At 36.2% G+C, this 44,112-nt stretch carries 41 protein-coding genes, 1 rRNA gene and 6 pseudogenes; 16 read left to right on the forward strand and 32 right to left on the reverse strand.

Translation table 11 applies throughout. The features are described from left to right. The 9 genes from ACQKNS_RS26605 to ACQKNS_RS26645 form a co-directional block, all read right to left on the reverse strand. A 16S ribosomal RNA gene (locus ACQKNS_RS26605) occupies window positions 1–67 on the reverse strand; the annotation flags it as partial. 1,154 nt (window positions 68–1,221) lie between these two features. Continuing rightward, window positions 1,222–1,293 carry a hypothetical protein gene (locus ACQKNS_RS26610; protein WP_427646239.1) on the reverse strand — a complete coding sequence of 24 codons (72 nt, stop codon included), beginning with the start codon at window positions 1,291–1,293 and terminating at the stop codon, window positions 1,222–1,224. Between the two features lie 213 nt (window positions 1,294–1,506). Next, on the reverse strand, window positions 1,507–1,968 hold the full coding sequence (locus ACQKNS_RS26615; RefSeq protein WP_427646172.1) for an SRPBCC family protein: 462 nt from the start codon (window positions 1,966–1,968) through the stop codon (window positions 1,507–1,509). Between the two features lie 7 nt (window positions 1,969–1,975). Beyond that, window positions 1,976–2,404, reverse strand: coding sequence for an SRPBCC family protein (locus tag ACQKNS_RS26620; protein WP_427646174.1), 429 nt, complete (start codon window positions 2,402–2,404; stop codon window positions 1,976–1,978). Between the two features lie 657 nt (window positions 2,405–3,061). After that, window positions 3,062–3,481, reverse strand: a complete 420-nt coding sequence (locus ACQKNS_RS26625) for a VOC family protein (RefSeq protein ID WP_427646176.1) — start codon at window positions 3,479–3,481, stop codon at window positions 3,062–3,064. 264 nt (window positions 3,482–3,745) lie between these two features. Further along, a complete protein-coding gene (locus ACQKNS_RS26630; protein ID WP_427646178.1) occupies window positions 3,746–3,985 on the reverse strand; it encodes a LysE family translocator in 240 nt (79 codons plus the stop codon). Between the two features lie 14 nt (window positions 3,986–3,999). Next, window positions 4,000–4,386, reverse strand: coding sequence for a LysE family translocator (locus ACQKNS_RS26635; RefSeq protein ID WP_427646180.1), 387 nt, complete (start codon window positions 4,384–4,386; stop codon window positions 4,000–4,002). Between the two features lie 22 nt (window positions 4,387–4,408). Further along, complete coding sequence (locus ACQKNS_RS26640) at window positions 4,409–5,680, reverse strand: MFS transporter (RefSeq protein ID WP_427646181.1); 1,272 nt, start codon at window positions 5,678–5,680, stop codon at window positions 4,409–4,411. Window positions 5,681–5,751: 71 nt separating this feature from the next. Beyond that, window positions 5,752–6,534 carry a PhzF family phenazine biosynthesis protein gene (locus ACQKNS_RS26645; RefSeq protein WP_427646182.1) on the reverse strand — a complete coding sequence of 261 codons (783 nt, stop codon included), beginning with the start codon at window positions 6,532–6,534 and terminating at the stop codon, window positions 5,752–5,754. Between the two features lie 106 nt (window positions 6,535–6,640). Here ACQKNS_RS26645 and ACQKNS_RS26650 point away from each other — a divergent pair, with 106 nt between their 5' ends. Then, window positions 6,641–8,119 carry a PLP-dependent aminotransferase family protein gene (locus ACQKNS_RS26650; RefSeq protein ID WP_427646184.1) on the forward strand — a complete coding sequence of 493 codons (1,479 nt, stop codon included), beginning with the start codon at window positions 6,641–6,643 and terminating at the stop codon, window positions 8,117–8,119. Window positions 8,120–8,594: 475 nt separating this feature from the next. Here the strand turns inward: ACQKNS_RS26650 and ACQKNS_RS26655 are convergent. Continuing rightward, window positions 8,595–9,008: pseudogene (locus ACQKNS_RS26655) on the reverse strand (transposase); the annotation flags it as partial. A gap of 84 nt (window positions 9,009–9,092) precedes the next feature. Continuing rightward, window positions 9,093–9,725, reverse strand: a complete 633-nt coding sequence (locus tag ACQKNS_RS26660) for a type 1 glutamine amidotransferase family protein (protein ID WP_427646185.1) — start codon at window positions 9,723–9,725, stop codon at window positions 9,093–9,095. A 340-nt stretch (window positions 9,726–10,065) separates the two neighbouring features. Between ACQKNS_RS26660 and ACQKNS_RS26665 the strand changes: the two genes are divergently transcribed. Next, window positions 10,066–10,305 carry a helix-turn-helix domain-containing protein gene (locus ACQKNS_RS26665; RefSeq protein ID WP_427646187.1) on the forward strand — a complete coding sequence of 80 codons (240 nt, stop codon included), beginning with the start codon at window positions 10,066–10,068 and terminating at the stop codon, window positions 10,303–10,305. A gap of 396 nt (window positions 10,306–10,701) precedes the next feature. On the opposite strand, the gene ACQKNS_RS26670 is transcribed toward ACQKNS_RS26665, so the two are convergent. From ACQKNS_RS26670 to ACQKNS_RS26680, 3 genes and pseudogenes are all read right to left on the reverse strand, one after another. Then, window positions 10,702–12,237: an APC family permease gene (locus ACQKNS_RS26670; RefSeq protein ID WP_427646189.1), complete on the reverse strand. Its 1,536-nt coding sequence runs from the start codon at window positions 12,235–12,237 to the stop codon at window positions 10,702–10,704. Window positions 12,238–12,793: 556 nt separating this feature from the next. After that, window positions 12,794–13,244 (reverse strand): annotated as a pseudogene (locus tag ACQKNS_RS26675) (IS110 family transposase); the annotation flags it as partial. A gap of 52 nt (window positions 13,245–13,296) precedes the next feature. Next, on the reverse strand, window positions 13,297–13,563 hold the full coding sequence (locus tag ACQKNS_RS26680; protein ID WP_427646191.1) for a hypothetical protein: 267 nt from the start codon (window positions 13,561–13,563) through the stop codon (window positions 13,297–13,299). A gap of 647 nt (window positions 13,564–14,210) precedes the next feature. Here ACQKNS_RS26680 and ACQKNS_RS26685 point away from each other — a divergent pair. The 5 genes and pseudogenes from ACQKNS_RS26685 to ACQKNS_RS26705 all read left to right on the forward strand — a co-directional run bounded on the left by ACQKNS_RS26685 (window position 14,211) and on the right by ACQKNS_RS26705 (window position 16,661). Beyond that, window positions 14,211–14,381, forward strand: a complete 171-nt coding sequence (locus ACQKNS_RS26685) for a hypothetical protein (RefSeq protein ID WP_427646193.1) — start codon at window positions 14,211–14,213, stop codon at window positions 14,379–14,381. A gap of 205 nt (window positions 14,382–14,586) precedes the next feature. Continuing rightward, a pseudogene (locus ACQKNS_RS26690) lies at window positions 14,587–14,824 on the forward strand (spore germination protein); the annotation flags it as partial. Next, entirely contained in the window at window positions 14,793–15,146 is a 354-nt protein-coding gene (locus ACQKNS_RS26695; RefSeq protein ID WP_427646240.1) for a spore germination protein, read from the forward strand. The pseudogene ACQKNS_RS26690 and the gene ACQKNS_RS26695, both read left to right, overlap by 32 nt. Before the next feature lie 27 nt (window positions 15,147–15,173). Then, window positions 15,174–16,277 carry a spore germination protein gene (locus ACQKNS_RS26700; RefSeq protein ID WP_427646195.1) on the forward strand — a complete coding sequence of 368 codons (1,104 nt, stop codon included), beginning with the start codon at window positions 15,174–15,176 and terminating at the stop codon, window positions 16,275–16,277. A 72-nt stretch (window positions 16,278–16,349) separates the two neighbouring features. After that, entirely contained in the window at window positions 16,350–16,661 is a 312-nt protein-coding gene (locus tag ACQKNS_RS26705; RefSeq protein ID WP_427646197.1) for a hypothetical protein, read from the forward strand. Between the two features lie 719 nt (window positions 16,662–17,380). Here ACQKNS_RS26705 and ACQKNS_RS26710 read toward each other — a convergent pair. From ACQKNS_RS26710 to ACQKNS_RS26740, 7 genes and pseudogenes are all read right to left on the reverse strand, one after another. Beyond that, window positions 17,381–18,343: pseudogene (locus ACQKNS_RS26710) on the reverse strand (asparaginase). Window positions 18,344–19,181: 838 nt separating this feature from the next. After that, the gene (locus ACQKNS_RS26715; RefSeq protein ID WP_427646198.1) at window positions 19,182–19,313 is read right to left on the reverse strand and encodes a hypothetical protein; all 132 of its coding nucleotides are present in this window, start codon (window positions 19,311–19,313) and stop codon (window positions 19,182–19,184) included. Window positions 19,314–19,534: 221 nt separating this feature from the next. Further along, window positions 19,535–20,407: a carbon-nitrogen hydrolase gene (locus ACQKNS_RS26720; protein ID WP_427646200.1), complete on the reverse strand. Its 873-nt coding sequence runs from the start codon at window positions 20,405–20,407 to the stop codon at window positions 19,535–19,537. A gap of 170 nt (window positions 20,408–20,577) precedes the next feature. Next, window positions 20,578–21,930 carry an APC family permease gene (locus tag ACQKNS_RS26725; RefSeq protein WP_427646202.1) on the reverse strand — a complete coding sequence of 451 codons (1,353 nt, stop codon included), beginning with the start codon at window positions 21,928–21,930 and terminating at the stop codon, window positions 20,578–20,580. Window positions 21,931–22,283: 353 nt separating this feature from the next. Beyond that, a complete protein-coding gene (locus ACQKNS_RS26730; RefSeq protein ID WP_427646204.1) occupies window positions 22,284–22,496 on the reverse strand; it encodes a hypothetical protein in 213 nt (70 codons plus the stop codon). Between the two features lie 364 nt (window positions 22,497–22,860). Continuing rightward, window positions 22,861–23,016, reverse strand: a complete 156-nt coding sequence (locus ACQKNS_RS26735; RefSeq protein WP_427646205.1) for a hypothetical protein — start codon at window positions 23,014–23,016, stop codon at window positions 22,861–22,863. Window positions 23,017–23,348: 332 nt separating this feature from the next. Further along, window positions 23,349–23,910, reverse strand: a pseudogene (locus ACQKNS_RS26740) (TetR/AcrR family transcriptional regulator). A 411-nt stretch (window positions 23,911–24,321) separates the two neighbouring features. On the opposite strand from ACQKNS_RS26740, the gene ACQKNS_RS26745 reads away from it, so the two are divergent. The 4 genes from ACQKNS_RS26745 to ACQKNS_RS26760 all read left to right on the forward strand — a co-directional run bounded on the left by ACQKNS_RS26745 (window position 24,322) and on the right by ACQKNS_RS26760 (window position 30,294). Continuing rightward, the gene (locus ACQKNS_RS26745; protein ID WP_427646207.1) at window positions 24,322–25,248 is read left to right on the forward strand and encodes a cation diffusion facilitator family transporter; all 927 of its coding nucleotides are present in this window, start codon (window positions 24,322–24,324) and stop codon (window positions 25,246–25,248) included. A 1,811-nt stretch (window positions 25,249–27,059) separates the two neighbouring features. Then, window positions 27,060–27,644: a TetR/AcrR family transcriptional regulator gene (locus ACQKNS_RS26750; protein WP_427646209.1), complete on the forward strand. Its 585-nt coding sequence runs from the start codon at window positions 27,060–27,062 to the stop codon at window positions 27,642–27,644. Window positions 27,645–27,850: 206 nt separating this feature from the next. Next, the gene (speB, locus tag ACQKNS_RS26755) at window positions 27,851–28,801 is read left to right on the forward strand and encodes an agmatinase (protein ID WP_427646211.1); all 951 of its coding nucleotides are present in this window, start codon (window positions 27,851–27,853) and stop codon (window positions 28,799–28,801) included. Window positions 28,802–28,941: 140 nt separating this feature from the next. Then, window positions 28,942–30,294, forward strand: coding sequence for an APC family permease (locus tag ACQKNS_RS26760; protein WP_427646213.1), 1,353 nt, complete (start codon window positions 28,942–28,944; stop codon window positions 30,292–30,294). Window positions 30,295–30,793: 499 nt separating this feature from the next. Here ACQKNS_RS26760 and ACQKNS_RS26765 read toward each other — a convergent pair whose 3' ends face one another. The 6 genes from ACQKNS_RS26765 to ACQKNS_RS26790 all read right to left on the reverse strand — a co-directional run bounded on the left by ACQKNS_RS26765 (window position 30,794) and on the right by ACQKNS_RS26790 (window position 34,579). After that, a complete protein-coding gene (locus ACQKNS_RS26765; protein WP_427646215.1) occupies window positions 30,794–31,069 on the reverse strand; it encodes a hypothetical protein in 276 nt (91 codons plus the stop codon). 88 nt (window positions 31,070–31,157) lie between these two features. Beyond that, window positions 31,158–31,610 carry an anthrone oxygenase family protein gene (locus ACQKNS_RS26770; RefSeq protein WP_427646217.1) on the reverse strand — a complete coding sequence of 151 codons (453 nt, stop codon included), beginning with the start codon at window positions 31,608–31,610 and terminating at the stop codon, window positions 31,158–31,160. A 581-nt stretch (window positions 31,611–32,191) separates the two neighbouring features. Continuing rightward, window positions 32,192–32,584 carry a hypothetical protein gene (locus ACQKNS_RS26775; protein ID WP_427646219.1) on the reverse strand — a complete coding sequence of 131 codons (393 nt, stop codon included), beginning with the start codon at window positions 32,582–32,584 and terminating at the stop codon, window positions 32,192–32,194. A 256-nt stretch (window positions 32,585–32,840) separates the two neighbouring features. Then, entirely contained in the window at window positions 32,841–33,113 is a 273-nt protein-coding gene (locus ACQKNS_RS26780; protein ID WP_427646221.1) for a hypothetical protein, read from the reverse strand. A gap of 206 nt (window positions 33,114–33,319) precedes the next feature. Next, window positions 33,320–33,604, reverse strand: a complete 285-nt coding sequence (locus ACQKNS_RS26785; RefSeq protein WP_427646222.1) for a DUF3784 domain-containing protein — start codon at window positions 33,602–33,604, stop codon at window positions 33,320–33,322. Window positions 33,605–33,940: 336 nt separating this feature from the next. Beyond that, entirely contained in the window at window positions 33,941–34,579 is a 639-nt protein-coding gene (locus ACQKNS_RS26790; RefSeq protein WP_063574983.1) for a Crp/Fnr family transcriptional regulator, read from the reverse strand. Between the two features lie 93 nt (window positions 34,580–34,672). On the opposite strand from ACQKNS_RS26790, the gene ACQKNS_RS26795 reads away from it, so the two are divergent. The 3 genes and pseudogenes from ACQKNS_RS26795 to ACQKNS_RS26805 form a co-directional block, all read left to right on the forward strand. Beyond that, entirely contained in the window at window positions 34,673–35,626 is a 954-nt protein-coding gene (locus ACQKNS_RS26795; RefSeq protein WP_427646224.1) for a nucleoside hydrolase, read from the forward strand. 17 nt (window positions 35,627–35,643) lie between these two features. Further along, window positions 35,644–36,519: a ribokinase gene (locus ACQKNS_RS26800; RefSeq protein ID WP_427646226.1), complete on the forward strand. Its 876-nt coding sequence runs from the start codon at window positions 35,644–35,646 to the stop codon at window positions 36,517–36,519. A gap of 118 nt (window positions 36,520–36,637) precedes the next feature. After that, a pseudogene (locus tag ACQKNS_RS26805) lies at window positions 36,638–36,751 on the forward strand (GNAT family N-acetyltransferase); the annotation flags it as partial. 589 nt (window positions 36,752–37,340) lie between these two features. Here ACQKNS_RS26805 and ACQKNS_RS26810 read toward each other — a convergent pair. From ACQKNS_RS26810 to ACQKNS_RS26820, 3 genes are all read right to left on the reverse strand, one after another. Then, window positions 37,341–37,520 (reverse strand): hypothetical protein, encoded by a 180-nt coding sequence (locus tag ACQKNS_RS26810; protein ID WP_427646228.1) that lies wholly within the window; start codon window positions 37,518–37,520, stop codon window positions 37,341–37,343. 95 nt (window positions 37,521–37,615) lie between these two features. Further along, a complete protein-coding gene (locus ACQKNS_RS26815; protein ID WP_427646230.1) occupies window positions 37,616–38,023 on the reverse strand; it encodes a GNAT family N-acetyltransferase in 408 nt (135 codons plus the stop codon). Between the two features lie 288 nt (window positions 38,024–38,311). Continuing rightward, window positions 38,312–38,719 (reverse strand): Lrp/AsnC family transcriptional regulator, encoded by a 408-nt coding sequence (locus tag ACQKNS_RS26820; protein ID WP_427646232.1) that lies wholly within the window; start codon window positions 38,717–38,719, stop codon window positions 38,312–38,314. A 134-nt stretch (window positions 38,720–38,853) separates the two neighbouring features. On the opposite strand from ACQKNS_RS26820, the gene ACQKNS_RS26825 reads away from it, so the two are divergent. Together ACQKNS_RS26825 and ACQKNS_RS26830 are read left to right on the forward strand one after the other, a co-directional pair. Beyond that, complete coding sequence (locus ACQKNS_RS26825; RefSeq protein ID WP_427646234.1) at window positions 38,854–39,630, forward strand: MBL fold metallo-hydrolase; 777 nt, start codon at window positions 38,854–38,856, stop codon at window positions 39,628–39,630. Window positions 39,631–39,783: 153 nt separating this feature from the next. After that, window positions 39,784–41,094: an MFS transporter gene (locus tag ACQKNS_RS26830; RefSeq protein ID WP_427646235.1), complete on the forward strand. Its 1,311-nt coding sequence runs from the start codon at window positions 39,784–39,786 to the stop codon at window positions 41,092–41,094. 618 nt (window positions 41,095–41,712) lie between these two features. Here the strand turns inward: ACQKNS_RS26830 and ACQKNS_RS26835 are convergent. Beyond that, window positions 41,713–41,895, reverse strand: a complete 183-nt coding sequence (locus ACQKNS_RS26835; protein ID WP_427646237.1) for a hypothetical protein — start codon at window positions 41,893–41,895, stop codon at window positions 41,713–41,715. A 539-nt stretch (window positions 41,896–42,434) separates the two neighbouring features. Beyond that, window positions 42,435–43,745, reverse strand: a complete 1,311-nt coding sequence (locus ACQKNS_RS26840; protein WP_412991977.1) for a short-chain fatty acid transporter — start codon at window positions 43,743–43,745, stop codon at window positions 42,435–42,437. Between the last annotated feature and the right edge of the window lie 367 nt (window positions 43,746–44,112).

Genomic DNA, 44,112 nt, shown 5'->3' on the forward strand with positions numbered 1-44,112 from the left:
GCTCGACTTGCATGTATTAGGCACGCCGCCAGCGTTCGTCCTGAGCCAGGATCAAACTCTCCGAAGAAATGTTTGACTTGCTCATTTGCTTTTTTTGATAGTGTGTGCTCACTTAAAATTAAACGTTGGCGCTTTGTTTTGTTCAGTTTTCAAAGAGCAATTGTTGATGTTTTTTTCAACTTAATCATCTTAACATAACGTTTGAACAGTTGTCAACTTCTACGAAGTATTTCTAATTGTTAAATCGCTCCTTAATTAGGCGACTTTATTATCATACTTCTATTTTTCTTTAGTGTCAACATATAATCCGTAAAATAAGAATCTCTAATAACACTTTATATTGATTGGTATTGTGAGCGATGTTTGCCTGCTGTTAAAAGTAACGTGGCCAAGCTTCCCTATAGCCGTCTATTCACCTGGGGAAAAGGCCAGGCCAAATGAAAAAAGCCCCCGATACCGAGAACTCTTTAGTACCATTGGGGGATTATAAAACAAACTAATAAAAGGACTACATTATATGTCCACAGTGAAGATTCTGTTACTCTCTATACAAAAAATATCCCCCATACAGTATTAACTGTAGAGGGGCTACGTTTTTCCATACAAAGGACTATATATATATTTCCGAATAAGGAATCTATGCCAATTAATATAAAAAGAAAAACCCCATACAGCTAGAAACCGTACAGGGGGACGGGTGGGCTATCTACTTGGGGGAGGTCCCCATGTATGTATATTCCCAGGAGGTAAATTCGGGACCTCACCTGTACGAAGACACAAAGATAAGTACATTAGGGGACATGAATTTGAGTACATAGAGTAATTGATCCACTCAAAACCGCACCAATTCAATCTCTAACTGTTTTGAGATACAAAATCGATTACATTATAAACAATACAATCATACAAATTTATCTGTCAACACAAAGGGGAAGGCAATATCTATACCCTCGCCTTTTTCGAACAACATATTTTTTTAATCTTCTTGATTATTTTATAAAAATGAACTAACCTGCCCCTATGTTTATTAATAACAAAATAAAAAGGACCTCTGGTCCTTTAAAAATACTTTCTATACAAATCTCTACGCATTGCAGTAAAATTAAAGGCATGAGCCCGGTAGATTACCAGGTTCATGCCTTCAAGGCTGCCCAAGTAAATAAAGTGTCTAACTTTTTGTTTTCACTACAGTCACAGCTCTTTAAAGAACTATTGCACCTGTTAGTTGAAAAAGAGTGATACAATAATAAAGCCAATTATGATTACAAGAATAAGAATTCTCGTCCTTTTCAAACCTAAGCTGCCAACTAAATCGAGATTTCCACTGTTCCGCTCTATTAAAAACTTCGTTCATATTCCCCGTCGGATTGCTTTTCAATTCTTCATGTGTCTTAATCTCTCTCTTTTTTTGTGTTTCCGTTACACATAACGTCCTTCTTGGCTAAGCTCACTGCGAATACACATTGAACACCGAACTCAGCATTAGATAAGATTCTCCTTTTATTATTAAGTTATACTCCTTTGGCTTTGTGATCGTTTTTCTAATATATCTTTTATTTTTTTCAGGTCTTTTTTGTTTGCTCTTTTCATCAATAAAGACATTAACGGAGTAAGTAACTTTGAAAATCCAATTGGAATACCTTTGTTTTGCAATGTCATTCTTGTTAAATTGTTGTCAATAGTTTCCCATGTGTAGGTTGTTTCCATTGGGAAAGGTCCATTAGCTGTTCTCATTACAAGTTTTTGTTCTGGAATAAATTCTACGATTTCGTAAATGTACGCAAGTTGTCGTCCTAAAAATTGTGCTTTGAATGCGATTCGAGAACCGATTGATAAAGGTTTTTGAGTTTGCCATTCTGCCGAATCGATATTTACATACCATTCTGGAGCATTATCAGGGTTTGCAGCATACTCTGCAACTCTGTTACGGGTACATTTTATTTTTATATCCGTTAAAACGTTAACCATATCATAATTATCCCTGATGCCATGCATCTGGGTTGTTGCCTTCCACATATTGCTTCAGAAAGTACATAAGTGTACCCCAAGTTGTATTAATCATCGCATATGGACCCTCCATAGACTCCCATCCTGAATGATTAAAGTTGACTATCGTTGCTCCGTTTTCATTAGAATTCAACTCGAAACGAATTTTGGTACCTTTCCATCCTGGCATATTATGCTGAGCCGTCCATTCTACCAGCCTACCTGGTACTAATTGATCAATATGCATTTGGAATACAGCTTGACGATTGTAAAAGCCAAATTCAGCAATGCTTCCTACTTGAGGATCAGCCCTAGCATCTGTTGTCCACCAACCCTTAAATCCTTCTGTTGTGGTAATAGCTTCGTATACTTTCTCAGGAGACGCGTTGATCATAATTTGATGTGGCATGATAATCATCATTCAGCCTCTTTTCTTCTTTTAGTTTTATAGTTACCTCTAAGATTGAGCTTTATTCCGATCTCTTTGGTGATTATTTACGTATCGATGTATTAAAAGATTCAGGACTGCTAGTTCCTTGCAATGTGGGAAGAAGCCCGTTAAATTATCTTAATGCTGATTAAAAGTTACTTTACAATTGCGCCCTATTGTTAAAGATTAATATTGTTATGGAATGCAACTCAATCCGACACGCTTATTGATCTATAGCACCCGTTAGCCATCCATGAAGCGAAAAAATCAGCGCTTCACCACAGAGCATGAAAATTGGTCCCTATGTCGATAATGTTTTAATGGCTGGCAAAGAAGGTCGTTGAACTATGGTGCCTTTGAGCCCATCCGTTAGTCTGACTCCGACGACCACGGTGTACCACCGACTGTCGCGCCCTTTATGGATAGCACTCACGGGAGATTAATCTTTTTTGGTCTCGCGCTAGCCTCTACTTAATTTGCTATGATTGGAGGTTTTTGTTTAACGATCTACCAAACTCAATCAGATCACTCATAAGGCTCAGCCTTTTTTTAACAAGCGTTTTTACTTGGTCTATTTGTTGTGGTTTTTACTGAATCTTGAGTTTTTTTATTTTTCATGAGAGCTCAACAAGAAAATAGTCTTCTCTATTTAGAGATAAGGTATTTTTCTTTGAAAATTGGACTTAATTCACTCCATACATCAAATTTATTACCATCTAAATCAAAGAAAATGAAATTCCTTCCAGAATGTCCTCTATTTTCAATTGCACCAACTCTAATCTGTTTATCGCTAAAATCTTCATGTATAGCTTCTAAAGCATTTATTCCATTAACTTCAAAAGTTATAGAAAAACGCTCAACACCGTAAATATCATAGAAATTTGAGCTTTGATTTTCATTAGATTTAACAAGGAAAACACTTTGGTTCGCAAAATTAAGAATTGCTTTGTCTTCGTCTTTATAGCTTAACTCTGCCCCCAATTTGTTTACATACCATTCAGAAGAAAGTTCTACATTTGAAACTGGGATATAAATAGTTCCTACCCTTAATAATTTTTTATTCACCCTGTTCGCCTCCTTTAATTACTTTAATAAACTCCTTCTCCACTAATATATTTTTCCCCTTTTAATTATCCATAATTCCCCTTTTACATATACAACTATCCTGCCCCGATAGTTCCATAAGAAAAGAGCTGCCTTAGAGACAGATCCGATCTTAGTTTAAGTGAAAAAATTCACATATTCTTCATTTTAGATTTATGTCCCCAGTTAGTGAAAAGTACCAATATCATCCTTACTTATAACTAAGATTGAAACAATAATCTAAAATTAATTTTTTCCAAGTGCTAACTTTATTCCTAAATAAATTAGTGCAATACCAGAAACTCGGTTAAAGATTCCTTCTACAGAAGGTTTTTTAAAGCACGAACTAATGTAAGTAAGAATGTAAAGATATAAAGTAAACCACAATAAAACAGTTATTATAAAAAGCCCTGCGAGTATCACTGACTGCAGAATTATATTTCCTTGTAAATTAATAAACTGTGGAAGAAAAGAAATATAAAACATAATGGCTTTAGGATTTAGAAGTGTACTTGATAATCCTTGGAAATTAGAAGTTTTTTTTGAGCAACTTGTAATTCAGCCTCTAAATTCGATTGAATTTCTGTGTTTTCTTTTTCTTTATTCTTTATACTAGAATGGATTGCATTAATTCCTAGATAAAGAAGATAAACACCTCCAGTATATTTGATGACTTCAAAAAGCACTATAGAATTTGCAATAATGGCAGTGAACCCAAGGATAGAGGCTGTTGCATAAATAATATGTCCTGTCACAACTCCATATGAAGTCACACGACCTGCATGTCTATTAATTGTAAGTGCATTTTTAGTAATCAAAATAAAGTCAGGCCCTGGAGTCGTAATGATAATAAGGGATACAAAAATAAACATATAATAATGTGACATACAAGCAAATCTCCTTCCATTCTTAATTAGCTACATGGGATTGAATCTCAACTTTAACGCGTTGTTTTTTTATGACTATCACAAATAGACTTGCTAGTACACAAAACATTCCTGCTAAAGCAAATGCCCATGAATATGAATTGAATATCTTATATATGAACCCTGCGCCACCTGCTGCTACAGCTGAACCTAATTGATGGGATGCAAAGAGCCAACCGTACACGATAACACTTTTCTCCATTCCAAAGATCTGTCTTGAAATGTTAATAGTTGGTGGTACAGTAGCAATCCAATCTAACCCATAAAACACAGAGAATATTATTAGAAAAATATAGGACCCATCAGAAAGCGCAAATGGGAGAAACATAAGTGAAGCTCCTCTTAAACTGTAATACCAAAACAACAGCCAACGATTATCGAACCGATCAGACAACCAACCAGAAAGAGTTGTTCCAACTAAATCAAACACACCCATTAATGAGAGCATGGAAGCTGCCGTTACAGCAGTAAAACCAAAGCCAATACAGTAAGAAATAAAATGTGTACCAATCAGTCCACTAGTGGAAAGACCACATATAAAGAAGCTTCCTGCTAGTAACCAAAATTCCTTTACTTTTACAGCTTCAAGTAAAGTTTGAAAGGCAATCGTTATAGGATTTTTCTTTTGTTCTACCTGATATACAGTTGAAGGCATTTCTTGTCCGTATGGAAGAAGACCCACTTCCAGAGGTGAATTTCTCATAAATAATAAGATAAAACCTAGCATAATGAGACTAAGACAAAGAATAAGGACCATAGCCCATTTCCAGGAATGGGTTTCTACAATCACCGCTAATAATGGTAAGAGAATTAATTGCCCTGTAGCTGTACTTGCAGTTAATATACCTAGCGCAAGTCCTCTTCTTTTTACAAACCATTGATTTGCAATATAAGGGCTTAGCACAGTTAAGAACAAACCAGAACCCAAACCGATAATGATTCCCCAAATCAAAACTAACTGCCAGGGCTTCACCATAAAAAAGGTGAGCAGGATACCCATCAATAATGTTACCATTGCTATTATCATCATTTTCTTTAAACCAACTACCTCTATTAAAGCAGCCATAAATGGACCTGATATACCGTATAGAAGAAGACTAATTGCAAAAGCAAATGAAATCGTTGACCGATCCCATCCAAATTCATCTTCAAAAGGAACGATGAAGACTCCAGATGAGGAACGTATAATACCTGCAGTTACAATAGAAAAAAACGCAATAAATAAAATAACCCAGCTATAATGAATATGTTTCAAGCCCTCACCCCTTATTTATTAAAACCAAATATATTGTAGAGTTACAAAAACAGTGGTTAATGTTTTCGTTATTAAATCTCAATATATAAATCGGCTACTGAATATAGAACTGCTCTTCCAGCCATCTTTACTCGAGTATCCTCATGTTTACAGTAAAGCGTTCCTCCTCTACTTGATAATTGTCTAGCCACCATTTCCTTTTTTTCTAGTCTATTTGCCCAGAACGGAATTAAGCTACAATGTAAGGAACCTGTTACGGGATCTTCGTTTACTTTTAACTTAGGAAAAAACGCTCTGGAAACAAAATCGAATTCGCTTCCTTGCGCCGTAACGCAAACACCCAAGCCTTCTGGCAATTTTTCTAATTTTGCAAAGTCAGGGCTTACGTTTCTGACTTCTTCCTCGGACTCTAATACGAAAACTAGATCTCTATTCAAAAATGTTTCCTTTGGCATGATCCCCAAAGCGCTGATCATTAGCTCTGTAACAGAAATCTGTTCTGAAGGAACAGAAGGGAAATCCAGTTCATATAAATCATCTTGCTTATTTACGGTCAACTCTCCACTAATTGTGCTGAACTTAACGCTATCTAATTTCATCTCATAATAATTAAGAATGATAAATGCTGTTGCTAACGTCGCGTGCCCACAAAGGTTAATTTCTCCTCCAGGTGTAAACCATCTCAGTCCATAATGTGTGCCATCTTTTACTGCAAATGCTGTTTCCGACAGGTTATTTTCAATGGCTATTTTCTGCATGAGTTCATCTGAAATCCAATCATTCATGATACATACTCCTGCTGGATTTCCTTCAAAAACCTTTTCTGCAAAAGCGTCAACTACAAAATATTTCATCTCAATTCCTCCAGTGTTATAATATGTTTAACAATTTATAGATAGTTTACATCTATTTGTATATAACACTCCACACCCATGTATAACACTTAAAGGAGATAAGGTCATGCACATTGAGATTCAACGCAATGCTGACATTTCAATAACGAAGCAAATATACCATTCCATTCTCGATCATATCCGTTCTAATCTCTTAGAAGAAAATTTACAATTACCTTCTGTACGCGAGCTCTCAAAACAGCTTGGGGTAAGTTTAGTTACTGTAGTAAAGGCTTATCAAAAGCTAGAACAAGAGGGATTTATCACGTCTGTACAAGGGAAAGGAACGTTTATAAGAAAGACAAAAATGGAAGAAACAGAAAGAAAAGAACGAACCAGTTCATACGATTGGCAACTTTCCGTTCAAGATTATTTACCAAGGTCTCAATTTGCTCGTTTTCATCAAGTCCCTGAAAAAATTCATCTTTCATCTTCTATGATAGATCCAGGACTTCTACCTAATCGCTACTTAGAGCAAGAAATTCACAGGATGCTTTCTGAAAACCCAAAAGTTCTTTCACAGTATGGAGAGATCCAAGGAGATAAAGCGCTTAGGCAGGCAATGGTTGAATATTTACAAAGGATGGACCTTACAACTTCACCTGATAATATTTTAGTAACAAGTGGTTCACAACAAGGAATTGACCTCATTGCTCGTACTTTTGTTGGACCTGGTGATGTAGTAGTCATGGAAGCTCCTACTTACCCAGGAGCTATTGATGTATTTCGAGGGAGAAGTGCGACCATTCTTACCGTTCCTGTTGACAGCGATGGGATGAGAGTCGATTTACTTCAGAATTTATGTGATAAATATAAACCAAAAATCATCTATACGGTCCCTACGTTTCACAATCCAACAGGTGCAATAATGCCCACAAAACGCCGCAGACAAATTCTTGAGATTGCTAAAAATACTCAGTGTATAGTGATAGAGGATGATCCATGTAGTGAAATCTATTTTGAAAGAAAGCCTCCTGCATCAATGAAAAGTCTGGACAAAGACGGTCATGTCATTTACTTGAAAGGTTTAAGCAAAGTCTTAGCTCCAGGTTGTAGAATTGGAATATTAGCTGCTTCTGGTTCTATCTTCAAACGTCTTTTAGCTGCAAAGGCTAATACCGACTTAGGAAGTCCTTTACTTACTCAGAAAGCCATTATTCCATTTATTACTTCAAAAAGAATGATAGATCATCTAAAAAAATTAAGAACAGCTCTAAAGATACGGCGCGATCTTGTTCTCGAAATTCTTTCACAACATTCACCTGAAGAAGTTTCATGGTTCATCCCAAAAGGAGGATTAAACGTATGGCTCACTCTACCTTCCTGGCTTAATACGGATCATCTCTTATTAGAAGCAAAGAAAGAACAAATCACTTTTTTACCTGGGTCAGCTTGCTATCCTACAGACCAGGAAAATCATCATCTACGAATAAGTTTCTCATATATGAATGAGCAACAATTAGAACAGGGTGTAAAAACCATTTGTAACATCCTTCAATTGGCAATAGACTCAAAAATTAAACAAGACAGTTCGCCATATTTTTAAATAGACCTCCTAAGTAAAAGCCCCTGGATAAAAATAACAAAAATACCCCATTGAAATGGGGTATTTTTGTTCTAGATAATTTCTAATCCTTCTTCAATAAAACTCCCTCTATGAACATTGATGTATCAACGGTTTGCACCACTCGGTGTATTAGGGGAATTATTTTTTCATCCTACTTTTAAACAGAGTATTGAAATTCTGGTTTTTATTACTAAATTGAGGGTACGCTTCGCTAAAACTAATGGAAATCATTAGCTATTTCCTTCACTATGTGATGCACAATAGATCTCTGCGAAACTTATGATGACGTACCCTCCCATGTCTCTTAGCGTCATTTGCGCTTACATTCCTTCGTTCGGTCTATTCTTAAGGCAGAGGCCTGCTAAGCTGCCCCGGGGACTCTTGGTCTTAGTTTAGTAATGTTGCTGGCTTCTCCGTGTCATCCTTCTTGTTATAAATCGATAGTTAGAAATGCTTACGCTGCCTCTGAGAGGCAGTAGAGATCCTTCATCATACTCTGCTTATTAAAATGGACTTTCTTTTTACAAATACCATGCAATACTTTCAACAATTTACCACAGAGTACCACCATCGATTGCTTTCCGCGTAAGGGGTTTTGTTGGCGTTTTGTGTAATATTCATGAAGCTGTTTAAACCCCTCGTTGTGACGAATGAGTGGTACTATTACTTTGAAAAGAATATATCTAAGTCGCTTTCTTCCTCGTTTGGAGATATGTTTTTGTCCCTTATGTTGACCAGATGAGTTTTACCGTAATGTTAATCCCGCTAGTTTAATCAATTGGCGTGGATTTTCATAAAGTGAAAAGCTTCCAACTTCTGAAAGCAAATCAACAATGGTTGCATCTCCTAATCCAGGAACTGAAGCCAGTATGTACTAAAACTATACTTTGGCATCGCATAAAGTATAGAGGTTATTTCAAGTAAAATAAAACTGCCAAGTTGATTTTTAAAATCACTTATTTATTGAGTTCAATAGTTGGAAGAAGTATTCAGGTTTGTGAGTCTTATTTAGGTTATACCACGAGTGTAATGTATCTGGTGCAAATACATCTAATCTTTTCAGTACTTCCATCGCAAATTCCAAAGGAGCTACTCCTGATGCAGTAACCAAATTTTCACCCGTTACTACAGGTACCATCTCATAAAAATTTTCTCCTTTATAATTAGGACAGACCATTTTAATATACTCTAAGCTATTGCTAGTATGCTTTCTAGAATCTAGATATCCCATATTCGCTAGTCCCTCAGTAGCACCACAAATAGCAGCAACAATAGTGCCAAGCTTTAAAGCCTCGCCAATTTTTTTCAAGATAGGTTGATGAATAGCTTCTCCCCAAGTATTCCCTCCAGGTAGAATTACAAGATCTTTACTATCAAAGTTACATTCATCAAGAGAAATATCTGGTTTTATACTCAGTCCCCCCATCGTAGTAATAATTTCTTTATTCGCTCCTACTGTAATTACTTTTAAAGGTGCTATATCTTTTTTGAAATATCTTCCTGAATTTAGTTCAGCAATTAAATATCCATATTCCCAGTCTGACATTGTATTAAATACATATAGATAAACTTTTTTTATTTTCATCTACTAACACTCCAATCATAATTTTCATAGTTTATTTTTTCCACATCAAAAGCTACCCCACAAAAAAAGAACATACGTTCCCTTTAATGCAATTATATGCCACAATTAACCAATAGTCAATTTCTTATGGAACTATCCTGCCCCTTTAGTTCCATAATAAAAGGAGCTGCTGATCATCTCCTGATAATGAAGTAAGCACCCGTTACTTTGTGACCGTATCGCTAAGATTGAGGGCAGTAAGAATGAATTTGAACGATTCCAAGCCCCAGTATTAACACTGAATAAGGAAGAGGAGGAGGATATCTTTGATAAGCTTATTCATCTGTTTGACGGGGTTGTTGTGGAGGGTGAAATTCAAGAGGTCAAAGAAGAAGAACCAATTGACCAGCTGAAACGCTGGATCGCAAACACTGCTGAGCTCCGAGTAAATGAGTTAGCAAGATTGATAGGTTTAGGGAATAATAAGGTTCATGCCATGATGGTGGAATTAGTAAATGAAGGGTATTTGAAAGAGGAAGGCAGAAGTTTTGCCATTAACGTGAATGATGAAGAATTGGATAAATGGAGGGATAAGGAATGATACCTTTTACGACTGCATTGATAATCCCTGTTGTAACCTTCTACGCAATGATCAAAGGAATCCGATTATATGGATAGTGAAATGACCGGAAAAGAAAAACCGATTACGTCCATTAACTTTCGCCAATGGAAGGACGGATGGGGATGAATAAAAAATTAGTAAAATGTAAGTCTGCGTTGATAGAATAATTGAACATAAGCAGAAGGATTCGAGAATATTTAAAAGATCTCGAACCCTTCTGTATTAATATGTGAGTGTCCAGTCTAGTTTACCGGATGCATGAAAAAAAAGAGTGAAAATATAATTTCTGGTAATCAAAGTTTAAGAGATTTTTACCGAATAAAAAAGTGAAGAAGGAAAACCCTTTAGAGTCGCTAATATGAGTTAGTAACAAACCTACATTGACTTGTCATTGCGCTTGTTTTTATGAGAGATATATTTTTTCGGTATCGCAACATTATACGGCACATTGCTATGTCCGTAGCTACGATGAATCATCATATACAGTATACCAATACCTACAACTATGACTCCTGAAATGAGCACGATATAGTTATCATACCAAGGTGCATCTGGCGTTCTTGGCCAACACATGTTGATCATTGCGATGATTCCGTAGACAAGCGCACCAATATTGACGGGCAGTCCCCACTTGCCCAATTGATACTTACCACTTGCCTTCCATCCTTTTAATCTAGCTCGAAGTGCAGCAAAGACAACCATTTGAAATCCAAGATAAATGCCAAATGCCGCAAAACTAATTACCTTTGTGAGCGCATCTGTAGACACTTTTGATCCAAGCACAATGAGGGCTGGGACAATTGCGGCAAGAAGCAGCGCATAAGGTGGAATGTGACGAGCAGCCGAAAATTTCTTTAACACTCGGCTTCCTACAATCATGTCATCACGGCCATACGAATAGGCAAGTCTGCTTGCTGCCGCTTGTAAACTCATTACACATGAAAGGAAAGAAATCAACACAATACCCAGTACAATCTTCGCGCCAACAGCACCAAATGCATCGTTTAGTAAGGTATCAACAGGCGTTACGTCCTTACCAGCGATAACTGCTGGGATATCAGCAACTGATAGTACTAAAGCAAGGCAAACAAAAGTTGCTGCAGCACCGCCAATGTAAATGGTCCGACGCATTGCCTTTGGGATAAGAACACCTGGATTCGGTACTTCTTCAGCAACATCACCACAAGCTTCGAACCCATAATATTGAAAAATTCCAATTAATCCAGCTGCTGCAAATGCATACATGTAGCTATGACTACCTTGAGCACCAAAAGAATCAAAGAGCACATCAAGACCGTGTACCCTTTGTGTGATAAGCAACCAAAATCCAACAACAAGCGCACCGATAAGTTCAGCAGCAAAACCAATAACTGCTGCAGCTGCGAGAACCTTTGTGCCAAGAAAATTGATGATAGTCGATAGTGCAAGAAGGACTACTGCACAAAGAATCGCGGAGTCCACCGATACTTCAAAACCCAAAACTTGTGCTAGATAAGGTCCAGCTCCGTACGCGACGCTGGCAATCGTCACAAGCAAGGCCATTAAGTAAACCCAGCCAGTCATCCACGCCCACTTCCGCCCCCATAGTCTTCGTGCCCAAGGATAAACTCCTCCTGCAACAGGGTATTGTGCAACAATCTCACTGAAGACAAGTGCGACTAGTAATTGTCCGAGTCCAACGATGAAAAAACTCCAAATCATAGGTGGGCCACCTTGCGCAAGTGCGTATGCAAATAGTGAGTACACACCTACTACAGGTGAAAGATAAGTGAACCCTAGCGAAAAGTTTGCCCACGGACTCATGTCGCGGCGAAATTCAGATTCATATCCAAGCGATGCCAGTTGTGCAGCATCGCTGTCATAATGTTCTGACGCAGAACCTCCAATTTTTTTATTCAGATTTTCTTGCATATTTGAGCCTCCTTAAAATGGTAGATATATTCTTATATGCAATTGCTGCGCCAATATAAAAAATATTATAAATATTCAGTTAATTACACTTTGATAGAGGTGAATTTTACAACTAAAATTCAATTTTGATATTTTGTATTTAACTCTGAAATAATTTTAATGCCAAATAACTTCCTTCTGTTATTACTTTTTAATCATTAATGCATAATTTATTCATAACTTCATAGGAACGTAAAACTGTTGGGCAGAACCCTAGCTTTTTAATAAGTAGTTCAGATAACGTGGAGAAGAAGCCAAATAACAAAGTAAATAACATACGAATTGGCAAGTTAAATAGCAGATTAAATAACAATATAATTAGCATAAAAAACACTTGGATACCCAAGTGTTTTTGGTCTTTAATGTGTAATTCTTTTTCAACTAAACCAGCTAATAGGATGTCAATATCTTTCTCTAAAATTTTCATTTCCCTTATGATATACTATTTTTGACCATGCCAAATAAACCCTCCAAAACCCTTTTGGAAGGATTTTTCTCTGTTTCACAAAACCGTTAATTAGGTTAAATCTAGGAACGTATCTTTTCTCTTTAATAGAGCGTAAATCCAATGTAGCAACTTATTCATACAGGCAACTATTGACACTTTGGCCGGTTTTCCTTCTGATTTTTTCTTATCATAGAAATTCTTTAAGCTTTTTGTTCCTTGAACTTCTTATGCCGCATAGTACGGCAAGATACAGAGAATGACGTAGCCTGCTCGAACCTCTTTTTGTAATACGATTAATGGTTGCCGTAAACTTACCCGAAGAGTGAACACTTGGATCTACTCCAGCGAAGGCAACCAGTTTTTTCGGATGATTAAACCGATTGATTTCACCAATTTCAGAGATAATCGTGGCTGCGATTTTTTCTCCTATACCGGGAATCGATTGGATGATCTTATATTCTTCCATTTCATTTGCCAGGGCCACTATACGATCTTCCAAATCAGAAAGGTGTCCCTGGTACAAAAAAGAACCTCTAAAGAGATTCCTAAATTATATTTTTAGTTGATTAATTTTAAAAAGGTAAATCATCTTTTATTATAAGGCGTACCTTTCTTACTAAATTTGTAATGTCATTCTCTCCGTCGTAAACAACACTAACAATTTGAAAGTCGCCTGGATAGCGAACAGAGCCTTTTATCTTTTGTATCCACTCATAAGCTGATACAGCAGCAGTCCATTTCGGTTCTTTTCTAAAGTCAGTTGTTATTACTGAACAACTACCAGACTGTAAAAACTTAGCACCGTTCGCAAACAATTGAACCTCAATCTGAATTTCCATTTTGTGTACTCCTTAATCTCTGTGCCTTTTCCTTCCGGAATTTAAAAAGGACACCCATTTTTTCACTCCTCCATCTACTTTTCTCTCTCATTTTATTAAAAGAGTTCGTAAAAGTGCATGTAAAACAAAGAACGTTCGTAAAGTGTTTTAAAACTTTAACGAACGTTAAAATAAGAGGATTTTATCAAAAAAATACCCGTTCGTAAAAGTGTACTTTTACGAACGGGTTAGTTTGTATAAAAAAAAGACTCCAATTTTCTTTCCGAAACTCGCGTGATAACAATAGACAAGAATCTAGCTTACTCTGTAGCTATTCCAGAGTTAAAAGAAGAGACATTTTAGTAGACATTCATTGTACTGGTTAGCTGACACCCGCCGGAAGTGATTACATAATTCCCATTAGTTTAAAATTTTCAAACATGGCGATAATGTTATCAGAAAGACTATGAACTTTTTTATTAAATAAATAATAACAGTTTTTGCTCCTGATGTTAGCTGTTGATATGGGGCATGAATAGGGTGATGAAAATGTGGCAAACGATAGTTTCCTACCTTCCAGACCTGCAAGTTTTTATTACATTTTTTATTCCGTATGTTATCTCACGATTGTTTAATTGGATCCGTACATCAGAGGGAGAGTAATGAGAATGAGAAGATGGAAATCAAAGGTTCAAAAAATAGAAAAACAAGATACTAAAAATGAAGATAAAAAAGAATCTAAATCTCAAGATTCAACAGATCAGTTTACAGACGACCCAGTCTTAAATATAGAAGCAATTAAACACGAAATTGGTCATAATTGGGATGTGCATTTTTGAGAGTTTGTTATAGGAAGTACTGGTATTCAAGCTGCCATTGTTTTTGTAGAAGGACTATCAGACAGAGAGCTCATTGGTATAAATATTATGAAATCATTAATGGTAGATTTTTCAGCAAAATATAAACCAGAACTACCTTACGTCAAAGGAAGCATTTAAAAAGACATTCATCCGTTTATTTCGATATATAGCAGCCTTTCTGGCTCTTTTTACTCCAGCTTTATATATTGCATTTATCTCGTTTCATCCAGTTAGCCATTTCCATTATAGGAACGAGGTCCAGGGTTCGGTTTCCAGCACTTATCGAAGCATTATTTATGGAAGTATCAATCGAAATTTTGAGGGAAGCCGGACTACCTTTGCCTAAGCCAATTGGTCCAGCAATGGGAATTGTCGGTGGATTAATCATTGGTGAAGCTTGCTGTACAGGCAGGGTTTGTTAGCCCTATTTTAGTGATTATAGTAGCGTTAACTGCTATTTCATCGTTTGCCATTCCGCAATATAATGCAGGGATTGCGTTACGTATTCTCCGTTTCGTCGCCATGCTTTGCGCTGCCCTATTAGGATTATACGGGGTCATTCTATTCTTTCTTTTCATGATCAGTCATTTGGTGAAATTAAAGAGCTTTGGTGTACCTTATGTGAGTCCAGCCCTTCCTTATCGCTTAAGTGATTGGAAAGACTTTATGGTTCGCCTGCCCCTTATGATAATGAAACGTCGTCCAAAAATGATGCAGACGAAAGATTCGATACGCAAAGGATAGCTTACTACGAAAGGAAGTGGACAAGAGATGATTCTCAGTCCAAAAGATCGAATTACCACGCCACAAGCGGCAGTTATCGTCATCAACTTTATACTCGGTTCAGGAATCCTCACCCTGCCCAGAACAACTTCTGAGAAGGTACATACACCAGATGGATGGATAAGCGTTATTTTAGGCGGGCTGATCGCGATGATGGCAGGGGTGATTATGGTCAAATTAGGCCAACAGTTTCCCGAAAAAACCTTTTATCAATACAGCCATGAAATTGTAGGAAAATGGATGGGCGTATTACTTAGTTTACTTATAATATGTTATTTTCTTGTAACTACCGGGTTTCAACTCCGTTCAATGGCGGAAGTAGTAGATTATTTGTTACTGGAAGGAACGCCTATCTGGGCAATTATGATGATATTTATGTGGGTAGGTCTCTATCTAATCATTGGCGGTATCAACCCGATTGCCCGTCTGTTTGAAATTATATTACCTATTACAATTTTCCTTTTTTTAGTAGTCGTCTTTATGAGCTTTAAAATATTTGAAATCGATAATCTGCGTCCGGTATTAGGAGAAGGAACTATCCCAGTACTTAAAGGAGTAAAAACAACGGCTCTCGCTTTTTCAGGGCCAGAAATCATGTTACTGCTTCTTCCGTTTATGAATCAGCCAAAAAAAGCAGTAAAAGCTGTTATTGTTGGAGTTTCCATTCCATTGATTTTTTACGTGATAACGATCGTAATGGTTATCGGGGCATTATCTATTGATGGAGTGGTCACGAGAACATGGCCGACGCTTGATCTTATACGAAGTTTTGAAGTCTCTGGTTTGATTTTTGAACGGTTTGAATCTTTGTTGCTCGTGATATGGGTTATGCAGATGTTTACTACCTTTACCATCAGCTATTACGCAGCTGCTTTAGGGCTGGCTCAACTTTCGAAAAAGAACATTCATCCATTTATGTATGGCTTACTACCTCTTATTTACATCATTTCCATGACCCCCAAAAATATTAATGATCTATTTAAATTTGGGGATATGTATAGCAATGTTGCATTGTTTTTATTTGGCTTACTGCCTCCGCTTCTACTTATTATCTCAAGAGTAAAGAAGAAAAATTATGAAGCAAACACATAACAAAGTACGGTTCCTCTCTTGTTTCCCTGTCCATTCTTTATTTCTTATCCCTTACAGGATGTTGGAGCAGTCATGAAATTGAAGAGCAAAGTTTGTATAGGTTTGGCATTCGATAAAGGCAAGCAGCCCTTCATCGAGAAAAAGTTAAATGAACAAGGGGATGGTTATTCAAAAAAGGACCTGATTACTGCAACCAATCAATTTATAACTCCACAAGTAGCAAGTTCAACAACGAAACAAGCCGGACTACAAAAACAATCTTATGTTAATGTTTCTCAAACGGGAGATTCCGTCCTTCAAATGACTCATGAATTATCATTAAGAAGTGAACAACCTTTAACCGCTCACCATATGAAAGTGATTGTTATCAGTGAAGAGCTTTAAAAATCTTATGGTTTGGAACAATTACTTGATCTTAATCTTCGTGATAATAATTTTAGACCAAGCTGTCTTGTGCTCATCAGTAAAGGAAGGGAAAGCAACACACTCGAAACAAAGACTGCAGGGGAAATTCCAGCGTTTCGTCTGGTTGGTATGTAGAAAATTCCTATCGAACAACGAGGATTTGCCTCCTATGCCGCTTATTTAAAAAAATAATGTCCGCTTTGCTTATTGCGTGATTTGGTTCCATTGCTACACAAACCCCATTTTGAAAAAATTACAGTGGTAAGTCAGGCAGCGTTTTATCAAAAGGTAATGGAAATAGAAAAGGATAAGTCATAACAATTGGATATTTTTTCATATGTTTTCCCTCATTCCTCGAATCGTTTCCGTACCCCTATTTGGCTTTTAGCGTGTCGTATTTTGCTTTAGCGTACAAAATTTCCGAAATTTTAGTGTACCCTGACTCTACACCCGAATTTAGAAATGGAGAATCAATTATGCTTTTGCTTAGTACAATACATATCAAGATAATACAGTTAACCAGCTTAGACAACTCTATGAAATCAAGAAAGCCGAAGAAGTACTTATTAATTCAAGACAAGGTTTTCTTCATACAAGATCATGAAATATCGTTATTTAATATATAAAAATAACAAGCTTTAACTTTTATATTTTTAATTAACATGTCCGAAATTTTAAAAAATCCTTACTAATTCTCTTTATATTTTTAATTTGTTAGCTATGTCTTTTTCTTTGGCAGACAGCAATACTGCAAGTTTAACTCTTGCCTTTTTACTGTCATAATCTCTACCTAGAATAACCCCTCTCGTGTACAGATCAAATGTACTTCCTCTATCATCGTAAAGTATGCACTTGGCCTTCCTCAGAACTTGTGATTACTATCATCTTTACTCCACTTGCAATTGCTTCAGAAATTTCACCTACCATTAAAGGCGAAACTTGTCCTCTTCCAACACCTTCTAGGACGATTCCTTTAACTCCACTTTCAACAGCAGCCCTTATAAATTTTCTATCTGCATCGATATAACATTTTATAATATCTACAGGGGATAATTTGTGTCCAATTTTTAACACTCTCTTATCATTGGTTTATGGTAAATATTTACAACGTCATTATCGATGAACTCAAAGTAGCCATATCCAAATGCTGCAAATCCTTGCAAATTTGAAGCATGAACTTTTTTAACATATCGAGCAGACCAAATCCGTTCGTTAATTACAGCTACTGTCCCTACGTCTTCTGATCTTTCATCAATGGCTACAAACATCGCATTGCGTAAATTCGTGTTTACGTACGATCCGAAATCCTCTAAAGACCTTTGTGCCCCAGTTACAACCACTGGTCGTTTATCAGTAACTGTTAAGTCTAAAAAGTAAGAAGTCTCCTCTATGGTGTCAGTACCATGAGTAACAACAACTCCATTAACTGATTTATCTTGGAACACTTCTTCAATTTTGTTTTTAAGCTGAATCAGTGTATCAAATGTCATGTTCATACTCGAAAGTTGAAATAAATTATAAATTTCAATTTCTATATCGGAAGGCAAATCACATAATGAGGCAAGCTCTTCACCTGTCATTTCTGTGCACCGTAGCAATCCACTTTCAACTTTTTTGCTTGCTATCGTTCCACCTGTTGTAATTAAGGCTACCTTTTTCATTCTTTATGCTCCAACCTTTCATTATATATTCAACGTATAAATACAAGTTTTTCAAGCCACTGTTAACCTTGTATATCGTAAAACCCTTACTGCTAAGTCAACTTGACTATTTCTTCTTTGAATTTTACGCCTCCGCGCCAAATACGAGAGCTTCAAAACGCATCAACATAAACTGATTTTACCTGAATTTCTGTTAACCAAAGAGGATAGGCCGGGACTTCCATCTCTTAGCCGTGAACGGGTGTTTTGTGAGGTGGCATCAAATCTTCAGGGATTGGCGAAACGTAAGTTTCTCCTCCCAAGCGCCCAACACTCCGTCATACATTGCATCGTTGGCACCACCCAACTGACATCACCAACATCAGTGGAAACCCATCATCGTAGCTTCCTCCTCGCTAAGAGGAGGAAGCACATCCAACATGGATTTCCCTTTTAATTTTATGGCCGTCTCTTTATCCATTGCTGCAAAAGCAGCATCAAGATCTGCCTGAGAAAGGGTAGTCTGAATTTCTTTAGCAAACTTCTGGTCAAACTCGTCTTAATGCGGAACACCGACAGCTGTTAAGTTTTTGTACATAACCTCTGCCAGGGTGGTATTAGGCACTAAGTTCGAATAACCACCTTCAAACTCGACTTCTATCGTTGTTTCTGTCATCAAGGCTGCACCTCTTGCAATATCGTACACCCTGTCCTAAAGATCCTTCAATTGCGACATTTAGGAGAACGGATCGAATAAACAACCTCAGCATGGGATTGGACGACATTCGGGGCATTCCCGCCTGAATCAGTAAATGCATAATGCACTCTGGCCTCCGGAATCATATGTTCCCTTAGATAATTAACAGCGATGTAGCCAGCCGAGTGAAATTAAATCAAGACCGCGAACTTTGACCAAATAGGTCGGTAACCATGTTGCAAGTCCCCACATGATCGCATAAGTGCAGTAAAAAGCAATGAACAGATTCCCCATCATTGTTTATCCTAATGGAGCGTTTACTTATTGAGTTAACGAAGCATTTTAATTTAGTAGTATCAGTATGCCAAGATTTAGAGATTAATTGCAAATGTCTTGAAATTTTAAAACAGGTTTATCCGGGTTAACCCAGCACAAAAATCCTTGTGTGATCACACCACATACGCTAGTCCGTATACTGTGCCGTTGGCCAGGCTGATGGCACAGTATAGCGCTTCCTAATATCTTTTATTAATTTGAAAAGCTTCCTGTTGCAACAAAAGGTCATAGGTATCCGTGCGTCGATCACGTAAAAACTGAAGCAAATTACGTGCAAAATCAATTTCTTTCAAATTGACTTTCTGAATTAATATTCCTTCTTGATCATCTAGTGATTGCAAGATATCGCCTAAAGGGTTACTTACAAAGCTTCCACCAAAGAATGTCATATCTTTTTCTCGGCCCACACGATTACTTGCAGCTATAAAAACACCATTTGAAATACCGTGAGCAGAAATCGCTTTTTCCCACGCTGGTCGCAATGAGAGTTGAGGATTATCATAATCTGAACCAATAGCGGACGGATAGAACATGATCTCCGCTCCTTGAAGAGCCAAAATTCGGGCTACTTCTGGAAACCACTCATCCCAGCAAATCCCAATCCCGATTTTTCCATATCGTGTTTCATAGACCGGATATCCTGTGTTTCCTGGGGTGAAATAGTACTTTTCTTCATATTGCGGGGCGTGTGGAATATGATTTTTACGGGTAGTACCAAGATAGGTACCATCAGCATCATAAACAGCTGTACTGTTGAAATATACACCCCGTCCTGCCTTTTCATAGAACGGTACAATCAATACCACCTCTAATTTTTTAGCTAGCTCACTCATGGCTACGAGAGTTGGGCTATCTATAGGTTCTGCGGTGTCATATAGATTGACGTCAACACTCTGCCCGCAATACTGGGCGTTGAAAAGCTCCTGCAGACAAATAATCTGAGCCCCTTTTGCTGCCGCTTCTTTAATTTTTTCTGTGGTATATTCTACATTTGCTGCAATATCTTCACCGCATTTTAATTGAACCAATCCAATCGTTACTTTTTCGTTCATTTCTATTTCCTCCTAGGTAATGGTATTTTTTTAATAATTATCTTTGCTACTGTGAAAATAGCATATTTCAGGGTTTCGCTAAGTATCTACTAAATTAGATGCCAATTAATATCCATCCCTTTCAATTCAATCTATTTCATTCACACATTTGGAAAGATTGTACCTACTGTTTAGACTGAGTGTTCCCCTTCTTCAAAATGTAGTTGCGGTGGCTTTTGCCTAAACATTTTTGTTAAATATAAAAGATATAAAATTCCGCAGGCCAGCCAGCAGCCTCCCAAAATCAATGCATGCATACTTGACTTGACCAAAAACAACCCTGAAAAGAAGGCACCCATCAGAGGGATAATCAAGTAGAGAATCGTACCTTTAACTGACCTCTTCTTCTTCCTGATAAAATAGTGGAAAATGACAGACAAATTAACGGCCATAAACGCGAACAAAGCACCAAAATTAATAAGGGAGACAGCTGCATCAATATCCATGTAAATCGCTGACAAAGCGATTACCCCTATAAGTAAAAGATTATAGACAGGGGTGTGAAACTTTGGAGAGAGATAACCAAACACTTTTTTAGGTAGTACATTCTCACGCCCCATGGCATACAGAATTCGAGATGAACTTGCACTTGATGCAGCAGCTGAAGCAAAGCTGGTCGTAATCATTACAGCAGTAAAAATGGAATTCAACAGATTACCGCCAATAAAAACCATAATATGATTTGCTGCTGTGTCAGGGCTGATGAAGGAATCGAAATTCGGAAAAATCATCTGTGCAAAATATGTAACAACAATAAATAAAATTCCACCAATCATAGTAATAAGTAAAATTGCTTTAGGAAGAGTAGTTTTAGGGTTTTTTGTTTCTTCTGACAGGGTTGACACTGCATCAAATCCTAAAAAGCTAAAGCATAAAAGTGGGACAACGCTAAGTATTGTAGACATTTTAACGTTGGGATCGAAAAAAGGAAGTGATGAAAAAAGAGTGCCTGTTCCTTTTCCTTCTAAAAGCCCCCTTATCGATAAAATAGCAAACAGAACAAAAAATAATACTTGGAAGATAACCACGTACATATTAAAATTAGCTGCTATCTTAACCCCGAGTATATTGACTGTTGATATAATGGCGATAAATAGGATGATCCATACGAACATAGGTACAGATGGAAAGTAAGCGCTTGCGTATAATCCAACAATTAAAGAACTAATCATAGGACTAAATACATAATCAATTAATATTGTCCAACCAACGAGAAAACCGACATGTGGACTAATTGCCTTTTGTGTAAATGTGTAGGATGAACCTGCTATTGGAAATTCTTTTGACATCATTCCATAACTATAAGCAGTAAACAGCATGACGACTAAGGCAATGGCATATGCTGTCGGAATCATACCTTGTGTGCTTTCGATTGCAACTCCATATGTGACAAAAACCGTTAAAGGTGCCATAAAAGCTAATCCGAACAAAACGACGTGTCGTAAAGAAAGTGCCCGGGTAAGGGTTGATGATTGGCTCTTCATTCTTTAGACCAAACCTCCTTTAGGATAAATCCATTTGATACATTTAATATCTAACTAATATTATTTAGCTTGAGAAGGCTACACTTTATTAGTTGTCAAACAAATCTGAGTTTACTGATAGATACTTTCGTGTTGACGAACAATTCTGTCCAAATATTCTTTATAAGTGAGGAAAGTTTTCCTTTCTTATAGATTGGATTTGTTTTTTTAGCAGTTTTTCCTCAGAAGGTTTATCAGTCTATATAAACTGACTATTGTTGTGTGATGCAATGAATGCCTTCCCCACCAGTTAAAAGCAATGGGGTTAATTTGAACCAATTTTGCGATAAGGGAATGCACTTTGAAGGGTAGCTTCAAACTCTCTGGCATTCCTGGTTCCAATATTTCGCAATTATGACGACCCCATTGGAAATTAAAAAGTTCAGGTAGCTGACTTCTGGAACGTCAATCACCTTATCTCTAAGATTAATGCCGAATTTTTCGAATCTATCACCGGGTTCAATCAGGTTATAACCCCAAAATAGTAATAAATTAGGATTATCTACATAAATAAGCTTGAGCGACATCCGTTTACATCAGTCGTGTGTTTTAACTTATCCACTTCTCCTTTCATTCTTTCATAATCAGCCTTCTCCAAATCGTTACTTTCCCTTGCTTCTATAGAGATTTAGGCAACTAAAATATATGTGGATCAACGAATCTTGCCACTTCATCAATGTGTCCATTTGCCCCGTATCCGAAGAAGTTTTCTATTATAGGACTTCCATCAGCAGTTAATTTTGTAGGAAAGAGGGCTCCGCTCTAACCAAATGATCTTCTTTTGTCCGTATAATCTGAGGTATTCCTTCGCAATTTCTTCAATTGTTTTTCCAGGATTACGCCTTCTCCATTAACCTCTATAGCTCCACCTTCTGCTATAATGCCAGATGATTAAAGTGGTATGTTCAGCTCTTTTGCCATTGCCTTATCAAAATTACCAATCGGCCTTGCCCTGTCTTCGTCCCATATTCCATAGTAGTTCCAGGCAAAATCCGCAAAACAATCAAAATACCTTCCCGAAATTTCTCCAATCATTCTTTTGCACAAAAACCCTCCTCAGATAAATTAATGTTTTTTTGACTTAATTGAATATTTTGACTTCTATGAATACTTAACTTTAATTAAGGTAAGCATCCCCCCTTTCACTGGGATTATTTCTATATTTTTTGCCAATAGGATTAGACAATGGAGCAAGACTACAAAAAGCGGAACTGAAAATTTTTAAATTCATAACCTATCAATTTTCCCCAAAATGTTTTTCAAGTAGGATTTGTTAAAAAGACGGCAGATGGTTGATTATTATTAAATCGGAATTGAGAATAAGGAAACTGTTTTAGTTTTAAAAGTTTCCATGGGTATAAAGGAAGAATAAAAGATTGTCACCTTTTATTCTCAGTAATAAGCCCATATAGTAAAATATCAACAATTTCAGAAAGTGCTTCTGAAACTGTTTTTCGATTTATTAAAAAAAATTTCTGATCCAGAGTGGAATTGATTGATTCAATAATAACCTTCATAACCAGGGATACATTCCTATCGATAATGACGCCTTCCCTAATTCCTTGCCCGATTAGATTACGGAGCAATTCCCAATCACTCTTTAGTAAGGTATCATCTTCATCCACTGTTCAGGATAATACCGTTTCATTTGATCTAACACTTTTAGGTCAGTAAACTCGTAATGATCGGAAAAACTGAGATAACCCTTTTTATCTTTTCGATTAAGGATAATAGGTCATTCTCTATAATGGCCGTAGCCTTTTCACCCATATTTTCAAACGTGTAATCAATAATCGCTTCCAGCCTTTCAGCTTTTGAAGAATAATACTTGTACAACGTTTTTTTGCTAATACCTAGTCGTTTTGCCAAATCGTCTAAAGGAAATTTCAAACCTTTATGTTCTATTTCTTCAATAAAAGTTTTTATAATACAATCTTTCATAAATATCTTACCCTTTCAAAATATAAACACATAACAGAAACTAATGAGACTATAATAGTTTCCTGCAGTATATCCTTTGGATAGTATATCCTTTGGCCGATATTTTCACAATATAAATTTTGAATATTCAAAAAAAAAAAAAAAAAAAAAAAAATACTGCGGTATATATGCTAATGATTAACGCGTTAATCAAGGGAGTAAAATATAATCGGTTTTGGTGCAGAAAATCTAGTAAACTTGTAAATATTGATATATATAAGCGCAAGAAGGCGCTTCATAACAGCGTGTAGCTAGTCACATTGGCATTACACTAATCCATTTTGTCAAAAGATCAGATCATGGTGATATTTTTACTTACAGTAGCGTCCAGTAGAGGAAACGTTCTGGGCTGCGATTACTAGGGGGAAAAAATTGAACACCGAACAAAGAATTCTTGGCGCGTCAATTGGCGTCACTATCTTCGTTGCTTGCTTTAGGATCATCTTCGGCCTGCTATCAGGGTCGTTCTCCATCTCCTTTGATGGTGTCTATTCTCTGACCGATGCAAGTATGAGCGTCTTGGCGCTTATCGTCTCGAAGTTGATTACTTCGTCCACCGCACCGAATGGGCCAAATGGCAAATTGAGTGAACGCTTTACCATGGGATTTTGGCACTTGGAGCCGATCGTCCTTGGTCTCAACGGCGTCATGCTCATGGGGGCTGCCGTTTACGCATTGATCAACGCAATTGGTAGTTTGATGACGGGGGGCCACGATCTTGAGTTCGGTTTCGCCATCGTCTATGCCATTGTGACGGTGATCGCCTGCTGTTCTATGGCTATCTTCGAGACACGTGTAAACAAGACCCTTCGCTCGGATTTTGTGGCGCTTGACGCCAAGGCTTGGATGATGACCGGCGGCATCACCGCCGCGCTCTTAATCGCATTTTGCGTCGGCTACGCCATTGAAGGAACGAATTTGGACTGGCTTACGCCCTATATCGATCCTGCAGTTCTTGCGCTGATCTGCTTGGTGATTATTCCGCTGCCGATCTCAACGGTGAAGCAGGCCTTAGCCGATGTCCTACTGATCACCCCTCAGTCACTCAAGCAACATGTGGACGAAGTCGCACAGGACTTTGTGAAGCGCTACGGTTTCGTTTCCTACCGCGCTTACGTCGCAAAGGTTGGCCGGGGAAAGCAGATTGAACTGTACTTCATTGTGCCTAGCGGGTGGCCGGCGAAACGCCTTGAAGAGTGGGACGCCATCCGGAATGAAATCGGCTATGCCATCGGCGAGGAAAGTGCTGATCAGTGGTTAACGATCATGTTCACCACCGATGTTGAATGGGCGAACTAAAAACATGGGTAGTGAGCAGGCTCGACCTTGCCAGAGCATAGACAGCGGCGGCAAGGTCGAGCCGAGCGCCGTTTCCGGCTATTTCGGCTGAAAAAAACGTGCACCTCTCTTTAACTGGCGTAAGATTTCATTTCTGAAATCCACTCTTTAACCGTACCAATATTGATACGGTTTTTTTATGATTTTCATAGTTGTAAGATTTGACAACTATGAAAATTCTTATAAACCCTTGATAAATCTATGTTTTTTTATTTTATAAGTGTTTTTCTATCTCACTCTCTTTAAGACTATGCTCCATGCAATGTTCGGGTGGGGCCACATATGAAAAAATCACCAATTTTTATGACTTATCCTTTTCCAATATTCATTTCTTGCATCGAAGTCAGCGTATTTACTGGGGCAAATGCTCTGTGAAGATATCTCTTGTGAAGGTGGTTCCGTTTTTACTCTTGTCGTTCTAATTAATATATTGTTTGATTTTTTGAAAAATGTTCGAATATTATCTGATCACAATAGGATCTATAGCGAACTGAAAGTAAGGGATAAAAGATCGGCAACTATTCTTATTAATGGAGAAGAGCGTCATACATATAAGAGGATTCATGAAGATATCATTGAAATAGAATTTACTTTAAAAGAAAAGAAGCTCTAGACTGGAAGTCTTTTTTGCTGACTTGGATGAGTTTACCCTGTATTCCATCGCCTTTGTCATTATTAAACTGTTGATTGTTATCTGTGTTCATGTTTTCTTCACTTCCGCAACCACTCAACACAATAGACAATGTAAAACTGGCCATCCAATGATATAGAATTTCCCTCTATTAGCTTCATATGTTTTAGCACTCCTTTTTAATTGCGCTATTTTCAATTGAATATTGTTTTCCTGTTTAACTAGCTACCAACTAGCCTTTTCTTAGATTTAAGATTATGTCGAATTCTAGGGCTAATTTGTTTGAATGGGTTAAAACGATGACACATTTGTTTTCCTCGTGAGCCAATTGTTGATACAGCTGTATAACATCTTCTGAAGTATTTTCATTCAGATTCCCTGTTGGTTCATCTGCAATAATGATATTAGCGTCAGTTGATAATGCTCACTGCTCAGTTGATGTTGGCTGCTGCGATAAACATTTGATTTTATAGTGCTCGGGTTCGTAAAAATTACACTTGATGTGGTTGATAAGGAGCACTATGCGCATTGTGTACATTAATCATTTCCGCACCATTTAATGCATAAATTCTCGCCATTTCAAGCTGCAGACCTTCAACGCCTTTACCCCGAAAATGTCAGTGATCAATTTGTAACTTACAGTACAGAATTTACTCTATATGCTGTACATTTTAAAAATCCTACATTAACTTCGATATTTAAGTGGGAAATCTCAGATGAAATGATTTATTTTTTTAGGCTCTTTACCCCGAATCGTTGATTTAACGCATAGAGTAACAGTATTCTACCATATGAAGCAGCCGCAATCTTTCGTTGAAAAATGTGACTTAATGATGTAATAAGTAAACAACATTCGTATTTAACGATTTTCCTCCTAATAGCCTTGAACGTATATTTTGTTGGTGTTGTTTTTGGATATGTATTTAGATGAGGAAAAACCATTAAAAAGAGGGCAAAACGTCCTTGTGTTTTCGGTGTTCCCAAATTTAAAACGAATCAAAAAATATCCTTCTTGGATAGATTAGCTGCTTTAGTTTACATTTACGTTTATCTTTAAAGGAAAATAATTTTTTCATTGTCAATATAGCATTACAAATGTTAAGATAATTCAGGAAACTATTATAGTTTTTTATGTTTTCATATGCTTGAGGGGAGGATATATATTAAAAATCGAATTATAAAAGCTTTTATTGAAGAAATTCAGCTTAAAGGTTTGAAATTTCCATTAGACGATTTGGCAAAACGACTAGGTATTAGCAAAAAAACGTTGTACAAGTATTTTCCTTCAAAAGTTGAAATGCTGGAAGCGGTTATTGATCACACATTTCAAGATATGGATGAAAAAGCCACGGCCATTATAGAGAATGACCAATTATCCTTAATCGAAAAGATAAAAGGTGTTATTACAGTTTTGCCAGATCATTACGAGTTCATTGCCCAAAATATATTAGATCAAATGAAACGATATTATCCTGAACAGTGGGTTAAGATGGATACCTTACTAAAAAGTGATTGGGAATTGCTTCGAAATCTAATTGAGCAAGGGGTTAGGGAAGGCGTCATTATCGATAGGAATGTATCCTTGATTATGAAGGTTATTATTGAAGCTATCAATTCCACACTAGATCAAAAATTTTATATGGAAAATCGAATGACAGTTTCTGAAGCACTTTCTGAAATTGTTGAAATTTTACTATATGGGCTTATTACTGAGAATAAAAGATAACATTTCTTTTATTCTTCCTTTATACCATTGGAAACTAAAGAAACAAAAATAGTTTCCTAAATAACGAGTTTGATTAAAAAGTATCTAAATTCCCTCATAAAATTGATTAGTATAGTATGTTATGAGAAACAAGCTATATTAATCGCTGTTCTTCTCTCGATGAATGTAATTACAACTAACAAGGATAACATGGAGGTATTAAGAAAATGTCAAATCCATTTGAAAATTATCAACCCGATTTTTGTACTTCAGGTTCTTTTATGAGATTGCCTTCTGAAAGCGAAAATACAAAACTTGCCATCTTAGGAATGCCTTTTGATACAGCAGCATCCTACCGTGTGGGAGCTAGATTTGGTCCACAAGCCATTCGTCAAGCATCTATGTGTTTATCTTCTTATCATGCACTACTTGATGTTTCTCCTTTTGAAGACACAAATGCAATCGATATAGGGGATGTACCCATAATTACGCAAAATATCCATCGAAGCTATGAACTCATGGAAAATTCCATGTTAGAACTTATGAAAAAGGGAATCATCCCTATTGGATTAGGAGGCGACCATTCCATCACATTAGCAAGTCTACGTGCAGCAGCCAAAGTACATGGACCTGTAGCCTTAATTCATTTTGATTCCCATACAGACACCTGGGATACCTATATGGATGAGAAATACTGGCACGGTTCTACTTTTATTCGCGCACATGAAGAAGGACTTGTACAGCCAGATAAAGTATTTCAAATTGGAATGCGCGGTTGGGAAATAACTTCTAGTCTGGAGTTGGGATACAACGTCATTACACAAAACGAGCTATTTACGCGCGGGATCCAAGATGTTGTTCAACAAGTAAAAAGCACGATTGGTAATACTCCTTGTTTCTTAACCTTTGATATCGATTTCGTTGATCCTGCTTTTGCTCCAGGAACTGGTACACCTGAAGTTGGTGGCTTAAGCAGTCATGAAACACTTAAAATGGTCCGTTCTCTTACTGGCTTTAATTTTGTTGGAGCTGATCTAGTTGAGGTACTACCTTCGTTTGATCCAACTCAAACTACTGCTCTTTTAGCTGCTACATTAGTACACAACTTTGCAAGTCTTGTAGCTTTAAAAATTAAACAAGAAAATGACCAAGTAGAAGTACTATCGTCCACTGATTAATCTGAAAATTCAGTATTATAAATTTGCATGTTAATGGCAGGATCCCTGATTGTAAAAAATGGCGTAAAGCTTTGGATATTAAACAAAGAAGCAGCTTTTTATTCCAGCTGCTTCTTTCAAAAGTAAAGGAGGAATTTTATTTGAACAAACATGGTGATTTAAAACGGTCACTAAATTTATGGCACATTGTCATTATTGGACTTGGATACATGGCGCCGACGGTTGTTTTTGATACGTTTGGCATTGTTTCGGAAGAAACAAACGGTCACGTTCCTGCTGCTTATCTTTTTGCCATGTTAGCCATACTGTTCACAGCATCTAGCTACAGGAAAATGGTAGTAGCCTTTCCAACAGCAGGATCCGCTTATACGTATACGGGAAAATCACTTCATCCATCGACAGGGTTTCTGGTGGGATGGATGGTTTTGCTTGATTATATTTTTACACCTATGATTAACGCATTAATTAGTAGCATTTATGCAGCAACGATTTTTCCTAATTTTCCGACTTGGTTATGGATTATTAGCTTTGTAGCAATAATAACCTTGACAAACATTTTTAGTCTAAAAGTATCAATCTCAATTAATACATTATTTGTGCTATTTCAATCTTTGGTCGCGTGTGTCTTTGTTATTTTGTCTATTAAAGAACTTTTGCAAGTAGAAGGAACGAGTCATTTATTTCCACTTCATCCATTCTATAGCGCTAATATGGAAATGTCTTCGCTGTTAAATGGCGCAGCCATACTCTGTTTTTCCTTTCTTGGGTTTGATTCTGTTACAACACTTGCTGAAGAAACAAATGACCCTAAAAAAACAATTTCTCGAGCGATATTTTTAATTGTAATGATAGGAGGCATCCTTTTTATCACTGCTTCCTACTTTGCTCAATCATCATTACCATTATTTCCAAATATTAGAAATGTTGATGGGACTTCGTCGGAGATGGCTTTTCATATGGGAGGAATCCTTTTTCAGTCAATTCTCTTTGCAGCTTCACTAACTTCAACTATTGCATCCGGTATCGTCTCTCAGATTAGTGCCTCTCGACTTTTGTATGCAATGGGGAAAGACAACATAATACCAAGGAAAATTTTCAGCTATGTTCACCCGCGCTTTGGGACCCCCATAATAAACATCATACTAATTGGAATTGTTGCACTCACCGCTATTTTTCTGAATTTAGCCACTGCAACATCCTTTATAACTTTCGGCGCGCTAACCGCCTTTACATTTGTAAATATTTCTGTATTTTCACACTATTTCATACGTAAAAAAATGCGTAATCTCAAATCAACAATTATTTATCTGGTTTCACCTTTTATTGGTACAACCCTTTTGGGGTTTTTATGGATAAATCTTAAATTAAATGCTATTATGCTAGGACTTGCTTGGGGATTACTTGGGGCGATTTACCTTTTTGTAAGTAAAAAATCCAAAAAGGAAATACCAAAATTTGACCTTGACGGGATAACCGAGGAACAAATTAAGTAATATTTTTTGATAATTAAACGATTTATTGTAAGCGATTTCACAGTTGCCCTGAATATGTTTTAGGGTCAATTTGTTAAAAATGTGGTACATATTAACGCCTCTTTTACCATCGCAAAAAGACCATCCTTGGTCAACTTTTGCTTCATCAACACATATGTAAAAAGGCTGAGGTCTGTCCTCCAATATTTTTGCATTTACTCTATTTAATCGAAATTGCTTCTTTTTGAATTAATAATCCGTACGTGTCTGTTCCCACTCTATCAAGGGATGAGATGATTATCTGTTATTATTGGGGAATTTTAAACAGTTGATATTGGGTATTTTAGCACCGGGGGTGACAGAGGCTGAGATAAAAAAGGTTGATATTTTTGTTTAGTCTTTCTTCAACTCACGTCCTGTAGACTATATGAGAAGTTTCTTGATTTCTTGAAAAAGCATCTGCTTAAGTGAGCGCAGATGCTCTTTTTTTACGTCGCCATAATAATTATCCCTTAACTTCCTATACATCGATCTCTCTTCCACTGTTAGATTCTTGCTTCATTTTTTGTAATCTGTTCATTTTTTCTTCCGTTAATGAATATCTCAAAATAAAGATAATACTGACTCCACATAATACTGCTGGAATATAGATACCCATATTTCCAATACCTACAAGAGCTTCATTCGTTATTCCATTTGGATTGTAATGATAGAAAGTCAAAAGGAACCCCTGTAACCACATACCTAAAGCAGTACCAAGTTGGTGGGTTGACAGTTTCGTACATATCAGTTGCATAAAAAAAAGCTACCTTAAAGACAGCTCCGATCTTCAGCTAAAGCACCCTTTAGTTCAATAGGTTATGTAAAGAAAGATAATATTTATATCAAATTGACACTGAGAAACAAAATAACACGAAACCAATAAGAAGTAACCAAGAACGAATAGATTGAAAGAACATCCATCGTTTTCTTTTCTCCTCCCAATCAGTGGGTGGATTGTCTGCATCCCATTGTTGGATTTCCTTGTTAATAGGAACATTATATATAATAGTTATTATTGTTGCTAAAGTGAACATTCCAGCAGAAGAAAAACGGCTTGTAAGCTCGATACCTCCAAGTTCTTTGGTAAATAATGCGAAAGACAAGGTTAGAATCACACTTACAGGCATAAATATGGGCATTATAAGTCCATATGTTTTCAGTGAACCTTGTTCAAAACGTATATGTTGCTTTTGTGGTAATTGACGGATAACTGGATGTACTAAAGCGTATGAAGTAAACTCAGCACAAGCAGTGAAGCCGGCTATTATCAATGTAATAAAACCTAAGAAATCCAAATTGTCACATCTCCTAATATTCAATTAATAATATCTTTCTTACTATACAAGTTTTGAACAGTATTTTGATATTAATAATTTTTTCTTCAACTAACCTGCCCAGTTAATGAAACAATAAAAGCTGCCAAAATGACAGCTTGATTTGTGACTCTTGCACGATTACAAACGTACTTATTCAACTCTTATTAAGGCTTATATTTTTTAACTCCAATGATTTACAGGAAGGACATTGTGCGGTTGATATATGGGTTTCATTATGTACCCACTTATAATGGCAAGTCGAGCAGAGTAGAACTGTATGTTTTTTTATGAATTCCATTGATTCATTTATATATCGCTCATAATCTTGAGGGTAACTATCTGCTAATGTACGAGATACAAAATTATAATCACACTCACTTCCGTTCCAATATTCTTTACCACCTTTATACTCAATGATATTTTACACTTCCTACTATTTTTATTTTCTTATTAAATTAACCTGCCCCGATAGTTAATTAAGGATATTTTTTTACATTCAAAAGGCCACTAAATGATGGCCTTTTTCAGGAACTAACACAGTTATATATGTTTTGATAATTTTATAGAACTTGGGGATCAATCAAATTTTTTTCCTCTATGAGTTTAACCTTTCTTTTAGGAACCCATCCAAGCCACGTTTCGCGATCTATTCTGGGTATATTTAAATTATCCCCTACTAGCATTGAACCAGAAGATATCTGAAATTCATCTTCTGTTTCTTGTAGTATCTGAACCCTTTCTCCATCCACGTTTCCAAAGTACGATACACTTACACAATCTGTTAATTCACTTCGATTTACTTTTTTTGAATAGACTCCACTGTTATAAATATTAACAAAAGCATGGTCAATATCATTTATTTCTTCTGTCATAATTTTTATATTATTATCCATATCAATAGTGATTTCATACTCAATCCCATTGTATTTTCCATATATACCCGATTTCAACATGTTAGTCACCCCATAAATCTATTTAACTGCTATAAACATTATCCCATTAAAAACAGCTATAACTAGATCATCCCCTTTACCTTTTTTGTATATATTTTATAAGATAAGAGAGACCTCCTTCTTCCACAAACCTGCCCCGTTATTGCCATAAGAAAAGACAGCCTTAGCAACCTGCCTTATTGTAAAGTTGACGCAAACTGTGCGATATATCTCTAAAATAGAGGATTGGAATAATCCAATCCTTTTTCACTAAACTTTATGCACTTTGTGTGAGTATACCGATAATGTTATATAAGATTGGGAACACAAATAAAACGATGTTAAAGATTATCCCAACCAATGAAAGTTTATCCCGATTCATTTTATATCCTACAAACCCTAATGCAGCTCCTATTGGACACAGGATAAACGGAAACACGAGTGGCATTCCTTGAATTTTCAACGATACGATATCAAATAAAAAGTTAACGATCAATAATGTTAAAACAGACGGGATTAGAATGGATATAAGTCCAGGTATTTTTTGCATAACAATTGCTCCTTATGAATTAGATTATAAAAATTTGTGCCTTTAAAAAATTAACACTACCGTATTTTAACAATAATAAGAGTTTGCGTGAATATCAAACCACACAGTACGAATACACTGTGCTTGTGGAACTATCCTGCCCCTTTAGTGCCATAAGAAAAAGAGCTGATCGTGATCGTCACAGCTCATTAAAGCTATAGCACCTTTTAGTCAAGTAACCTTCTATTGATAAAAACATATACAATTGTTAATAAAAGCAACATAGCAATTATAAGAACCGTTAATTCATAAGGATAGTCAATAAAACTATTGAAAACTACTAACAATCCTAACGGTAGAAAAAAAGTTCCACCTGTCACTGTACCTAATAAAGACTTATTTTTTATCAATTTTTCATTAAATCCTGCTAACAACCAGGTTTGTTTTTTCACAGCTACTAAGTACGATACAAGTAAAAGAGCTATACCAATAACCAATAATCCATAATCCACCTTTTCACCCCCAAAGGACAATTTTATTTCCTGCTACTTTTAATACAACTAAAAAGGTAAAAGTTACCTTTTCCTGTTGATTTTACCACAAAAACCCATTTTCCTTATTCAACTAACCTGCCCCTTTAGTTCTATAAGAAAAAGCTGCCTTAAAAACAGCTCTGAGCTTCAGCTAACGCACCCTGTTAGTTCATTAAGATTTATTGTAGAGTTGAAATAAATAGTGCAGTAAGGGGTCCTACCTACAAAACGCGGAAAACATACGCTAAGGAATCATCGGCCTATAAACGAGGAGAGTCGACCGTGGCCAAGTGAAAACAAATATAATCCATAATTTTATCTTAATAAAAAATGTTCAAGGTATTTTTCTATTTCTTCAATTGAATTTATAGAGAATTTTTTATCTTTATAACTTATAACGCCCTCATTTATGCACTGAGTTATTGAACGATTTAAACTTCTAATTGGTGCACAGACCTCACTTGATAAAATTTGCTTTGTAAGGTTATCTAAATCACCGATTTTATAATGATTATGTAAACTTAATAAGATACGATCTTTAACTGTTAGCAATGATAACTTTGCCGCAGTATCTGAACTTAAAATTAATTTTGAGGCAAGTTGTTTAATTATGTAAAAATTAAAATTAAAATCGATTTTCATCCATTCATAAACCTTTGTTTTATGGATAGCTATCGTTTCACAATTTTGTTTTGCAATAACACCGAGCGTTTTAATTTTTTCATTAAAAATTTCTATCTCCCCAAAACAACTATATGAATCATAAATATATAGGGAAAGCATCGTTCCCTCATAACTTTGTCTATACACTTCTGCCATACCTGTAGTTAGAATATAAAGATAATTATTTTGTTCATGTGGGTGAATAATAAGGCTACCTTTCTTGTGTCTTCTATAAATAAATTCTTTCTTAATATGCGTTGGGGCATCATTCACAATATCTTTAAAATTCATATTTTCACCTTCTTTTTGCTTTTGGTCATTTGACCTATTTTCATTATAGATTGAATTATATAATAAGGCCAAATAAGTATTGGAGGTCTTGTTATGAGAAGATTAATTATTGACACAGATACTGGAAGTGATGATGCTGTTGCTCTAATTATGGCATTAAAATCAACTAATTTTAAAGTAGAAGCGATAACAACTGTTTGTGGCAATGTTCCAGTTGAATTGGCAACAAAAAATGCACTAATGACTATCGAAGTTGCTAATGGTCAAAAGCCACCTATTTATGTTGGAGCAGGCAAACCACTTATGCGTGATTTAGTTACAGCTGTTAATGTTCATGGTGAAGACGGAATGGGAGATTGTAATTTAATAAATCCTACTCTTTTGCCAGAAACCAAGCATGCCGTAGATGCTATCATTGAAATTATTGAAAATAACCCTGGTGAAATCGAAATTGTAACCATCGGTCCTGTTACAAATATAGCACTTGCAATATTAAAAGCGCCAGAAATCATGAAGAAAGTTAAGCGTATTTATTCAATGGGTACTGCTGGATTTGGTCCCGGAAATACTACACCTGTAGCCGAATTTAATGTATATGTAGATGCAGAAGCATATAGCATTATGATGAAATCAGGAATTCCCATTAGTATTATCGGCTTTGATATTTGCTTAGGCGAAGCAGCTTGGAATAGAGAAGATATGGAATTTTTAATGGTGAGCCAAAAGGAAGAAGCAGTGTTTGCCGTTCAATGTAATCGTTCCCTTCTAGAATACAACTTACAAGCAAGTGGAGGGCACTTTGTTGATTTGCCAGATGCCGTGGCAATGGGGGTTGTATTATGGGATGATATCGTTATTGAAGACAAGTTATGTTACTGCTATGTGTGTACCACAGAAGAAGCAACCTATGGTCAGGTGATAGTAAATGACGGTAGTAAACTTGCCATTTCTGATGGCTTTGCAGGCCATACTCCTAATGCAACTATCTGTAAAACCATTGATAATCAGTTATTCAAGAAACGGCTATTAGAATTATTGGTAAGTTAACATTACGGGGTGTTTAGATGAAATTTTTAAATTTTGGATCGTTGAATATAGATAAAGTTTATACAGTTCCTCGCTTTGTTAAAGGAGGAGAAACTTTATCTTCGGTTAGTTGTGTTGAGTATCCTGGTGGAAAAGGATTAAACCAGTCAATAGCCCTTGCAAGATCTGGTTCGCAGATTTTTCATGCAGGTAAAATTCGCAAAGATGGTCTGTTTCTAAAAAAAGAATTAGCATCAGAAGGAGTTAGTGTTGAGGGAATATATGAAAACGGTCTGATAACAGGGCATGCCATTATTCAAGTGGCTTCGACAGGTGAAAATTGTATTTTACTCTATGGTGGGGCGAATAAAGAAATAACTATTGAACAAATTGATAAAGTATTAGAGGACTTTAATTCTGATGATTTCCTAGTTCTACAAAACGAAATAAACTGTATAGATTACCTAATTAATGCTGCTCATAAAAAGGGGTTAACCATTGCGCTTAATCCCTCTCCAATAAATAAGTCTATTAAGAACTTAGATTTTTCAAAAATTGATTATCTAATACTAAATGAAATAGAAGGACAAGATATTAGTGGAGAAAAGTCATCAAGCAGAATACTCGGCTATTTACTATTAAATTATAGCAATTTAAAGGTTGTGTTGACTTTGGGTACAAATGGTGTCGTATATAGAGACAATGTGCAAGAATACAAGCAAGAAGCTTATAAAGTTAAAGTGAAAGACACAACGGCAGCAGGTGATACATTCTTGGGTTATTTCCTTAGCATGGTTTCCCAAAAATCTGATATTAAACTTGCACTTAGTGTTGCCACAAAAGCTGCTTCATTTGCAGTATCCAGAAAAGGCTCATCTTCTTCTATCCCGGTTTTAGCAGAAGTACTCGGCTAAACTTATACTAAATTGGAGGTTTTTGTTTGTTGAACTTATGTTTGTTACTGGGGTATAAACTTTCTTAATGATTCTATGCATTAAGAAAGTACCATTTATAGAGTAATAAAAATTTTAACTACAAGCTCCATTTGAGGTGCCAGGTGAAGTATTTATGGCTTTAGAATTAACTGAGGATTCACTTGTAAATGTTCAAGGTGTTGTTCGTTATCCAAAAGCTTTTTCAGAATAAATTTAGATTGATTGACTAGAATTTTAAATTAAACAAGGAAGTTCCGTAAAATTAAATATTTTACGGAACTTCCTTTATTTGTTGCTTTAGATGTTGTGAACATGGTTAAACAAGAAATTAGCCTTATCATGATGATTGTACGAAGACACAAAGATAAGTACATTGGGGACATGAATTTGAGTACATAGAGTTATTAATCCACTCAAAACCGCACCAATTCAATCTCTAACTGTTTTGAGATACAAAATCGAGTACATTATATACAGTCGAATAAATTTATTTGTAAACACAAAGGGGAAGGCAATATCTATACCCTCCCCTTTTTCGAACACAACTTATTTTTTTAATCTTCTTGATTATTTTATTGTCTTTATGGAGTAGTATCTTCCGTCTGCGTTGGGTTTCTCATTTGAGGGATTAGTATAGACCTTTAATGGTGTTATCACCTTTCTCCGTATCCTTCGGCTATAGGCTTTAGTGTCTCAGCATCTATAATCAGAAATTTGTGTAACATACTTTCTATTGTCTCTTTAACAGAACAAAAAAGATATATTTGACGTTTAGGATCTATATATTTACTAGTTAATATTTATAATAACCAACACCCGTATTCACTATAATCTCCTACTTTTCCACTTTTATAAAATTCATTTGCACTGATCAGATTTTTCTTGCTATTATCGATATATTTTTCGGAAGTTTGTGCGTTTACATCAACAGTTATTAACATAAGCATAGTTAAGATTAAAATAGACAATTTAGTTTTCATTGGGCTTCTCTCCTTTAACAATATTAAAGGTATTATCCCCAATTTTTGATTTCCTTATTGAACTAAACATCCGTTAATTAGACAATAAATTAAATTTATCGATTTATATTCTTTGTCATACCAATGGTAAACTTCTCAAATCCAAAAGTTTCATAATATGATTTCAAACTTTCTACACACATAAGTTGAGGAATTACTCGATTTTGCTCACAATGTTCAATTATTCGATTCAACATTTCTTTGCCGATTCCTTCGGATTGGTAGCTCGGTAGTACACACACGCCACATACAATTCCAGTAATCACACCATCTGAAATAACACGTCCCATACCCACTAACTGTTGTTCATCAAAAGCATAAATTGCATACCAACTTTGATTGCACATTTTTTTCAAATCATTAACTGTTAATTTAAGTGAATTCCATCCTAAAGATTCATATAAGGTTAGTAATTGCTTAAAATTTTCAGGGGGTTCTATTGTATAAAGTATAGTTCTTTCCATACAAGCACCTCCTTGTATTTTTGTATCTTATAGTTTTATATAAACATATAATTTGTATAATTCCACATATCCCCTTACACAAACCTGCCCCTTTAACTCATAAGAAAAAGAGCTGCTGAGGCAACTCCCTTATGGAAGTAACGCACCCGTTAGTTTAAGTACAGTCCTTCACAAACTAACTTTTGAATAAGAAAAAGAGGTGAGATGCCGCAGCTACCTTCGGTGTTCTATTCAAGCCCCCTATAGTTTAAATGCGATTATTCACAAATATCCATTTTTATTCATGCCCTATTTACTTATAACGATCGATAATTTATAGTTTGCATACTTGTTTAACTCTAATAAAAATTGATTTAACGCTTCATTACTTGGAAACCTGCACTCCAAAAGATAACAGCCATCTCCACTGATTTTATAATTATTGATGACATATCCCTCCTTTGTTTGGATAAATGAGAGATAAGGTTGATGGTGGGTACCTTCTATATAGATATTGATGAAGGCATACGTATAGCACCCTAATTTCGCTTGATTTACTTTAATGCTATATCCCTCAATGACCCCATTGTCCTTTAACTTCTCCACTCTAGCTGCAGCTGCCGGTCCTGTTAAGTGAACCCTCTCCCCTAATTCTTTCATCGTAATCCGGCTATTGCTACATAACTCCTCTATAATTCGCTTATCTGTTTGATCCATCTGAACGTCAACTCCTTTCAAAATTAAAGTCAAACGGCTAAAACACTTTATTTTATCTGTGTATTTGAATGCTGCTCATATTATACACTTAACACTGTTAGGAAACACACATGAAAAGAAAGGGAGTTGTAAAGATGAAGATTACACAAATTCGAAATGCAACGATAGTTGTAGAATATGCAAATAAAAAGTTTTTAATTGATCCTATGTTAGCAGAGAAAGGTACGTACCCATCTTTCCCTGGTACGATTAGGCAAGGTCAAAACAATCCTTCAGTGAGTTTACCAACCTCTGTTGACGATATTATTAGTGGTGTTGAGGCAGTCATTGTGACTCACTTACATTTAGACCATTTTGACGAGGCAGCGCAAAGACTATTACCAAAAGATATTAAAATGTTCGTTCAAAATGAAGAAGATGCAAAGGAAGTCCAAAATACCGGGTTCCAAAATGTAGAGGTATTAACAAAGGACACTGTCTTTGAAGGCATCCAATTAGTTAAAACAAGAGGCGAGCATGGAAGAGGAGAAGAACTATTAAAGCTTATGGGGGAAGTATGTGGCGTTGTCTTTAAACATCCAAGTGAAAAAACATTTTACGTAGCTGGTGATACAGTCTGGTATGAAGGTGTACAGGAAGAATTAGATACCCATAAACCAGATATTATTGTCGTCAATGGCGGAGATAATCAAGTAATAGAATATGGTTCTCTCATTATGGGAAAAGAAGACATCTATGAAGTACACAAGGCGGCTCCTAATGCTAAGGTTATTTCTGTTCATATGGAAGCTGTTAACCATTGGACACTATCTAGAGAAGAATTAAAAAACTTTAGTAAAGAAAAAGGATTCTCAAGTAATATTTTAGTACCAAAAGATGGTGAATCCTACAAATTCAACACCGACAAATAGTGTCACGTTCCTATTTTAAAATAAGAAATAGAAGAAGCTCATAATTATCGAAAATTTAATTATGAGCTTCTTCTATTGACGATATGAAATGTTCCAAGGATGACAAAACAAACATGAAAAGCTACAAGGATATTTCGTTAGGAGGCAGCGTTCATGACAATGTCAGCAAAAGATACAAATACCTCAACACAGCAGCCTATATGGTTGCAAGAATATATTGATTCATCAGAAAAACAAATACAGCTTTATAAAAGAACATTAAGAATTTTGATCCTTTCACAAATCTTTGGGGGCGCAGGACTTGGAGCCGGTATAACAGTAGGAGCGCTTCTTGCACAAGACATGCTAGGGACTGAAAATGCGGCAGGAATTCCAACTGCCCTATTTACTTTAGGTTCTGCAGGAGCTGCCCTACTTATAGGCCGGTCTTCACAACGTTTTGGCCGTAGAGCAGGACTTGCAGGTGGTTTCCTTGCAGGTGGGTTAGGTGCTATTGGTGTTATAATTGCAGCTTTAACCAACAGCATCCCACTTTTATTTATCTCTCTTTTTATTTATGGAGCTGGTACGGCGTCTAATCTACAAGCGCGATATGCAGGGACAGACCTTGCAACAGATAAACAAAGGGCAACTGCTGCAAGCATGGCCATGGTTTCCACTACCTTGGGTGCTGTTGTTGGTCCTAACTTGGTCAATAGAATGGGGGAATTTGCGGATTCTATTGGTGTTCCAACCTTGGCTGGCCCCTTTATCTTGTCAGCAGCTGCTTTTATTATTGCCGGATTATTTATCTTAATTTTTCTTCGTCCAGACCCTTTGGTTGTGTCTACAGCTATTGCGAATGCTAAGAAAAAAGTCGATAACGCACTGACAGGGACAAATTTAAAGAATGCTACCATAAACAAAAAGGGTGTTGTTGTAGGGGCTGTAATTATGATTTTGACTCAATTTGTCATGGCAGCCATTATGACAATGACACCAATTCATATGGGACATCATGGTCATGGTTTGAGAGAAGTAGGATTAGTTATAGGTTTCCATATAGCAGCTATGTACCTTCCTTCACCATTGACAGGTATACTGGTAGATAAACTTGGCCGTATTACTATGGCTGTTGCTTCTGGTGCTACACTCCTAGCCTCTGGATTGGTGGCAGCTTTTGCACCGGTAGGTTCAATGCCACTGCTTACCCTGGCGTTAGTACTACTAGGTTTGGGCTGGAACTTTGGTTTAATAAGTGGGACTGCTCTCCTTATAGATTCAACACACCCATCTGTGCGTGCAAAAACACAAGGATCAGTCGATGTCCTATTTGCCCTGTCAGGAGCAGCTGGTGGGGGGGTATCAGGAATGGTAGTCGCTCATTCTAGTTTTGCAGCATTATCACTTTCTGGAGCCATTCTGTCACTAGTGCTTATACCTGTAGTTGTTTGGTCTTGGAAAAGTCCAAGCAAAGAGCTATGATAGAAAAGTTTTTATTAACACTTTATTTCTTGAATAGTTAGACTAATATAGATATATCCCTATATAGTAAATTACAATTAAAACATAATTAACAAGGCAGCTTTCAGCGAGAAATTGAAAGCTGCCTTTTAGGAGGTAACTCATATAAAACAAAACATCTTATAGATAGAAAAAATCTTTATATTAATTTATAAGGGTCTCCAGAATGTTAGTTTACTTTAACCTAACTCAAGTTACGTAAAGTATTATGCCTAACTTTAATGTCTTGTTACGCAACTGAAAAATTGCTGTACGGGAGCAGTAGTTTTTCTATTTTTAAGCTTTATACGTTATGCAATTTTAGTTAACATAATCACTACTATTAGAACCTGACCACAACAAAACCCCTTGGCTTCCAAGAAATTTCACATCGTCCATTTTTATTGTTTATACAGGATTTTATACATCCTTGATGAATCAACGTTTCCGGCTTATAAAGAAGCCTAGCAGTTGCATAATAAAATGGGGTTTTATGGAATCTCTTATTGAACTAACCTGCCCCGTTAGTGCCATAAGAAAAAGGCTGCATCAGCAACCTGCCTTATTGATGTAAAGCACCTGTTAGCTTAAAAATCCGTTTTATTTATCATTATCTAAATCATCATCAAGAAAAGACTTTTTATCTTCTTTAATTCCATACTTCTTTTCAAGAAATTGACCAATTATTGAACTGTTAATACCTTTCCTTACTGCTGTTTCGATAACTATATATAGAACAAATAACCCAACAATATAATAAACAATAGGTATGATAGCCTCCACCAAAAATCCCCAAACAAATAATCAATTATCCCCTTTATTTTACCATAAAACCCACAATTTCTTGGTGAAGTAAACTGCCCCGTTAGTTTAAGTACAAACCTTCACACTCTCAATAGAGTAAAGCCTATTGGTACATAATCAAATCACATCTCAATTAGGATTTATGATGTCTCATAAAACTTGTATCAAAATACTTAGCGTTGTAAATCCGCACTTTCCTGACGATACCCCATGCCCATCAAGCTAAGAAAACAGGTCACCCCCGAAACGATAAAGATTACAATAAGTGCAGAATTCTGTTTTGGGGGTGCATAAAATTTTAACTTGATGGCTATGTGGGTGCACCCCTGTATAGAAAAAGTTCACATTATATTTAATAGAGGAATTAAAAAGTTTTATTCGTGTCTTAACGTTGTAAATCCAAATTTTCCTGACAATACTACAAAAAATAAAAGAGCTATTCAAATTTAACTAGTTGAATAGATCCTTTATTTTTCATTCATTATCATCCTAAATACTGTCTAATCTAAAAATCCTTTTTAGAAAAACAAGAGTCCTAGTGAAATAACAATACCACTTACAAAAAGAGTTAATACACAGTAACCCATAATATCTTTTGCCTTTAGACCAGCAATAGCAAGAGCAGGGAGTGCCCAGAATGGTTGGATTAGATTAGTCCATGCGTCTCCCCAGGCAACCGCCATAGCCGTTTTTGGAATGGATACATCAAGTGCTATCGCTGCATCCAGCATGACAGGAGCTTGAACCGCCCATTGACCTCCACCAGAAGGTATGAAAATATTGACCAATCCTGCACTTAAAAACGTAAATAACGGGAATGTAAATTCATTAGATATTGAGACGAAACCATTAGATATAACAGTAGCTAAACCTGATGCTGTCATCATACCCATAATCCCCGCATAAAAAGGGAATTGGATGATGATCCCACTCGCTCCTTTTACTGCATTAACAACAGCCTCTAAAAAGTGTTTTGGAGTACCATGAAAGAGAATTCCTAAAAATAAGAATAAGAAATTAACAATATCAAGATTTAGTTTAAAACCGTTATGTACAAAGTAATAGAAAAGAAAAACAATCCCTAATATCCCAATTGATAGAGAGATAATCCGGCTATTCTCAAGCCTCTCAGCAGGAGTCAAATCCTCTTTTTCAATAGTAGCTGCCTGGACATCATCCTCTAGGAGAGCAAGATCTACAGTCACTGTTTGTTCCTTTGAAGGCATCATGAATCGATTAACTAATGGAACGATTATGATTAAAGCTATAACAATAAAAAGATTAAAACTAGAAAATATCGTTTCACTTGTTGGGATAATACCAATTAAATCTTCGGAAAAGTGGCCTGGAGTAGCAATAGTCAATGGAGTTGATCCAGATATTCCACCATGCCAGATGAGAAATCCAGAATAAGCACTCGCAATTAAAAGGCGATAGTCAACATTTTCTACTTTTTTCGCCAATTCTTTAGCGAATAAAGCCCCAATAACAAGTCCGAATCCCCAGTTTATCCAGCTTGCTACGAGAGAAACGACACTTACAATAATAATTGCCTGACCTGGAGATTTAGCCATAGATGCAAGAGCACCTAATCCCCTTTTAAAAATTCTGCTACTAGCTAATACATGTCCAGTTACTAAAACAAGAACCATCTGCATAGCAAAAAGAAGCAATCCCCAAAATCCATTTCCCCAATGCTGAGCCATCTGATAAGGCCCGCTATCGGTGAAAATAAGTCCCAATCCAAACACAACAAAAGTTAAAATAATAACAAATATAAATGGATCGGGTAAATATCTCTGCATAACACGATTAAAAAAGGCTACCATTACTTTCAACTTTTTATCCTCCTTTTTAAACTTAACCCCCCTTTGTAATTTCTACAATTATTAACATATTCCTCTATTAGGGGTCCTGCCTGAAAAGAGAGGTCATATCAAACATATGAGATATCATAAAAACAAATAAAGGAGAGCACATATTAACCATGGATAATAGGTGCTCTCCTTTTATCTTTTATAGAACTAAACCAGCTAATAGGATGTCAATATCTTTCTCTAAAATTTTCATTTCCCTTATGATATACTATTTTTGACCATGCCAAATAAACCCTCCAAAACCCTTTTGGAAGGATTTTTCTCTGTTTCACAAAACCGTTAATTAGGCTAAATCTAGGAACGTTTCTTTTCTCTTTAA

Source organism: Peribacillus sp. NPDC094092 (genome assembly GCF_050279365.1).
In the GTDB taxonomy this organism is placed as follows: domain Bacteria; phylum Bacillota; class Bacilli; order Bacillales; family DSM-1321; genus Peribacillus.

Bases quoted from the DNA above. Each gene is read 5' to 3' on its own strand.
- ACQKNS_RS26615 (WP_427646172.1), bottom strand. From the start codon at position 1,968: ATGGTTAACGTTTTAACGGATATAAAAATAAAATGTACCCGTAACAGA.
- ACQKNS_RS26620 (WP_427646174.1), bottom strand. From the start codon at position 2,404: ATGATTATCATGCCACATCAAATTATGATCAACGCGTCTCCTGAGAAA.
- ACQKNS_RS26630 (WP_427646178.1), bottom strand. From the start codon at position 3,985: ATGTTTTATATTTCTTTTCTTCCACAGTTTATTAATTTACAAGGAAAT.
- ACQKNS_RS26635 (WP_427646180.1), bottom strand. From the start codon at position 4,386: ATGTCACATTATTATATGTTTATTTTTGTATCCCTTATTATCATTACG.
- ACQKNS_RS26645 (WP_427646182.1), bottom strand. From the start codon at position 6,534: ATGAAATATTTTGTAGTTGACGCTTTTGCAGAAAAGGTTTTTGAAGGA.
- ACQKNS_RS26650 (WP_427646184.1), top strand. From the start codon at position 6,641: ATGCACATTGAGATTCAACGCAATGCTGACATTTCAATAACGAAGCAA.
- ACQKNS_RS26660 (WP_427646185.1), bottom strand. From the start codon at position 9,725: ATGAAAATAAAAAAAGTTTATCTATATGTATTTAATACAATGTCAGAC.
- ACQKNS_RS26670 (WP_427646189.1), bottom strand. From the start codon at position 12,237: ATGCAAGAAAATCTGAATAAAAAAATTGGAGGTTCTGCGTCAGAACAT.
- ACQKNS_RS26680 (WP_427646191.1), bottom strand. From the start codon at position 13,563: ATGGAAATTCAGATTGAGGTTCAATTGTTTGCGAACGGTGCTAAGTTT.
- ACQKNS_RS26685 (WP_427646193.1), top strand. From the start codon at position 14,211: ATGAGAAGATGGAAATCAAAGGTTCAAAAAATAGAAAAACAAGATACT.
- ACQKNS_RS26700 (WP_427646195.1), top strand. From the start codon at position 15,174: ATGATTCTCAGTCCAAAAGATCGAATTACCACGCCACAAGCGGCAGTT.
- ACQKNS_RS26705 (WP_427646197.1), top strand. From the start codon at position 16,350: ATGAAATTGAAGAGCAAAGTTTGTATAGGTTTGGCATTCGATAAAGGC.
- ACQKNS_RS26715 (WP_427646198.1), bottom strand. From the start codon at position 19,313: ATGGGGAATCTGTTCATTGCTTTTTACTGCACTTATGCGATCATGTGG.
- ACQKNS_RS26720 (WP_427646200.1), bottom strand. From the start codon at position 20,407: ATGAACGAAAAAGTAACGATTGGATTGGTTCAATTAAAATGCGGTGAA.
- ACQKNS_RS26725 (WP_427646202.1), bottom strand. From the start codon at position 21,930: ATGAAGAGCCAATCATCAACCCTTACCCGGGCACTTTCTTTACGACAC.
- ACQKNS_RS26730 (WP_427646204.1), bottom strand. From the start codon at position 22,496: ATGTCGCTCAAGCTTATTTATGTAGATAATCCTAATTTATTACTATTT.
- ACQKNS_RS26750 (WP_427646209.1), top strand. From the start codon at position 27,060: ATGCTTGAGGGGAGGATATATATTAAAAATCGAATTATAAAAGCTTTT.
- speB (WP_427646211.1), top strand. From the start codon at position 27,851: ATGTCAAATCCATTTGAAAATTATCAACCCGATTTTTGTACTTCAGGT.
- ACQKNS_RS26765 (WP_427646215.1), bottom strand. From the start codon at position 31,069: ATGCAACTGATATGTACGAAACTGTCAACCCACCAACTTGGTACTGCT.
- ACQKNS_RS26775 (WP_427646219.1), bottom strand. From the start codon at position 32,584: ATGTTGAAATCGGGTATATATGGAAAATACAATGGGATTGAGTATGAA.
- ACQKNS_RS26780 (WP_427646221.1), bottom strand. From the start codon at position 33,113: ATGCAAAAAATACCTGGACTTATATCCATTCTAATCCCGTCTGTTTTA.
- ACQKNS_RS26790 (WP_063574983.1), bottom strand. From the start codon at position 34,579: ATGAATTTTAAAGATATTGTGAATGATGCCCCAACGCATATTAAGAAA.
- ACQKNS_RS26795 (WP_427646224.1), top strand. From the start codon at position 34,673: ATGAGAAGATTAATTATTGACACAGATACTGGAAGTGATGATGCTGTT.
- ACQKNS_RS26800 (WP_427646226.1), top strand. From the start codon at position 35,644: ATGAAATTTTTAAATTTTGGATCGTTGAATATAGATAAAGTTTATACA.
- ACQKNS_RS26810 (WP_427646228.1), bottom strand. From the start codon at position 37,520: ATGAAAACTAAATTGTCTATTTTAATCTTAACTATGCTTATGTTAATA.
- ACQKNS_RS26815 (WP_427646230.1), bottom strand. From the start codon at position 38,023: ATGGAAAGAACTATACTTTATACAATAGAACCCCCTGAAAATTTTAAG.
- ACQKNS_RS26820 (WP_427646232.1), bottom strand. From the start codon at position 38,719: ATGGATCAAACAGATAAGCGAATTATAGAGGAGTTATGTAGCAATAGC.
- ACQKNS_RS26825 (WP_427646234.1), top strand. From the start codon at position 38,854: ATGAAGATTACACAAATTCGAAATGCAACGATAGTTGTAGAATATGCA.
- ACQKNS_RS26830 (WP_427646235.1), top strand. From the start codon at position 39,784: ATGACAATGTCAGCAAAAGATACAAATACCTCAACACAGCAGCCTATA.
- ACQKNS_RS26840 (WP_412991977.1), bottom strand. From the start codon at position 43,745: ATGGTAGCCTTTTTTAATCGTGTTATGCAGAGATATTTACCCGATCCA.